The sequence below is a fragment of the Deinococcus aetherius genome (genome assembly GCF_025997855.1).
Taxonomy (GTDB): domain Bacteria; phylum Deinococcota; class Deinococci; order Deinococcales; family Deinococcaceae; genus Deinococcus; species Deinococcus aetherius.
Genome location: NZ_AP026560.1, coordinates 3,046,786 through 3,099,679, shown reverse-complemented (window position 1 = coordinate 3,099,679; position 52,894 = coordinate 3,046,786). Strand labels below are relative to the sequence as shown.

The 52,894-nt window shown below is 70.9% G+C and carries 63 protein-coding genes, 1 pseudogene and 1 riboswitch (2 of these 65 running past the window's edge); of the genes and pseudogenes, 27 read left to right on the top strand and 37 right to left on the bottom strand.

Annotated elements, in window-relative coordinates:
* Both DAETH_RS16090 and DAETH_RS16085 read left to right on the top strand, forming a co-directional pair.
* A protein-coding gene (locus tag DAETH_RS16090) for a VOC family protein (RefSeq protein WP_264775884.1) crosses the window boundary here: on the top strand, positions 1–178 show its 3' portion. 170 nt of this gene lie to the left of the window's left edge; only the last 178 of its 348 coding nucleotides appear in the window; the start codon falls outside the window, past its left edge; it ends in the stop codon at positions 176–178.
* Between the two features lie 76 nt (positions 179–254).
* Positions 255–614, top strand: a complete 360-nt coding sequence (locus DAETH_RS16085; protein ID WP_264775883.1) for a VOC family protein — start codon at positions 255–257, stop codon at positions 612–614.
* Here the strand turns inward: DAETH_RS16085 and DAETH_RS16080 are convergent.
* The 3 genes from DAETH_RS16080 to DAETH_RS16070 all read right to left on the bottom strand — a co-directional run bounded on the left by DAETH_RS16080 (position 599) and on the right by DAETH_RS16070 (position 3,705).
* A complete protein-coding gene (locus DAETH_RS16080; RefSeq protein ID WP_264775882.1) occupies positions 599–1,369 on the bottom strand; it encodes a nucleotidyltransferase domain-containing protein in 771 nt (256 codons plus the stop codon). The two genes, DAETH_RS16085 and DAETH_RS16080, sit on opposite strands and share 16 nt — an antisense overlap.
* A 66-nt stretch (positions 1,370–1,435) precedes the next feature.
* On the bottom strand, positions 1,436–2,317 hold the full coding sequence (locus DAETH_RS16075) for a nucleotidyltransferase domain-containing protein (RefSeq protein WP_264775881.1): 882 nt from the start codon (positions 2,315–2,317) through the stop codon (positions 1,436–1,438).
* Positions 2,314–3,705, bottom strand: coding sequence for a 3' terminal RNA ribose 2'-O-methyltransferase Hen1 (locus DAETH_RS16070; protein WP_264775880.1), 1,392 nt, complete (start codon positions 3,703–3,705; stop codon positions 2,314–2,316). The genes DAETH_RS16075 and DAETH_RS16070 overlap by 4 nt, the downstream gene beginning before the upstream one ends.
* Positions 3,706–3,810: 105 nt before the next feature.
* On the opposite strand from DAETH_RS16070, the gene DAETH_RS16065 reads away from it, so the two are divergent.
* Both DAETH_RS16065 and DAETH_RS16060 read left to right on the top strand, forming a co-directional pair.
* On the top strand, positions 3,811–4,989 hold the full coding sequence (locus tag DAETH_RS16065; protein WP_264775879.1) for an MFS transporter: 1,179 nt from the start codon (positions 3,811–3,813) through the stop codon (positions 4,987–4,989).
* Positions 4,986–5,471, top strand: coding sequence for a GNAT family N-acetyltransferase (locus DAETH_RS16060; RefSeq protein ID WP_264775878.1), 486 nt, complete (start codon positions 4,986–4,988; stop codon positions 5,469–5,471). Before DAETH_RS16065 ends, DAETH_RS16060 begins: the two co-directional genes overlap by 4 nt.
* On the opposite strand, the gene bshB1 is transcribed toward DAETH_RS16060, so the two are convergent.
* From bshB1 to rpmF, 3 genes are all read right to left on the bottom strand, one after another.
* Positions 5,472–6,185 carry a bacillithiol biosynthesis deacetylase BshB1 gene (bshB1, locus tag DAETH_RS16055; protein ID WP_264775877.1) on the bottom strand — a complete coding sequence of 238 codons (714 nt, stop codon included), beginning with the start codon at positions 6,183–6,185 and terminating at the stop codon, positions 5,472–5,474.
* 97 nt (positions 6,186–6,282) lie between these two features.
* Positions 6,283–6,870, bottom strand: a complete 588-nt coding sequence (locus DAETH_RS16050; protein WP_264775876.1) for a pyridoxamine 5'-phosphate oxidase family protein — start codon at positions 6,868–6,870, stop codon at positions 6,283–6,285.
* A gap of 83 nt (positions 6,871–6,953) precedes the next feature.
* The gene (gene rpmF / locus DAETH_RS16045; protein WP_264775875.1) at positions 6,954–7,136 is read right to left on the bottom strand and encodes a 50S ribosomal protein L32; all 183 of its coding nucleotides are present in this window, start codon (positions 7,134–7,136) and stop codon (positions 6,954–6,956) included.
* A 157-nt stretch (positions 7,137–7,293) separates the two neighbouring features.
* On the opposite strand from rpmF, the gene DAETH_RS16040 reads away from it, so the two are divergent.
* From DAETH_RS16040 to DAETH_RS16025, 4 genes are all read left to right on the top strand, one after another.
* Complete coding sequence (locus tag DAETH_RS16040; RefSeq protein ID WP_264775874.1) at positions 7,294–7,944, top strand: trimeric intracellular cation channel family protein; 651 nt, start codon at positions 7,294–7,296, stop codon at positions 7,942–7,944.
* A 57-nt stretch (positions 7,945–8,001) separates the two neighbouring features.
* A complete protein-coding gene (locus DAETH_RS16035) occupies positions 8,002–9,342 on the top strand; it encodes a deoxyribodipyrimidine photo-lyase (protein ID WP_264775873.1) in 1,341 nt (446 codons plus the stop codon).
* Between the two features lie 347 nt (positions 9,343–9,689).
* Positions 9,690–11,510, top strand: coding sequence for a glutamine--fructose-6-phosphate transaminase (isomerizing) (glmS, locus tag DAETH_RS16030; protein ID WP_264775872.1), 1,821 nt, complete (start codon positions 9,690–9,692; stop codon positions 11,508–11,510).
* Between the two features lie 127 nt (positions 11,511–11,637).
* On the top strand, positions 11,638–12,192 hold the full coding sequence (locus DAETH_RS16025; protein WP_264775871.1) for an ankyrin repeat domain-containing protein: 555 nt from the start codon (positions 11,638–11,640) through the stop codon (positions 12,190–12,192).
* Between the two features lie 28 nt (positions 12,193–12,220).
* Here the strand turns inward: DAETH_RS16025 and DAETH_RS16020 are convergent, their stop codons facing one another.
* Positions 12,221–12,508 (bottom strand): hypothetical protein, encoded by a 288-nt coding sequence (locus DAETH_RS16020; protein ID WP_264775870.1) that lies wholly within the window; start codon positions 12,506–12,508, stop codon positions 12,221–12,223.
* 76 nt (positions 12,509–12,584) lie between these two features.
* Positions 12,585–12,671, bottom strand: a pseudogene (locus DAETH_RS16015) (SAM-dependent methyltransferase); the annotation flags it as partial.
* Between the two features lie 348 nt (positions 12,672–13,019).
* Here DAETH_RS16015 and DAETH_RS16010 point away from each other — a divergent pair.
* Both DAETH_RS16010 and DAETH_RS16005 read left to right on the top strand, forming a co-directional pair.
* On the top strand, positions 13,020–13,643 hold the full coding sequence (locus DAETH_RS16010; RefSeq protein WP_264777454.1) for a YqhA family protein: 624 nt from the start codon (positions 13,020–13,022) through the stop codon (positions 13,641–13,643).
* 56 nt (positions 13,644–13,699) lie between these two features.
* A complete protein-coding gene (locus DAETH_RS16005; RefSeq protein WP_264775869.1) occupies positions 13,700–14,110 on the top strand; it encodes a hypothetical protein in 411 nt (136 codons plus the stop codon).
* A 146-nt stretch (positions 14,111–14,256) separates the two neighbouring features.
* Here DAETH_RS16005 and DAETH_RS24545 read toward each other — a convergent pair whose 3' ends face one another.
* The 4 genes from DAETH_RS24545 to DAETH_RS15980 form a co-directional block, all read right to left on the bottom strand.
* Positions 14,257–17,502 carry a carboxypeptidase-like regulatory domain-containing protein gene (locus DAETH_RS24545; protein WP_319993723.1) on the bottom strand — a complete coding sequence of 1,082 codons (3,246 nt, stop codon included), beginning with the start codon at positions 17,500–17,502 and terminating at the stop codon, positions 14,257–14,259.
* A gap of 1 nt (position 17,503) precedes the next feature.
* Positions 17,504–18,037: a hypothetical protein gene (locus DAETH_RS15990; protein ID WP_264775868.1), complete on the bottom strand. Its 534-nt coding sequence runs from the start codon at positions 18,035–18,037 to the stop codon at positions 17,504–17,506.
* Positions 18,034–18,846, bottom strand: a complete 813-nt coding sequence (locus tag DAETH_RS15985) for a COG1470 family protein (RefSeq protein WP_264775867.1) — start codon at positions 18,844–18,846, stop codon at positions 18,034–18,036. Before DAETH_RS15985 ends, DAETH_RS15990 begins: the two co-directional genes overlap by 4 nt.
* A 242-nt stretch (positions 18,847–19,088) precedes the next feature.
* Positions 19,089–20,009: a hypothetical protein gene (locus DAETH_RS15980; RefSeq protein ID WP_264775866.1), complete on the bottom strand. Its 921-nt coding sequence runs from the start codon at positions 20,007–20,009 to the stop codon at positions 19,089–19,091.
* A gap of 496 nt (positions 20,010–20,505) precedes the next feature.
* Here DAETH_RS15980 and DAETH_RS15975 point away from each other — a divergent pair, with 496 nt between their 5' ends.
* Together DAETH_RS15975 and surE are read left to right on the top strand one after the other, a co-directional pair.
* Positions 20,506–22,752, top strand: coding sequence for a hypothetical protein (locus tag DAETH_RS15975; protein WP_264775865.1), 2,247 nt, complete (start codon positions 20,506–20,508; stop codon positions 22,750–22,752).
* 26 nt (positions 22,753–22,778) lie between these two features.
* The gene (gene surE, locus DAETH_RS15970; protein WP_264775864.1) at positions 22,779–23,564 is read left to right on the top strand and encodes a 5'/3'-nucleotidase SurE; all 786 of its coding nucleotides are present in this window, start codon (positions 22,779–22,781) and stop codon (positions 23,562–23,564) included.
* A gap of 1 nt (position 23,565) precedes the next feature.
* On the opposite strand, the gene DAETH_RS15965 is transcribed toward surE, so the two are convergent.
* From DAETH_RS15965 to DAETH_RS15950, 4 genes are all read right to left on the bottom strand, one after another.
* On the bottom strand, positions 23,566–24,786 hold the full coding sequence (locus DAETH_RS15965; RefSeq protein WP_264775863.1) for a permease prefix domain 1-containing protein: 1,221 nt from the start codon (positions 24,784–24,786) through the stop codon (positions 23,566–23,568).
* A complete protein-coding gene (locus DAETH_RS15960) occupies positions 24,783–25,112 on the bottom strand; it encodes a PadR family transcriptional regulator (protein ID WP_264775862.1) in 330 nt (109 codons plus the stop codon). The genes DAETH_RS15965 and DAETH_RS15960 overlap by 4 nt, the downstream gene beginning before the upstream one ends.
* A gap of 111 nt (positions 25,113–25,223) precedes the next feature.
* Positions 25,224–25,472: an antibiotic biosynthesis monooxygenase family protein gene (locus DAETH_RS15955; protein ID WP_319993722.1), complete on the bottom strand. Its 249-nt coding sequence runs from the start codon at positions 25,470–25,472 to the stop codon at positions 25,224–25,226.
* Positions 25,469–26,431 (bottom strand): peptidoglycan DD-metalloendopeptidase family protein, encoded by a 963-nt coding sequence (locus tag DAETH_RS15950; RefSeq protein ID WP_264775861.1) that lies wholly within the window; start codon positions 26,429–26,431, stop codon positions 25,469–25,471. The genes DAETH_RS15955 and DAETH_RS15950 overlap by 4 nt, the downstream gene beginning before the upstream one ends.
* A gap of 103 nt (positions 26,432–26,534) precedes the next feature.
* On the opposite strand from DAETH_RS15950, the gene truA reads away from it, so the two are divergent.
* Positions 26,535–27,344, top strand: a complete 810-nt coding sequence (truA, locus tag DAETH_RS15945; protein ID WP_264775860.1) for a tRNA pseudouridine(38-40) synthase TruA — start codon at positions 26,535–26,537, stop codon at positions 27,342–27,344.
* Here truA and DAETH_RS15940 read toward each other — a convergent pair.
* From DAETH_RS15940 to DAETH_RS15910, 7 genes are all read right to left on the bottom strand, one after another.
* Positions 27,317–28,132, bottom strand: a complete 816-nt coding sequence (locus DAETH_RS15940) for a class I SAM-dependent methyltransferase (RefSeq protein ID WP_264775859.1) — start codon at positions 28,130–28,132, stop codon at positions 27,317–27,319. The genes truA and DAETH_RS15940 overlap by 28 nt on opposite strands.
* A 58-nt stretch (positions 28,133–28,190) precedes the next feature.
* Positions 28,191–28,739 (bottom strand): hypothetical protein, encoded by a 549-nt coding sequence (locus tag DAETH_RS15935; protein ID WP_264775858.1) that lies wholly within the window; start codon positions 28,737–28,739, stop codon positions 28,191–28,193.
* A 71-nt stretch (positions 28,740–28,810) separates the two neighbouring features.
* Positions 28,811–29,695: an N-carbamoylputrescine amidase gene (gene aguB / locus DAETH_RS15930; protein WP_264775857.1), complete on the bottom strand. Its 885-nt coding sequence runs from the start codon at positions 29,693–29,695 to the stop codon at positions 28,811–28,813.
* Positions 29,688–30,872: a GNAT family N-acetyltransferase gene (locus tag DAETH_RS15925; protein ID WP_264775856.1), complete on the bottom strand. Its 1,185-nt coding sequence runs from the start codon at positions 30,870–30,872 to the stop codon at positions 29,688–29,690. The genes aguB and DAETH_RS15925 overlap by 8 nt, the downstream gene beginning before the upstream one ends.
* The gene (locus DAETH_RS15920) at positions 30,857–32,023 is read right to left on the bottom strand and encodes an agmatine deiminase family protein (protein WP_264775855.1); all 1,167 of its coding nucleotides are present in this window, start codon (positions 32,021–32,023) and stop codon (positions 30,857–30,859) included. Before DAETH_RS15920 ends, DAETH_RS15925 begins: the two co-directional genes overlap by 16 nt.
* A 62-nt stretch (positions 32,024–32,085) precedes the next feature.
* Entirely contained in the window at positions 32,086–32,346 is a 261-nt protein-coding gene (locus DAETH_RS15915) for a hypothetical protein (protein WP_264775854.1), read from the bottom strand.
* A gap of 91 nt (positions 32,347–32,437) precedes the next feature.
* A complete protein-coding gene (locus DAETH_RS15910) occupies positions 32,438–33,826 on the bottom strand; it encodes a ribonuclease R family protein (protein WP_264775853.1) in 1,389 nt (462 codons plus the stop codon).
* 202 nt (positions 33,827–34,028) lie between these two features.
* On the opposite strand from DAETH_RS15910, the gene DAETH_RS15905 reads away from it, so the two are divergent.
* From DAETH_RS15905 to DAETH_RS15895, 3 genes are all read left to right on the top strand, one after another.
* Positions 34,029–34,910, top strand: coding sequence for a DUF4097 family beta strand repeat-containing protein (locus tag DAETH_RS15905; protein ID WP_264775852.1), 882 nt, complete (start codon positions 34,029–34,031; stop codon positions 34,908–34,910).
* The gene (locus DAETH_RS15900) at positions 34,907–35,551 is read left to right on the top strand and encodes a hypothetical protein (protein ID WP_264775851.1); all 645 of its coding nucleotides are present in this window, start codon (positions 34,907–34,909) and stop codon (positions 35,549–35,551) included. Before DAETH_RS15905 ends, DAETH_RS15900 begins: the two co-directional genes overlap by 4 nt.
* An 84-nt stretch (positions 35,552–35,635) precedes the next feature.
* A complete protein-coding gene (locus tag DAETH_RS15895) occupies positions 35,636–35,992 on the top strand; it encodes a DUF2089 domain-containing protein (RefSeq protein ID WP_264775850.1) in 357 nt (118 codons plus the stop codon).
* 40 nt (positions 35,993–36,032) lie between these two features.
* On the opposite strand, the gene DAETH_RS15890 is transcribed toward DAETH_RS15895, so the two are convergent.
* Genes DAETH_RS15890 through DAETH_RS15875 form a run of 4 tightly spaced genes read right to left on the bottom strand, consistent with a single transcriptional unit; the run spans position 36,033 to position 37,828 of the window.
* Positions 36,033–36,593, bottom strand: a complete 561-nt coding sequence (locus DAETH_RS15890) for a Uma2 family endonuclease (RefSeq protein WP_264775849.1) — start codon at positions 36,591–36,593, stop codon at positions 36,033–36,035.
* A complete protein-coding gene (locus DAETH_RS15885; RefSeq protein WP_264775848.1) occupies positions 36,590–36,910 on the bottom strand; it encodes a GNAT family N-acetyltransferase in 321 nt (106 codons plus the stop codon). The genes DAETH_RS15890 and DAETH_RS15885 overlap by 4 nt, the downstream gene beginning before the upstream one ends.
* Positions 36,832–37,131 (bottom strand): hypothetical protein, encoded by a 300-nt coding sequence (locus tag DAETH_RS15880; protein ID WP_264775847.1) that lies wholly within the window; start codon positions 37,129–37,131, stop codon positions 36,832–36,834. Before DAETH_RS15880 ends, DAETH_RS15885 begins: the two co-directional genes overlap by 79 nt.
* A 16-nt stretch (positions 37,132–37,147) precedes the next feature.
* Positions 37,148–37,828 carry a flavin reductase family protein gene (locus DAETH_RS15875; protein ID WP_264775846.1) on the bottom strand — a complete coding sequence of 227 codons (681 nt, stop codon included), beginning with the start codon at positions 37,826–37,828 and terminating at the stop codon, positions 37,148–37,150.
* 43 nt (positions 37,829–37,871) lie between these two features.
* Here DAETH_RS15875 and xseB point away from each other — a divergent pair, with 43 nt between their 5' ends.
* The 6 genes from xseB (at position 37,872) to DAETH_RS15845 (ending at position 41,776) form a co-directional block, all read left to right on the top strand.
* Positions 37,872–38,132 (top strand): exodeoxyribonuclease VII small subunit, encoded by a 261-nt coding sequence (xseB, locus tag DAETH_RS15870; RefSeq protein ID WP_264775845.1) that lies wholly within the window; start codon positions 37,872–37,874, stop codon positions 38,130–38,132.
* A gap of 24 nt (positions 38,133–38,156) precedes the next feature.
* Positions 38,157–38,789, top strand: a complete 633-nt coding sequence (locus DAETH_RS15865; RefSeq protein ID WP_264775844.1) for a lysophospholipid acyltransferase family protein — start codon at positions 38,157–38,159, stop codon at positions 38,787–38,789.
* 17 nt (positions 38,790–38,806) lie between these two features.
* Positions 38,807–38,927, top strand: a riboswitch (cobalamin riboswitch).
* 211 nt (positions 38,928–39,138) lie between these two features.
* Positions 39,139–40,164, top strand: coding sequence for a FecCD family ABC transporter permease (locus DAETH_RS15860; protein ID WP_264775843.1), 1,026 nt, complete (start codon positions 39,139–39,141; stop codon positions 40,162–40,164).
* An 85-nt stretch (positions 40,165–40,249) separates the two neighbouring features.
* On the top strand, positions 40,250–40,975 hold the full coding sequence (locus DAETH_RS15855) for an ABC transporter ATP-binding protein (RefSeq protein WP_406585110.1): 726 nt from the start codon (positions 40,250–40,252) through the stop codon (positions 40,973–40,975).
* Positions 40,976–40,980: 5 nt separating this feature from the next.
* The gene (locus DAETH_RS15850; protein ID WP_264775841.1) at positions 40,981–41,325 is read left to right on the top strand and encodes a (2Fe-2S) ferredoxin domain-containing protein; all 345 of its coding nucleotides are present in this window, start codon (positions 40,981–40,983) and stop codon (positions 41,323–41,325) included.
* A gap of 94 nt (positions 41,326–41,419) precedes the next feature.
* Positions 41,420–41,776, top strand: a complete 357-nt coding sequence (locus DAETH_RS15845) for a hypothetical protein (protein WP_264775840.1) — start codon at positions 41,420–41,422, stop codon at positions 41,774–41,776.
* Positions 41,777–41,839: 63 nt separating this feature from the next.
* Here DAETH_RS15845 and DAETH_RS15840 read toward each other — a convergent pair whose 3' ends face one another.
* Complete coding sequence (locus DAETH_RS15840) at positions 41,840–42,022, bottom strand: hypothetical protein (protein ID WP_264775839.1); 183 nt, start codon at positions 42,020–42,022, stop codon at positions 41,840–41,842.
* 249 nt (positions 42,023–42,271) lie between these two features.
* Between DAETH_RS15840 and DAETH_RS15835 the strand changes: the two genes are divergently transcribed.
* Positions 42,272–42,580 carry a hypothetical protein gene (locus tag DAETH_RS15835; protein ID WP_264775838.1) on the top strand — a complete coding sequence of 103 codons (309 nt, stop codon included), beginning with the start codon at positions 42,272–42,274 and terminating at the stop codon, positions 42,578–42,580.
* Positions 42,581–42,598: 18 nt separating this feature from the next.
* Here DAETH_RS15835 and DAETH_RS15830 read toward each other — a convergent pair whose 3' ends face one another.
* A complete protein-coding gene (locus DAETH_RS15830) occupies positions 42,599–44,266 on the bottom strand; it encodes an HRDC domain-containing protein (RefSeq protein WP_264775837.1) in 1,668 nt (555 codons plus the stop codon).
* Positions 44,267–44,385: 119 nt separating this feature from the next.
* Here DAETH_RS15830 and DAETH_RS15825 point away from each other — a divergent pair, with 119 nt between their 5' ends.
* Positions 44,386–45,384 (top strand): hypothetical protein, encoded by a 999-nt coding sequence (locus DAETH_RS15825; protein WP_264775836.1) that lies wholly within the window; start codon positions 44,386–44,388, stop codon positions 45,382–45,384.
* Between the two features lie 41 nt (positions 45,385–45,425).
* Here DAETH_RS15825 and DAETH_RS15820 read toward each other — a convergent pair whose 3' ends face one another.
* The 3 genes from DAETH_RS15820 to DAETH_RS15810 all read right to left on the bottom strand — a co-directional run bounded on the left by DAETH_RS15820 (position 45,426) and on the right by DAETH_RS15810 (position 48,176).
* On the bottom strand, positions 45,426–46,256 hold the full coding sequence (locus DAETH_RS15820; RefSeq protein WP_264775835.1) for an isoprenyl transferase: 831 nt from the start codon (positions 46,254–46,256) through the stop codon (positions 45,426–45,428).
* Between the two features lie 352 nt (positions 46,257–46,608).
* On the bottom strand, positions 46,609–47,646 hold the full coding sequence (gene mutY / locus DAETH_RS15815) for an A/G-specific adenine glycosylase (protein ID WP_264775834.1): 1,038 nt from the start codon (positions 47,644–47,646) through the stop codon (positions 46,609–46,611).
* A 269-nt stretch (positions 47,647–47,915) separates the two neighbouring features.
* Positions 47,916–48,176 carry an addiction module toxin RelE gene (locus tag DAETH_RS15810; protein WP_264775833.1) on the bottom strand — a complete coding sequence of 87 codons (261 nt, stop codon included), beginning with the start codon at positions 48,174–48,176 and terminating at the stop codon, positions 47,916–47,918.
* Positions 48,177–48,359: 183 nt separating this feature from the next.
* On the opposite strand from DAETH_RS15810, the gene DAETH_RS15805 reads away from it, so the two are divergent.
* Positions 48,360–48,824: an SMP-30/gluconolactonase/LRE family protein gene (locus DAETH_RS15805; protein ID WP_264775832.1), complete on the top strand. Its 465-nt coding sequence runs from the start codon at positions 48,360–48,362 to the stop codon at positions 48,822–48,824.
* Positions 48,721–49,125, top strand: a complete 405-nt coding sequence (locus DAETH_RS15800; RefSeq protein ID WP_319993746.1) for an SMP-30/gluconolactonase/LRE family protein — start codon at positions 48,721–48,723, stop codon at positions 49,123–49,125. The genes DAETH_RS15805 and DAETH_RS15800 overlap by 104 nt, the downstream gene beginning before the upstream one ends.
* Positions 49,126–49,134: 9 nt before the next feature.
* Here DAETH_RS15800 and DAETH_RS15795 read toward each other — a convergent pair whose 3' ends face one another.
* From DAETH_RS15795 to DAETH_RS15785, 3 genes are read right to left on the bottom strand one after another with little or no spacing between them, the layout of a single operon-like run.
* Positions 49,135–49,335: a YwbE family protein gene (locus DAETH_RS15795; RefSeq protein WP_264775831.1), complete on the bottom strand. Its 201-nt coding sequence runs from the start codon at positions 49,333–49,335 to the stop codon at positions 49,135–49,137.
* Positions 49,336–49,378: 43 nt separating this feature from the next.
* On the bottom strand, positions 49,379–49,615 hold the full coding sequence (locus DAETH_RS15790) for a ribbon-helix-helix protein, CopG family (protein WP_264775830.1): 237 nt from the start codon (positions 49,613–49,615) through the stop codon (positions 49,379–49,381).
* 23 nt (positions 49,616–49,638) lie between these two features.
* Positions 49,639–50,106: a hypothetical protein gene (locus tag DAETH_RS15785; RefSeq protein ID WP_264775829.1), complete on the bottom strand. Its 468-nt coding sequence runs from the start codon at positions 50,104–50,106 to the stop codon at positions 49,639–49,641.
* Positions 50,107–50,256: 150 nt separating this feature from the next.
* On the opposite strand from DAETH_RS15785, the gene DAETH_RS15780 reads away from it, so the two are divergent.
* Positions 50,257–51,642 (top strand): ATP-binding protein, encoded by a 1,386-nt coding sequence (locus tag DAETH_RS15780; RefSeq protein WP_264775828.1) that lies wholly within the window; start codon positions 50,257–50,259, stop codon positions 51,640–51,642.
* A 74-nt stretch (positions 51,643–51,716) separates the two neighbouring features.
* Here DAETH_RS15780 and DAETH_RS15775 read toward each other — a convergent pair whose 3' ends face one another.
* Both DAETH_RS15775 and purF read right to left on the bottom strand, forming a co-directional pair.
* Complete coding sequence (locus tag DAETH_RS15775; protein ID WP_264775827.1) at positions 51,717–52,076, bottom strand: BrnA antitoxin family protein; 360 nt, start codon at positions 52,074–52,076, stop codon at positions 51,717–51,719.
* Positions 52,077–52,395: 319 nt separating this feature from the next.
* A protein-coding gene (gene purF, locus DAETH_RS15770; RefSeq protein WP_264775826.1) for an amidophosphoribosyltransferase crosses the window boundary here: on the bottom strand, positions 52,396–52,894 show its end. It continues 920 nt past the right edge of the window; only the last 499 of its 1,419 coding nucleotides appear in the window; its start codon lies beyond the right edge, outside the window; the stop codon is at positions 52,396–52,398.

Sequence of the window (52,894 nt, the reverse complement as noted above, 5' to 3'; positions counted from 1 at the left end):
TCCACCTCTCGGCACGGGCGTCAGCATTTCCTTCATCGTGCCGAACCTGGACACCTACCACGCCGGGCTCGTGGAGCGGGGGGCGGACATCGTGGAGCCGCCGCACGACATGCCGTTTGGCCGCACCTTCACCGTGCGGACGCCTGACGGTCACCGCCTCGGGTTCTATGAGGCCTGACCCTCCGACGGTCGGAAAAGCTCCTGACATAGGGGTGTCATGGGCACCCGGCAGGCTGGAGGCAGGAGGATTTGAAATGAAAGCGAATCTGGATTTCCTGGCCCTGCACACCCGTGACCTAGCCGCCGCCCGCGCTTACTACACCCGCACACTGGGCTTCGAGGTCGCGCAGGAGCGGCCCGGCGCAGTGGTGTTCGCCCACGGGGGCGGGGCCGAGTTCGCGGTGCGGGAGCCGCTTCCCGGGGTTGACGGTACGCAGCCCTTCGGCGTGGGCGTCAGCGTCTGGCTCGGCGTTCCCGACGCGGAGGCGTACCACGGGCAGGTTGTGGCAGCGGGGGCCAGAGTCGTGCAACCTCCGCAAGACGGCCCTTTTGGCCGTATGTTCACGCTAGTCACGCCGGACGGGCACGCGCTGACCTTTCACCAGACGGAATAGGGCGGTAGGGCCGAACCCGGCGAGCGGTCGTGGGAGTGGGGGTCAACATGGGCAGCCATCACGCCGAAGGGTTGAGGCGCACCCTCACCACCCAGTCGCCGACGGCACGGGTCACGTCCCCGGGTACGGCGTCGGGAAGGCGTGTGATCTGCCGCGCCTCCTCCAGTTCCCGCACGAGGCGCAGGTGGTCGGCCTGGTACATAGCGGGCGGGTTCGGGCAGCGGCTCGCCCTCCCGCCCCTCGCGCTTGAGGGCCATCAGGTCGGCCAGGAAGGGGAGGCAGGCCCCGGCGTTCAGCACCTCCAGGTTCGCCTCCACCTCCCCGGTTCGCAGCAGGTGAAGTCTGGTCAGCACCGTGCGGAAGGCGTACAGGAGCGGCTTGACTCGGGGCACCTCCTCCCCCTCCAACATCTCCCACTGGTTGTGGGTGAAGCCGAGGTAGTGGTGCGCGTGGTGCCGGGTCACGCACCGCCGGGCGAGGGCAGCGAGTTCCCCGTGTGCGGGCGTGGTGTGGACGACGAGCGGCGAGAGCAGTTGTTCCAGCACGTACCCGTTGCGACTCAGGAGCAGCCGGGCGAACTTCCAGGCGTCGTGGGTCACGAGGTCGAGTTCGACGCTGCCGTCGTCGCGCTCCAGGTTGTGCGTCTCCTCGGGCGTGTCCGACCCCAGCACCGAACGCAGCGGCAGGACGTGGACGCCCCGCAGGTCCCAGTCACTGTCGGGGCTCGGGAAGCCGTAGAGGTGCGCGCCGCTCACCGTGGCGAAGGCGAGGAGGTGGGTGTGGACGGCCTCCGTGAGTTGGGGGAAAGGTCAGAATCGGCATCACCAGTCCAGCGCCGCCCGCCGCGCCCGCAGCAGCCACGCCTCCACCCGGGCGTAGTCGGGGCGTTCGGGCAGGGTCGTCCCCGCGTAGGCCCGGTCGAAGTCGGCGTGGAGCGACAGCCGCCAGCGTTCGACCTCGGCCCAGGGCGCCTCCCCGCGTTTGACGGCGAGCAAGGTTTCCCGGTGCTCCCCAACGTGGACCTGCACCTCGCCCCGTTCCAGAACCGCGATGCCGCTGAGCAGCAGCCGTAGCAGGTGCATGGCGTGTTTCCAGCGCACCTCGCCGTGTTGCCGCAGGTCGGCCTCCAGCCGCCCAAACTGTCCCATCACGTAGCCGTTGTAGGTCTGGTAGACCAGACGGCTCAGGAACGCCTCCCGGACGCTCAGCAATTCGGCGGCGAGGGGCGTCACCGTCTGCACCAGGGGGCTGTGCAGCACCTCCAGCACGTTCGGGTTGGCCTTGAGGGCGAGGAGGACAAACTTGCCCGTCTCCCAGTACACCTCCTCGCCGAATTCGAGCTGTTCGGGCACGCCCGCCAGGCTCCAGTGGTCGCGCGCCGGGGGGAGGTAGAAGCCGCGCAGGTCGGTGTCGCTCGCCGCAGTTTCCAGCCCGAAGGCCCGGCTGCCCACCACACAGCGGAGCTGGACGAAGGGGGTGAAGTCCCGCTCCGCCCCCGGTAGGGCGTTCTTCTCGTGCCGCCGCACGGTCAGCCCGCCCCGGCTCAACGTCGCCTCCGTGCCGTCGGGGAAGCGGACACGGTAGGCGTGCCCCGGGTCGGGGGGTGAGCGGACGATCACGGCCACGGCGCCTGCCGGGTGCCCGGCCACGGGGAGGCGGATGACGACGCTCGTGCCGACGGGGAGGACGGGTGGGAGGGTCACGGGCGCTCCCACCCGAACACCGCCATCTGTGTCACCGGGCCGAACGAGGGATGCACCTCGCCCACGTCCTCGAACCGCACCGCGTAGCCGTGTTCGCGCGCCGCTCCCTCCGCCCACGCCCGGAACTCGGCGCGCGTCCACTCGAAGCGGTGGTCGGCGTGCCGGAAGCCCACGTCCTCCCCACCGTGCTTCTCGGCAAAAACCGCGTTGTACTCCCGGTTGGGCGTCGTCACGACCACCGTGCCCGGGCGCGCGTCGCCGAGGAGGTTGGCGGTCAGGGCACTCAGTCGGTGCGGTTCGAGGTGTTCGATCACCTCCACGAGGGCGGCGGCGTCGAAGCCGCGCAGCCGGGCATCGCGGTAGGTCAGGTTGCCGTGGAGGAGGCGGACGCGCCCGGCGAGTTCGGGGCGCTCCCGCAGGTGCAGGTTCTCGGCGGCGATCTCCAGCGCCCGGGCGCTCACGTCGAGGCCGACGAGTTCCCGGAACTGCGGTGCGGCGAGGAGACGGCGCAGCAGCTTGCCCTCCCCGCACCCCAGGTCGAGGACGCGGGCGGCGCCGCTGGCCCTCAGCGCCTCGGCCACTCGGTCCAGGCGCTCGTCGTGGAGGCGGGGGCGGGCCTCGCGCACAGGCTCCTCGTCCTCCACCACGTCGGGGGTGAAGGTCGCCTCCGCCTGTCGCACGAGTTCCCGGAAGCGCAGGAAGCGCCGGGTCACCAGCTCGCGCTCCGGGTGCGTGTCCAGCCACCCCGCCCCGTGCCGCAGCAGCTTCTCGACCTCCGCGTCATCAAGGTAGTAGTGCTTGCGGCCGTCGAGCACGGGCAGCAGAACGTACAGGTGCGCGAGGAGATCTCGCAGCCGCACCGTCCCGCTCAGCCGCAGCCGGATATAGGGCCGTTCTCCCCACTCGGGGAAGAGGGGGTCGAGGGGGATGGGCCCGGCCTCCACCTCGTACCCCAGCGGTCCGAAGAGGCGCGCGGGCAGGTCGGCGGGCCCGCGTGCGGCCACGCAGGGCAGCTCGGCCGCCAAGCTCAATGGCATGTCCGCCAGTTCCTGCCGCTCCCTGCTCCGCCCCGTCATCGCCGTGCCGAAGGCGTCGCGCAGGGCGACCGCGAGGAAGCTGCCCCCCGCGTAGGGTCGGTCGTTCACGTACGGTTCGAGCGGGGCACCCTCCCCGGCGCGCGTGTGGCGTGACAGGGCGACCGGATCGACCTCCAGCAGCAGGGCCGCCGTGCAGCGTCCCGGGGTCGCCTCCGGGTAGAAGACGGTGGACTGTCCGAATGGCAGATCACGCTCCAGCACGCGGCCCGGGTGCTTGTGCAGGAGGAAGCCGAGGTCGGTCGCCGGGGGAGCCCCGGGACCAGGGCGGGTGACGGTAAGGGTGAGGAGCATCGTGGGGGGCAGGCTAGCGCGCCCGTCTTCACGGGGTCGTCCGTCATGTGGCGGAGCGGTGGGGGCGGGCACACGGGCTCACGGGGCCCCTTAGAATCGTCCCTGATGCTGTGGACCCGGCCCCTGATCATGCTGCGGCTGCTCGCGCTGCTGGTCGCCTCGGAACTCGTGCGCACCGGCTTTTTCGTGTCGGCGCTCCCCGTGGCGGGGCCGGGGCTGGGGCTCGGGGCGGCGGTGATCGGGCTGATGGTGGGCGGGCACTACCTCGCCGACGCGCTTGCCAAGGGACCCCTCGGGCTCGTCACGGAGCGGTGGGGGCTGGGCCGCGTGCTGGGGCTGGGCGCGGCGCTGGGGCTGGCGGCGGTGCTGGGGGCCCGGTTTGCCCCGTCGCCCGTGTGGGGGGTGCTGGGGTGCGCGGTGTGGGGCCTCGCCTACGCCGCCCTGTGGCCGGGGGTGATGAGCACGTCGCAATCCCTCGCGCGGCCCGGACGCACGGCGCGGGCCCTGGCGGTCTCCAGCCTCAGCGTCGCCCCGGCCATCCTGGGGGGCGTGCTGGGGGTGGGGCCGCTGATGCAGGCACGCCCGGAGACGGCGTGGACGCTGCTCGTGGGGGCCCAGGTCGCGGCGCTCGTCCTCGCCCTGAGCCTGTGGGGGTTGCGCCTGCCGCGCACCGGGGGGAGTGGCCTGGGTCCCCTGAGCGTGTGGCGCGGCTGGTCGCGCGTCGCGGTGCTGCTCCCCGCCGCCTTCGCGCAGACGCTCGCGCCGGGGCTGCTCGTCACCGTGTTCTATCCCCTCCTCGCCCGGCTGGGGTTGAGGCTGGGCGACCTGATCGGGCCGGGGGCGCTCGCGCTCGCCGTGTTCGGGCTGGCCCTGTGGGGGGCGGGCCGGGTCGCCGACCGGGCCCACCCCCGCCGCGCCCTCGCGCCCGGTCTGCTCCTCCTCGCGCTGACCTTCGGGGCGGCGGCCCCCCCGGGAGTCGAGGACCGGCTGTGGCTTCTGGCCCCCCTCCTCGGGGTCGGGTACGGGGCCTTTGTCGTGGGGTGGAACGGGCTCGTCGGCCGGGTGCTGCCGGAGAGCCACCGCGCCGCCGCCTGGGGCACGGTCATGGCGGTCGAGGCGCTGGGGTACGCGGTCGGGCCGGTGCTCGGTGGGGCCCTCTGGGCGAGCTTCGGTCCGGCGGGGGTCTTCACGCTGGGCGCCGCCGTGTTTCTCCTCGCCGAGGGCTACTACCTCCTGCCGGGCCGCCTCGTCACGCGCTCCCTGCCCCAGGGGGAGACCTCGTGACCGTCCTCGTCACCCACCTGCGGATGGAGGACCCCGCCCAGTTGCGCCCCGCCGCGACCTTTCCCGGGCTCACCCTGCGCGAGGTGCGCGATCCCGCCGTCAACGCCACCCTGTACGCCGAGGTCGGCGGCCCCTACGCCTGGCACGACCGCCGGGGCTGGACGCGGGAGGAGTGGGCCGGGTACGCCCTCGCCCCGACCACCCGCACCCTGCTCGGCACGCTGGGAGAGGAGACGGTCGGGTACGGCGAACTCGTGCGACTGCCGGAGGGAGACGTGGAGCTGCGCCTCTTCGGCCTGCGCCCTTCCTTCGTGGGACAGGGGCTGGGCGGCGCCCTCCTCACGCTCGTCACGTGGGAGGCGTGGCAGTGGGGGGCGCGGCGGGTCGTGCTGAGCACCTGCACCCTCGACCACCCCCGGGCGCTGCCCGCCTACCTGGCGCGGGGCTTCACCGCCCTGCGGACCGAGGCGCACGCCCACTGACTACCAGCCCTCGGGCTCGATCAGGAGCGGTTCCTCGCTCTCGAAGGCCTCGGCGTAGCGCACCCGGGCGAGGGTGCCCCAGTACATCAGGCGGGCGCGGCGGCGCTCCACGACCTCCGGGGTGACCGTCTCGGAGACGTGGCCCCCCGCGAACTGGCTCGCGTGCGCGCGGATGGCGGCCTCCCAGTCGGTCATGACGGCCCCCACGTCCACGAGCACGTTCGCCGCGATGTCCCCGTTTCCCTGGTACAGCAGCACCCGGGAGACGCGGTGCGGCTCGCCCCCCAGGTCGGCCTTGCGCAGCGCGGCGAGGTGCAGCGCCCGCCGGGCGAGGTGATAGCTGCCGGAATGGTCCGGGTGACGGTCCTTGTGGTGCGGCACGACGAGCACGCGGGGGCGCCCCTCGCGCAGCACGCGGGCGAGGGCGTGGGCGCCCCCCGGCGTGTCCGTGAGTTCCCCGTCCGGCAGACCGAGCTGGCCCCGCCAGGCCAGCCCCAGAATCCGCGCCGCCGCCACGCACTCCGCCGCGCGCTCCCCCGGTGTTCCCTGGGTGCCCCGCTCGCCGCGCGAGAGTTCGAGGACGCCGACGGGCCGCCCTGCCCGCGCCAGCCGGATCAGGGTGCCCCCCGCCCCAATCTCGGCGTCGTCGGGGTGGGGGGCCAGGCACAGCCAGTCGAGGGGCCGCGTGGTGCCGAAGGTCGTCTCCGCCGTCATGCCCCGCAGGATAGGGGTGTGCCGGGTGCGAGGCGGCAATAAAAAACCCGCCTCTCGGGCGGTGATGAACAAAGAATAGCGTGGTATGCGCGGAAAGTCAAGCTATGCACTCGGGTCCTGAGCCGGGCCGCCCTGATCTTCCAGCCTGTCCAGCAGGCCCGTGGGATAGCCGTCGACGCTCCGCAGGTTCGCGCTCCCAGTAGTCCCGCAGCCCTTCCTCGCCCCACGCCTCCGCCTGACGGGTCAGGGCCGCGCGGTCCTCCCGGAAGTCGAGGAGCGGCACGCCGAAGCCACAGGAGGTCTGCACGAGGTCCACCTGCAATTCGACGATCTGCCGGGTGCCGGGCAGGAGGGTGAAGGCCGGGGCGTGGGCCCCGAACTCGGAACTGCCCAGGGCCAGGGCGCGGCCCGTGCCGTACAGCCGCAGGATGAGCGGCGGGCCCTCGAACGCGCAGAACATCAGGGTCAGGCGGGGGGAGAGCCGCAGGTGGGCGGCCGTCTCGTTGCCGCTGCCGGTGAGGTCGAGATAGGCGACGGTCCGGTCCCCCAGCACCCGCAGGGTGTCCAGTCCCCTGGGGGAGATGTTGACCCGGCCCTCCGGCGCCGCGCTCCCCGTGAAGAAGACGTGTTGCCGGGCGATGAAATCCGCGTGTTCGGGCAGGATGCGGTCAAATTGCTTCGCCATACCCCAAGGTAAAGCGTTCATGCAGCGCCACACAAAAGAGAAGGAGGCCCCCGGGTGGGAGCCTCCGTTCACCTCGGCGGGCTTCAGACCGCGAGCACCTGGCGGCCGTTGTAGTAGCCGCAGTTCGGGCAGATGTGGTGGCTGAGCTTCCTCTGGTGGCAGTGGGGGCACTCGCCCAGGGTGGGGGGCGTCAGCGCGTGGTGGCTGCGGCGCATGTCGCGCTTGCTCTTGCTCGTCTTCTTCTTGGGAACGGGGTGCTTCGCCATGTCTTTTTTCTCCTCAGGCCGCACGGCGCCTGGATCTGGAAACCCTGGGCCGCCGGGGCTCGCTCTGCCCCCGGCGTGTGTACCGGACTCGGGCGAGACAACGGCGAAGAGTATAGCACGCCCGGGCGGCTCGGGAAGGGCACGCTAGCATGGGCGGGTGCCCGGGCTCACCCTCCCCGACGTGACCCTGCAAGAGGGCCTGTACCTCCTCGACCTGCTCGGCGTCCTCGCGTTCAGCCTGTCGGGGGCGCTGCTCGGCGTGCGTAAGAGATTCGACCTCTTCGGCGTGCTCGTCCTGGGCTGCGTGACCGCCGTGGGGGGCGGCGCCGTCCGCGACTCCCTGACCGGGCAGACCCTCCCGGTCTTCCTGCGCGACGAGACGTACCTCTGGTTCGCGCTGCTGGGGTCTGCCTTGAGCTTCGGCTTTGGGGAGAGGCTCGCCCGCTTCGAGCGCACGCTGAGCGTCTTCGACTCGCTGGGGCTCGCGCTCTTCGCCGCCTCCGGGGCCCTAAGCGCGATCCAGATCGGCCTCGGTCCCCTGGGGGTGGTCTTTGCGGGGATGCTCAGCGGGGTGGGGGGCGGCATCATCCGCGACCTCATCGCCAACGAGGTGCCCGAGGTGATGTACCGCCGCGACCAGCTCTACGCGACCGCCGCCGCCGGGGGCGCCCTCGTCGTCTACCTCCTCCACGGGCACCTCACCCCCTTCCAGGCGCAGGTCGGCGGGGCGCTGGCCGTCCTCCTGCTCCGCTGGGTGTCGCGCCGGGGCTGGGTGCGCCTGCCCGTGAGGCGGCTGCCGGGGGGGTAGGGAGACTTCGCCGGATTCCCCACCGTCTGCGGTGGAGGGGTCGCGTTACAAAGCGGCATGATTCAACCGGAACGGGTGCAGGTGCTCAGGCCGGGCGAGCCGGGGGGCAAGGGCTTCGTGCTGCTGTGGGTGCAGTCGAGCGTGCGGACGCGGGACAATCACGCCCTCGAATACGCGGCGGGAGAGGCGCGGCGGCTGGGCCAGCCCCTCGCCGCCGTCTTCGGCCTGAACCCCGACTACCCGGAGGCGAACGCCCGCCACTTCCAGTACCTGCTGGAGGGGCTGCGCGACCTGCGGGCGGGCCTGGCGGCGCGCGGCATTCCCCTCTCGGTCCGGGTCGGGAACACGCCGGACGAGGTGCTGAAGGCCGTCCAGGGGGCCAGTCTCGTTGTCACCGACCGGGGCTACCTCCGTATTCAGCGGCAGTGGCGCGCGGACCTCGCCGGGCGGCTGACCGTGCCCTTCATCCAGGTGGAGTCGGACGCGGTGGTGCCCGTCCGCACCGTGTCCGACAAGCAGGAGTTCGCCGCGCGAACCATCCGCCCCAGGATTCACCGCCACCTAGAACGCTTCCTCGTGCCCGTGGAGGTGCAGGACGGCGCGCAGGGCCACCCGGACTGGGACCCCGGGCTGGAGGTGGGTGACCCCGAACTGACCGTGCGCGCCCTGGGGGTGGACAACTCGGTGCCCCCCGGCGAGGAGGAGGGAGGCGAGGTGAAGGCCCTCGCGCGTCTGACGCACTTCGTCACCCGCCTGCTCCCCCGTTACGACTCGGGGCGGCGCGACCCCAACGTGGACGGGGGCAGCCGCCTGAGCGCGTACCTGCACTACGGGCACCTCTCGCCCCTGACGGCGGCCCTCGCGGCGCGGGAGCACTCGGACGGCGGCCCCGGCCTCGACGCCTTCTTAGAGGAGATGATCGTGCGGCGCGAACTCAGCTTCAACTACTGCGAGTTCAACCCCGCCTACGACCGCTACGAGGGCCTGCCCGCCTGGACCCGGGCGACGCTGGAGGAGCACGCCGCCGACCCCCGCCCCCACCTCTACACCCGGGAGCAGTTCGACGCCGCCGCCACCCACGACCGTTATTGGAACGCCGCCCACACCGAGATGGTCCGCACGGGCCGGATGCACAATGCCATGCGGATGTACTGGGGCAAGAAGATCCTGGAGTGGAGCGCCTCGCCCCGGGAGGCCTACGACAGGGCGCTGTGGCTGAACAACCGCTACGAACTCGACGGGCGCGACGCCAACTCCTACGTCAGCGTAGGCTGGGTCTTCGGCCTGCACGACCGACCGTGGGCCCGGCGCAAGGTCTTCGGCACCGTACGCTATCTCGCCGCGAGCGGCCTGAACCGCAAGTTCGACGCCGAGGCCTACGCGCGCCGCTGGGCCTGACAGGGGTCCCCTGAGCAACTTGCACATCTCACTCAAGCCCGGGTGCTATGCTGCGCCCCGAGCCGACGGTGTCCGGCTCCCCCGCCGTGGGTCAAACGGCGAACAGGGCAGCGCAAGGTCTGTTTTCCGTGGGAAGACAGAAGACGAGGTGGAGGTGAGCGACGGTTCTGCGGATGCCTCCAGGCCCCGGCACGGGCCTACCCGACCTCCCCGACTCCACTCGGACAGGGGAGGTGAAGCGCGGCGATAAGCTTCTGCGGCGACGTGGAGATAAGGCCGCGCGGTGCTACAAAATCCAACCCAGGCACCTCCCGCGTTCCTTCCCGGCGCGCGGGACAGGAGTACCCATGTGTGGAATCGTCGGTTACATCGGCAGTCGGCAGGCACAGGACGTGTTGATCTCGGGCCTCGCCAAGCTGGAATATCGCGGCTACGACAGCGCGGGCGTGGCCGTCGCGGACGGAGGGCAGATCGAGGTCAAGAAGAAGGCGGGCAAACTCGCCAACCTCAGCGGTGAACTGAGCCGCGATCCCCTCCCCGGCACCCTGGGCATCGGCCACACCCGCTGGGCCACCCACGGCCTGCCCAACGACACGAACGCGCACCCCCACGCCACCGAGGACGGCCGGATCGTCATCATCCACAACGGCATCATCGAGAACTACCTGGGGTTGAAAGAAGGCCTGATCTCACGCGGCCACACCTTCCAGAGTGAGACCGACTCCGAAGTCCTGGCCCACCTCATCGAGGAGGCGTACACGGGCGACCTGTACGAGGCGGTGCGGACGGCATTGAGTCAAGTCCGTGGAGCCTACGGCATCGTGGTGACGCACGTCGACCACCGCGAGATCGTGGCGGCGCGGACGGTCAGCCCCCTCGTCATGGGCGTCGGGGAAGGCGAGATGTTCCTGGCCTCCGACGTGCCCGCCCTGCTGCCGTACACGCGCAACATGGTCTTCCTGCACGACGGCGACATGGTGGTGCTGCACGACGACGGCTTCCGGGTAACGGACCTCGCGGGTAGGCCCGTCGAGCGCCCCATCGACCGCATCGAGTGGGACGCGGAGGCGGCGGAAAAGGGCGGATACGACACCTACATGCTCAAGGAAATCTACGAGCAGCCCACCGCCCTCACGAACACCCTGATCGGCCGCCTGCACGACGACACGGGTGAGGTGAACCTCGACGTCAAGCTCGACCCCTCCTCGTTCAAGCGCATCTCGATCATCGCCTGCGGCACCGCGTACTACGCCGGGCTGGTGGGCGAGTACCTGATCGAGCAACTCGCGCGCATCCCGGTCGAGGTGGACGTGGCCTCGGAGTACCGCTACCGCAACCCCCTCGTGAACGAGAACACCCTCGCCATCGTGGTCTCCCAGTCGGGCGAGACCATCGACACCCTCGAGGCCCTGCGCGAGGCGAAGAAGGGCGGCGCGAAGACCCTCGGGGTGATCAACGCCAAGGGATCGTCGATGACCCGCGAACTCGACGACACGCTGTATATCCACGCCGGGCCGGAGATCGGGGTGGCGAGCACCAAGGCGTACACCGCCCAGGTCAGCGCGATGCTGATGCTCGCCCTGTGGCTCGCCCGGGCACGCGGCACCCTGAGCGAGGAGCAGGCGCAAGAACTCCTCCACGCCGCCCGCGAACTCCCGCGCCTGGTGGAGGAGGCCCTGAGCCCCGAGCGGGTGGAGCGGATCAGGCAGGTGGCCGAGAAGTACGCCGGGGCCCGCGACTACCTGTTCCTGGGACGCGGGGTAAACGCCCCGACCGCCTTAGAGGGGGCCCTGAAGCTCAAGGAGATCAGCTACATCCACGCCGAAGGGTACGCGGCGGGCGAGATGAAGCACGGCCCCATCGCCCTCATCGACGAGAAGCTGCCCGTGGTGGTCATCGCTACCGAGAGCCCGCTGCTGGAGAAGACCATCTCCAACGTGCAGGAGGTCCGCGCCCGCTCCGGCAAGGTGATCGCCCTCCTCTCCGACGGCGACACGGAGAACGCCCGCCACGCCGACGACGTGCTGTACGTCCCCCGCGCCCACGAGGCGGTGAGCCCGGTGGTGAACGTGGTGGCGCTGCAACTGCTGGCCTACTTCACGGCGACGGCGCTGGGTAAGGACGTCGACAAGCCCCGCAACCTCGCCAAAAGCGTCACCGTCGAATAAGAGGCACCGGTCAGAGCGGGAACTGAAGATGGAAGGAGGAGGGAAGGCCCTTCTCCTTTCCCTTTTCCCGTGCTGGCACACTGGATCACCGAACCGGCCCAGCCGCCCTTTCCCCCAGGAGACGACCATGCAGGACCATCCCGAGAAGAACCCTTCGCCCGTGTCGGCGCTCGATCCGGAAACGCTCTCCTTCTTGCAGGACGTGCTCGACCTCGCCCGCCGGGGCGACGCCGGGGGGCTCGCGCCCCTGCTCGACCACGGGCTGCCTCCCAACCTGTGCAACGGGCGGGGCGACAGTCTGCTCATGCTCGCCAGCTACCACGGCCATCTGGACGCGGCGCGCGTGCTGCTGGAACACGGCGCCGACCCCGAGCTGCGCAACGACCAGGGGCAGACGCCTTTGCTCGGCGCGGCCTTCAGGGGCGACGTGGCGATGGCCGAACTCCTGTTGCAAGGCGGCGCCGACGTGGAGAGCGCGGGGCAGGACGGCAGGACGGCCCTGATGCTGGCCGCCATGTTCAACCGCACCGAGGTGGCCGACCTCCTCCTCGCGCACGGGGCCGACCTCCACGCGCGGGACGCCCGGGGAATGACGGCCCTGGACGCGGCGCGGTTGATGGGCGCCCCCGACACGGCGGCCCAGTTAGAGGGGCGGCTGGGGGAGTCCACGGGGAACGCTTGACGGCGGGGACCAGGGCGAAGTGTTCGCCTCACCCTGCCCCCGCCAGCACCACGTCCCGTTCCTCCCGGTAGGCGAGACCCCGGGCGGTGGCTCGCGCCTCCCAGTCCTCGCGCCGGGCCTCCTCGCCCATCCAGGTGCAGCGGGTAGCCCAGTCCTCCCAGGTGGGGGCCCAGGCCCGCACGGACACGCGCCACTCGCCGTGAACGGCCCAGCCCACCGCCGCCAGGCGTTCGGGCACCTGCGGCACGTCGAGCGTCGGCCCCACGTACAGGAAGCGGGCCCCGGGCGCGGCGACAGCGGGGAGGTGACGGATCACGCCCGCCCTGCCCACGCCGGGACACGATCAGGTCGAAGGGACCCGTCAGGGTGTCCGGCACTTCCCCGCGCCCGTCCCACAGGTGGAATTCGGCGCCCGGTGCGTTCGCCCGCGCGAGGCCGAGCAGCTCCGGCACCCGGTCGTAAGCGACCCAGCGGGCCACCCGCTCCGCGAAGCGCGCGGCGTCCGGCCCGTGTCCGCACCCGGCCTCCAGCACCCGCACGGACGGCCCCAGCCGCTCTTCGAGAAGCGCGTCGAAGGTCAGCTCGGGGTCGGGGCCGTCCAGCACGCGGTTCCAGGCGTGGTGGTAGCCGCCCAGCTCCCGGGCCAGCCGGGCGTACCATTCCCCAGAGTGCGGCTTCGCGGTCACTCACCCATTCTCCCGCCTCTTCCTGAATGTTGTCCTCACCTGCACTTCTCGCCGGGCCCCGGCAGGCATGATGGGGGCGTGACCACGCGTCCCGGCACCCGCCCCAAGGGCGAACACACCAAGCGCGAGTATTTCAGCGAGATGATCGGGCGCACCCGCTTCGTGGTCCTGATCGCCGTGATCGCCGTGCTGCTGGTGGCCTTCAGCCTGTTCCTCCAGGGCACCCTGCTCGCGCTGACCACGATCTACGAGACGTGGCGCGGCACCTTCACCGAGGGCATCGGCAGCCAGTCGGGGACGCTGGCGGTGGAGTTCCTGGAAGTGGTGAGCACCATGCTCAAGGCGGTGGTGTTCTACATCATCGGGGTGGGGCTGTATTCCCTGTTCATCCGGCCGCTCAACCTCACCTCGGCGCTGGGGGTCGAGAGCCTGTCCGACCTGGAGCAGAAGGTCGTCTCCGTCGTCATCGTGATCCTCGGGGTCACCTTCCTGGAGCACTTCATCCGCTGGGAGGACCCGCAGGAGACCCTCTACTTCGCCGGGTCGCTCGCCCTGGCGGGGGGCGCCCTGGTGTTCTTTCAGCGGGTCCACCGGGGTTCGGGCGGGGACCTCCAGCAGCCCGAGGCCAAACTGCGGGCCCGGCGCGAGCTGTTCGAGCACGACAGCGAGCAGCGCAAAATCCGCGAGACGGACGTGCGGCGGGCCGAGCGGGCGACCGAGGCCAAGACCCAGGGACAGGTGGAGGCGGAGGAGGGCGCGGAGTAGACCCGGCCCCACCGCCGTAAGGAATTTGAAGGTGACGGCCCGGTACGGTGAGCCGGATGAAGACGTTGCAAGGGCTTTTCAACCGCGAGCGCCGGGCCGCCCTCCTGATCGCGCTCGGCGCACTCGGTTCGGTGGGGGGGGCAGCGACCCTTCGGCTCGACGGGCTCCTCGCCGTCAACGACGCTCCCTCGCCGTGCCAGGGGGTGCGCGTCAAGGTTTTCGAGGGGGGCCGACTCAGGAACGAGGTCACGGTGTTGCCGGACGGTCAGGTCAACCCCATTGGGGCCGGGAGCAAGGCGGCGCCCCGGTTCCAGAAGGGCCGCGCGTACAACCTCCAGGCCACCTGCATCAGCGCGTCGGGCACCTTCCAGAACTCGGAACTGACCTTCAAGGCCGAGGGCCGCACCGTGATGGTGGTCTTCACCAAGGCGGGGTTTCAGTTCAAACGCGGCGGCATAGCGTACTGAGAATCACGCTGTCCGGTCAGGGCCGGGGATGACCGGCGGGGCGCCCTCACAGCAGTCCGAGCGCAGAGAGAACCCGTGGTGGGGGCGGTTGCAGTGGAATCGACGGGACGTGCCCTTTGTCCCGCCGACAGAACGGAGCACCGCGATCAGGGCCGACCCAGCACCCGGTAGGTCGCCTCGGCCCGCGCCTCCCCGTCCACGAGCAGCGTCAGGGTGTGGGTGCCGGGGGCAGACTCGGCGGTGAACGGCGCCCCGAACTCCCGGCCCCCGGTGGGCTGAAGCTCGGTCACCCGGCCCTGGGCGTCCCGCACCTGGAGGTGGCCCCCGGCCGCGTGTGCCACGGCGCGCAGGGTCAGGGGCTGGCCGGGCAGGGCGTTGAAGGGGGCGGCCTGGAGGGTGAAGGCGGGCAGGGCCGGGTCCACCCGCACGAGGGCGCGCTCGCTCGCGCTGCGCTCGCCCCGCCGGGCGGTGACCTGGACCTCCACGTCCGCCCCCTGGGTGGGGGGGAGGGGAACGGTGCCGCGCCAGACCCGCCCGTCCTCGCTGCGCAGCGCCGCCGGGGCGCCCAGGCCCTCCAGGGTCACGGCGTCCGCCGCAGGCTCGACCCGGACCTCGACGGGCAGGCTGGCGCCGGGGGGCAGGGCGTCGCCCGGCAGGGTCACCTCCAGGGTCAGGTCGTCGGCCGCCAGGACGCTCGCCTCGTAGACGGCCCGCAGCGTGATGTCCTGGGTGACCAGGGGCTGCCGGGCGTCCAGGGTGACCTCCAGCGGGGGCGGCGCGTGGTACAGGGCGGGGTCGGGCTGGACGGTCAGGGTGGAGGGGCCGAACCGCAGGCCGCCCAGGCGGTAGGCCCCGGTGGCGTCGGTCACGGCCTCCAGGGTCCCGCCGGGACCGGCGAGGCGCACCCGCACCCCCGCCAGGGGCCGCCCGCCCTCGTCGCCCAGGCGGCCCTGGAGGGTGCCCACCTCGCGGACGGGGACGCTCAGCATGGTCGTCTCCCGCAGGGTGACCCGGGCGGGCGGGAGGGCGGGGATCAGGTACTGAGCGGGCACGTCGTCGCCGAGCTGCACCTCGTACCCCCCGGGCGTCAGGAGCAGGCTCGCCTCCCCCCGGGTGTCGGTGGTGACGGCCTGGCCGCCCACCCGGAACCCGGAGGCCACGCCCGGCTCGCCGGGGTCGCGGGCGCCGTTCGCGTTGTCGTCGCGGAAGGCTTGCAGCCGCAGGGTGCCCGCGTTGCGCCCCCCGAAGAGCGCCACCACCGCGCCGGGGGTGCGCCAACTTCCCCCCGGGGTGAAGCTTCCCCCCACCGTGAAGCGGGTCCGGTCCGCCGAGCGTTCGGCCCGGGCCTGGAGTCGCAGGGTCGGGAGCAGTTGCCCGCTGGCCTGCGCTCCGTACACCGGCCGCCCCGCCTCACCCGGCGGGAGGCGGTAGCCCACGAGCAGGCCGGCGGACCAGAGATCGGCCGCGTACCCGACGCTGCCGCGCACCTCCTGCCCCGGGGCCGCGCCGCCCCGCTCCAGCAGGTAGTCGGCGGTCGCGGTCAGGCCGCGCTCAGGCCGGTAGGCCGCGCTGAGGGTCGCGCGCGGGGCCGCCCCGCCCTCCACGCTCCCGGCCACGCTGAAGGGCCCCCGCAGGTACCCGGCGCCCGCCCCGTACCGCAGCCCCCCGTCGTGGCCCACCACGCCGCTCAGCAGCACCTCGCCGGGTCCCCTGGGCAGCACGGCGGTGGCCTGGAGGACGCCGCTGAGGGCGCCTCCCGCCAGACTCGCCTGCCCGCTCAGGAAAAGGTCGGCGTCCCCCGCGTCCCAGCGCCGCAGCGCCGTCAGGTTCGCGCGGGGGCCGTCGCTGCCGAGGTTCGCCTGGAGCTGGACCCCGGAGTGCTCGTCGGGGTGGTAGGCGAGCGCGGCGCCGAGGTCGTAGCGCAGCACCCCGCCCACCCGGCTGAGGCTGAGGGTCGCCCCGACCCCGAAGGGTTCGAGCTGACGGGCCGCCACCCGCACGTTGAGGGCGTGGGCGTCCGTCAGGCTGTCGTAGCGGTACTCCTGGCGGGCGAGCAGGCGGCGGTCCTCGTAGTCGAGCCGTTGGCTCAACGCGTAGCCCCATTCGGCCCCGGAGCGCACCACCCCGACCTCCACCGCCGGGGTCCAGGCGCCCAGGCGGCGGGTCCACCCCACGCTCAGGGCGTCGCCGCCCGGCTCGCCGAAGAGGTGCCGGGCCGACACCGAGACCCCGTAGCGGTGGCTGACGCTCGCCCCCAGGCCGTACGTCGTGCCCCCCTCCGCCGCCTCGCGCCCCAGGCTCACCCCGAAGGTGTAGTCCCCGCGCTCGTACTGCACGCCGAGGTCCACCCCCGAGAAGGCGTCCCGGCTGCGCAGGGTCACGCCGACGTCTCCCCACTCCAGGTAGGCCAGGCCGTCCTCGCGCCGCCCGCCGTCCTCGGTGCGGCGCACGGAGTAGCTCACCCCGCCCGAGGCGTAGTCGCTGAGCTGCCCCCCCACCCCCGCGCTGAAGGTGCCTCCCCAGGTCCAGCGCGGGGTCCCGTCCCCCAGCGCGGCCGGGGTGGCGGGGGCGGGGGCGGCGAGCCCCGTCGGCAGCCCCGGAAGGGTCGGCGGGGTGTTCCCCGCGCCCGCCCCGGCCGTGGTCCCCGGGTTCAGGGACAGCTCGGGGGCCACCTCCACGTTCCAGGTCAGCCCGGGGCCGCCCGCCGCGTTCGGCGCGTCCCCGACCGCCAGCACGAGCAGGGCCTCCCGCCGCACCCGCTCGTCGAGGCCGCTGACCGCCGCGAGGGTCACGGTGTCGGCGTTGCCCCGGCTGCGCTGGGTGTAGGCGAGGCGCACCTCGGCGCTCTCCCCGGGGCCCAGCGTCAGGTGGTCGGGGGTCACCGTGGCGCTGCCCTCCACGCTCAGGCGCAGGCGGTCGCGCGCGTTGCCGACGTTCGTGACCCGCGCCCGGTAGTCCCGCCGCTCCCCCGGCCTCACCCGGTCCGCCTCCGGGAGCGTCACCACGAGGTCGGGGTGGGCGGCCACCACCACCCGGACGGGTACGGCCAGCGCCGCTTCCCCCGGGCCCGTCAGGGTGAAGGTCAGGTCGTGCGGCCCGGCGACGGCCTCCTCGGGCAGGTGCAGGGCGAGGAAGCCCCGCCCGCCCTCCAGGTCCAGCTCCTCGGTGAGCAGCACCCAGCCCTCCGGCAGGCTGGCCCGCACCCGGTAGGAGCCCGGGGGCTGCCCCGCGAGGCGCAGGGGAACGGTCAGGAACTCGCCGGGCTGGGCCTCCGCCGGGCGGGGGGCCTCGCCGCCGCCTTGCACCTGGGCCGCGTGGGCGCCGCCGCCGGGGAGGGCTCCCAGGCCCAGCAGCGCCGTGAGGAGCAGGGTGCCGACCCGGAGGTGCCGCACCTCACCGCGCCTCCACGGTCCAGGTGAGCTGCACCCCATGCTCCCCAGCGGGCTCGTCGCCCTCCAGGCGCAGGCGCAATGCGATCTCGTAGGTGGCCTGCCCGCCCGGCGGGAGGAGCGCGACCGTCTGGACACCCCCGCTGGCCTGCCAGGGTGCCCCGTTCACGCTGTACTCCACCCGGTCGGCGGGCAGGGCCGCCAGCCGCCCCGGCGCGGGGACGGCGCGGGCGCGCAGCACGAGCGCCGCCGCAGGCTGGCCCGTCACCACGGTGAGGCGCAGCGTGCCGGGGTTGCCCCGCACCGGGTAGTACGCCGGGTTGGCCCTGGAGAAGGGGCCGCTCGGGGGGTAGGCGGGTCCCCCCGGCTCCCCGGGCAGGAACGAGACGTTCAGGGTGAGGCGCTGCCCGTCGAGCAGGGCGGCGCTGTTCGCGCGGGGACCGCCGGAGGGCAGGCCGGTCTGCGCCCCCGCCCCCCCGCCCGTCAGGAGCGCGGCCCCGAGCAGCAGGAGCACCCGCGCCCGCCTGCCCTGTCTCACTTCACCACCAGCCGGGTCTGCCCGGTGAAGAACTTGCCCTTGGCGTATTGCAGGGCGACGAGCACCTGATATTGCCCCGGCCCGAGCGCGAGCCCCGCGTGCCCGCTGAAGGTGCGGCTGTAGCCGGGCAGCGCGACGCTCTCCTCGATGGGGAGCAGCGCCACGGGGCGCCCCTGCCCGTCGAGCACCTGCGCCCGCCCCGCCGCCCGGATCAGCCCGCTGCCGCTGTTCTTGACGGTGGCCCCCACGCTGATCTGCCCGTCCGCGTAGCTCGCTTCGAGGGCGTTCAGGCGGGCCTCCACGGTGGGCGTGCCGACCTGCACGTAGATGATCTGCCCCACGTCGATGGTGTAGTTCAGGGACACCGAGTTCTCGCCGGACGCCGGGGCGGCGGGCGTGTCGCTCCTGAAGAACAATACGCCCCAGTACAGGCCGGGCGCGGCGTTGGCGGGCACCTGCACCGTGTAGCGCACCTGCTGCTTCTGGCCGGGGGCGAGCTTGAACTCCTGGGGGGTGAACTGCAACCAGCGGGCCAGACTGTTCTTGCCCGTGCCCGCCGGGAGGAACTGGGCCTGCCCCTGGGGCGGCAGCACGAAGTCGCGCAGGGAGGGGCTGACGGTCATCGCCCCCTCGCTCGCGCCCCCGGGGTTGAGGACGGTCACGGCATGGTTGACCGTGCCGCCGGGCAGCGCGCTCAGCTCGACGCGCGAGACGTCCATGCTGACCCCGGTGGCGGCCCGGGCGGCGGGCGTGAGCAGCAGCGAGAGCGCCAGCAGGGCGCAGTGGGAGAGGCGGGGGGCGTGCGGCATGGGGTGTCTCCTCCAGGGGAAGCGGGGGGCGGGAGGCCGGGGCGTGCGGACACGAACGGTCAGTCTGATGTTGGGCCGGGCCGAAAAGGGGGAAGGAAAAAGGGGAGACGCTAAAGGAGGAGGGGGAACGCGGCACGCCCCGCGACGCGTTCCCGGGATTCACGCACAGGAGGCCCGCTGCGGGGAAGCGGGGCCCACCCCTGCCCGCACCCCCCGAGCCGGGGTGCGGGCGGGGGCCGGGGTCAGAACTGGCCGACGAGTTCGAACTTGACGGCCGCTTCCTTGACGCCCGCCGTCTCGTTGCCGTCGAAGACGAGGGCCTCCAGGATGTAGTCGTCGAGCCAGCCGCCCGTGGTCGTCAGGCTGGCCGAGCCGCGCGCGAAGGCGTGGTTGAAGGTCAGCCCGGGCTTGGCGCCGGTCAGCGCGTCGTAGAGCACCTCGACCTTCTTGGGGTTGGCCGCGTTGTCGCGGTTGCCGCTCTGGGCCACCCGGTCCCCTAGGATGAAGGTCGGGAAGCCCGGGGTGACGGGCTTGTTGCCGCGCCCCTGGAGCGAGACGTTGACCGTCCAGCCCTTGGAGGCGTTGGTGAACTTCTGCACGATCTTGCGGTTGAAGCAGACGATGGGACCCTTCCAGGAGACCTGGGTCATGTTCGGGCCCCGCCACTCGATGCCCGGGTAACGGTGGACCTGGAGCAGCTTCCCGGCCAGCCCGCTGCCGTACTGGGTGTCCCACTTCAGGTCGCCCGCGTAGGAGTAGCGGTTGTCGGCGCGGTCCACGCCGTCGCCGTGCCACACCGAGTTGGTGGCCCGCATCAGGCCCAGGATGTCGTAGAGGTCGTCACGGCCGGTGAGGATGTTGTGCTCGCCCGCCCGGTAGCAGTCGCAGTCGTTGCCCCGGTCGTCCAGGTTGGCGAGGTTCACGTTCCACGACGTCTCGTGCAGGTGCATCGCCACGATGGCCGGGATCGACACGGTGACGTCCTCGGTCAGGGCGGCGCTGACGTTCCCCGTGGTGGTGGCGGCCTTCTCCTCGATCTTGACCACGTCCCCGGTCGTGGTGATGGCGGTGCAGTCGCCCGCACAGGAGTTGTTGGAGGCGACCGACTGGGCACCGCCCTGGGAGGCGAGGAGCAAAGCACCGACAATCCAGAGGTATTTCATGTTCTACCCTTCCTGACCGCCTGACTGGGGCGTGTGAACGAGGCACCGAAGCCCGCTGCCCCGGTGATGTCGAAAGGGTAATGAGAGACGCGTTAAGGCCACGCTGCCCGCCCCCTCATCCCGTTAAGGAGGCGTGAGGATCAGGGCTGTGAGCCCTCGGCGTCGACTTTTCCCTCACGGAGGGCTGCCTTCACCCTGAGCCCGCCGCCACTGGAGTTTGGCCCGCCCCGCGGCGGAAAGACGCCCACACCCGGACAAATTCTGTGAGAAGAGCGTAAGTTCGGGCGCAAATCCCCCTCACGTTAACGTGTCGTTTCCAACGTCAATACAGGTGGCTGGTTCCCCAGTATGGATTGTCAAGTCGACCGACCTTGAGCGAGAGGGGAGGGGCTGTGCTTCCCTCACCATTTCAGTATTCTCTTCATGAAGTTCTCAACTCATGGGCGAGGGCCCGGGCTTGAACACCTGCGGCAAGGGAGGTGGGACGATACTCACGTTGCATCTGCTGGGTCACGTTCACGCGACGCGTGGGGGGGAGCCGCTGTCCCTTCCCGGCAAGGCGGCCGCTCTGCTGACCTACCTGACGCTGGAGGAGTGCCCGCACCACCGCGAGCATCTGGCTGGGCTGCTGTGGGACACGCCGGACGCCCTGCGGAACCTGCGGGTGGAACTCAGCCGTCTCAGGGGGCGGGGGCTCGCGCCCTTCCCGGCCCGGCAGCCCATGCTGGCCCTGCGCTGCGAGACCGACCTGGACCGCTGGCTGCGTGGGCCCGAGCCCCTGAACGAGCGCGACCTGGCCGCCTGGCTCTCGCCGCTGCGCGGACCGGCCCTCAGCGGGCTGGAGGACCTGGGCTCGGCGGCCTTCCGCGACTGGGTGGACAGGCGGCGCAGCCTGATCCACGACCGGATCGAGGAACGCCTGGGGTCGGTCTGCGCCCGCTTCGAGGGTCGGGGCCAGCCGCAGGCGGGAGGGCAGGTGCGCGCCTGCGCCGAGCGGCTGGGGCTGCACCTGCCCGCCCGCTCCCTCCCGCCCGCCGCCCCGGACGACCTCACCTTCGAGTGGCCCGAACAGGTGCGGGCGCTGCGGGGGGTGTTCGAGCGGGCCGCGCGGGCGCCGCAACTCGTGCTGCTGCGGGGACACGTCGGCACCCGGCGAACGCTGCTGGAGGACGCGGTGCAGGGCACGCCCTGGCGGGCGGTGCAGGTGCGGTTCTCCTCCCAGCGGCTTCTGCTGCAAGCGGCGCTCGCCGGGCACCTGCGGCGGGCCCTGCCGCCCGAGCGCCGCCCGCCGGGGGGACCACCCGGGGGAACGACGGACCCCGACGCGGACCTGATCGACCTCGCCGGGCGCATGACAGAGGCGGGCGTGCCGCTGCTCGTCGCCCTGCACGACGTGAACGAGGTTCCCGCCTGGCTCGCGGCCCTGCTGCGGTTCATGCTCGACCTGCCGCTGCCGCTCGTGGTCGTCCTGTCCGCCTCGCCCACGCCCGGGTCCGACCACCTGCGGCTCGCGCTCGGCCCGCTGGGAGGGCGTCGCCTGCACCACGTCACGATGCCGCCCCTGAGCGTCGCGGGCGTGATGCGGGCGCTGGCCCGGGAAGGGCCCGACCACGGCGGGGCGGGGCGGGCCCGCGCCGCGCGCCTCGTGCAGCGGTCGGAGGGCTGCCCGCTGTACGTGCAAGCACTCGTCCGGTCCGGCGGCGACCTCGCGGCACACGACGGGCGGTTGCCGCCCGACGTGCGCGACCGGGCCCTGGCGGACCTCGCCCACCTGCCCGGCCCCGCCCGCGAGGGGCTGGCGCGGCTGGCGCAACTCCACGACCGCTTCGACCGGGTGATGGCCGGGGAGCTGCTGGGCGAGGCGGCCCCGGGCGTGTTGAACGCGGCCTGCCGGTCGGGTCTCCTGGTGCCCGCCGGGCGGGAGGAGGCCCTCACGCTGCCCGGCCTGGAGTACCGCAGCGACGACGCGGAGACGGGGCTCGCCTTCGCCAGCGAGGTCACCCGCGCCGCCCTGGCGGGGACCCTGCCCGCCGCCGAGCGCCACGCCCTGCGCCGCACGCTCGCGCGGCTGCTGCTGCCCACCCAGCCGGCCCTGAGCCTCCTGTACGCCACCCGCGCGAACCTCCCCGAACTCGCCGCCGAGGCCCGCGCCGCGCTGCCCGCGCCTCCCCCCGCCGGGTTCCGGGGAGGGTGTGCCGAGCCCGCGCCGGAGCCGTCCCCCCATCCCCACCCCCGGCGTGGGGTCCTCACCCCCAACGGCTACCGGGTGGCCCTCGACGGCGGCTTCCTGGAGGTGCTGCGCCGGGGCCGCCTGGGACCGCCGCCCCTCCTCACCCTCCTCCTGCCGGACGTGCCCGCCGGGACCTGGGCCCTGACCGCCCGGCTGGACGTGACCGGGTCCGCCGCGCCCCCCGGGCTCCTCCCGCCGCCCTTCGCGCTGGGCCTGCGCGTCGGGACGGGCCCGCGCGTCGTGTACGCCCCGGCCCCCCTGCCGGACCACCACGCGGGGGGCGCGGGGCACACCTTCGGCGCGGTGCTGCCGCTGAACTGCTGGTTCCGGCTGAACGTCACCACGCGGGGTGGCCCCCTCGAACTCAGCGTGCGCGAGGTGAACGTGGCCCTGACGGTGGGCGACCTCACCCCGGTGGGCCGGGGGGCGTCCCCCCGCGCGGTCTGGCCTCCCGGGCGGTGCCTCCCCCCGGAGGACGCGTTCGAGCCGCCACTTCCCCTGACGCCCTTCTAGGGACGTCCCACGTTAGCCTGCGCCCCATGACCGACCCTCTCACCCCCGAACGGCCCCGCATCCTCGTCGCCAACGACGACGGCATCTTCTCACCGGGCATCAAGGCGCTCGCGCTGGCGCTCGCCGACCTCGGCGACGTGGTGGTCGTGGCGCCCGACGTGGAGCAGTCGGCGGTCGGGCACGGGATCACGATCCGGCGCCCGCTGCGCTTCAAGCATACGGCCTCGGCGGGCTTCGGGGAGCTTCCCGCCTACCGGGTGGACGGCACCCCCGCCGACTGCGTGGTCCTCGGCGCCCATCTCCTCGGGCGGCCCGACCTCGTCGTGAGCGGCATCAACCTGGGGCCGAACCTCGGCGACGACCTCACCCACTCGGGCACGGTCGCGGCGGCCTTCGAGGGGTTGGCGCTGGGAATTCCTGCCATCGCCTTCAGCCAGCAGGCGGGGGAAGGCGGCGAGTACTCCTTCACGGCGGGGGCCGCCTACGCGGCGCGGCTGGCGCGGGAGGTCCTCGCGCGGGGGCTGCCGCCGCGCGTGCTCCTCAACGTCAATTTCCCGGCCCGCACGCCGCGCGGCGTGCGGGTGACCCGGGTGGGCGAGCACCGCTGGGAGGACTCCATCGTCACCCGCCACGACCCCGAGGGCCGCGAGTACCACTGGGTGGCGGGCACCAGCCGCGCCGCCGACGCCCACGACGAGACGACCGACTACGGGGCCGTGCAGTCCGGGCTGATCAGCGTGACGCCCGTGCGGCTCGACCTCACCGCCCGCGACCTGCTGGAGGAGGTGGGCGGGTACGTGCCAGAGGTGTAGGTCAAGGGTAGGGGATGAGGCGAACCCGCGAGGCGGGAAGGGGGGTGAGGTTGAGGTCGTGGAGATCGGCAGAATCGACGCTGTAGACCAGCGCGGCAGCCTCTCGCCGCTCAGTCGCGTTCAGGAGTTCTTGCGCTGTGCTGACAACTCTGGAGTTGCACGGACGCTGGGCATTGCAAAAGGCAGATTGCTCAAGAGGAATGAGGCCGTCTCTGGTCGCCCGGACGCGTAGCACGTAATTGACGGGCGCTCCGAGCGGCGTGAACACCGGCTCGTTCGTCACCACCGCGTAAAGTGACCCGTCGGGGCCGCCGACACGAAGAGCTTTGTCCGCTGGACTGTAGACCAGAGAGTCTTCAAACGCTATGCCAAGAGTGGCCCGATGCTTCGAGAGCGACCCCAGTTTGGCCTCCAGATCATTGATGATCGGCAAGGCGTAGAGGTCTGTGGCCCTGACGGGGTTGCTTTCCGTCCCGATCTTGAGCTGGGCAGGACCAACTTGAAGCGTTGGGTTATCCAAGCCGACCAGACGTAGGGGGATGTGCTGGGGCAAGGAAGTCAGGAGATTTTGAAGTAAGGCATTTGTTTGTATGGTTTTCTCCCCATCTATGACTTTGTTTTGATCTCGAAGATACAGTGTGTAGATACCTGGACCACCAGAGAAGGAAAGTTGATACAGATTATCCGCGCCGATGACGGGAGTGAGCCTGATCCCAGCGGCTTCAAACGCAGCAACGAGGTCGCTTAAAAGCAGGAGGTCGCTTCTCGATTCGGCGTAGGCTCGACACCAATGGAGTAACCCTGCAACTCCGTTTTTCTCCCGGAGGAGTTGTTCGTAACGTTCGCGTTCCCAGGCTGACCGTTGTTCCGGCGGAGAGGCGACGAACTTCCGACATTCCTCCCCGGAAGAGCCCGAAATGGCCCGCACCACTGGCACCCCCGCCAGCGCCTGCACCCCCAGCAGCGTGGCGACCCCGGCCAGCAATGCGGCGCGGGCGGCGTGGGGCAGCGTGTGCACCCGGTTCAACTCCCGCGCGACGGTATGCGGGTCTCCCAGGTCGCGCAGGGCGGCGCGGGTCGCCTCCTCCTCGGTCAGGCCCAGCAGCCGGTGGCGGTGAATCTTGTCCTCAATGGCACCGCGCAGCTCCAGCCGGACGTTTTGCCGCGCCTTTCCCCATAAGCCCCGGGTGGCATGCTTCAGGTAACGTTCGGTCGCCCTCATGCCCTGCCCCCGATCACACCGCGCACGGCGGCGCTGAACCGTTCGTAGCGTTCGCGCTGTGCCCGCAGTTCTTCCCGTCCCCCCGGCGTCAAGCGGTAGACCTTGACCAGGCTGCCGCCGCGCGGAAGCTGCCGAAATTCCCCCTCGATCCACCCTGCCTTCTCCAGACGGTGCAGGGCGGGGTAGAGCGTCCCCTCGCGCAGGGAGAAGTACCCGCCCGTCGCCGCCTGCACGTCCGCTATGATCTGCCCGCCGTAGCTCGGGCCCCGCTCCAGCGCGGCGAGCAGAAGCAAGTCGAGGTGGCCTTTGAGCTGCTGAGCGTCCATGCAGACCCCTTTCCCTATCGGCGCGAGGGGTGATGCCAATGAGCATCGCTTACCGATGCCAAAGCATCGTAAAACGAGGAGCATAGGAAAACAAGGTCAGGTCGGGTAAGTCTACCTGCTCTCCAACACCTCGAACACCCACGCCCGCGCCCCCGCCGGAAGGGGCAGCGCGGGCACCTCGCCCGCCCAGCGGCTCGCCACAAGGACGAGGCCCGGCTGTGCGGGGCTGTGGAGCAATTCGGCGCCCAGGAAACCTGGCTGGGCGGGCAGCGCCGCCAGGAGTGCCTCCATCCCCGCTCGCGCCGCGTCGCCGCGTGCCTCGGCGTAGTGGACGCGCAGGGGAGCCTTCGCCGCGCTCACTCGCCGTAGAGGGCGAGGGGGTCCCTGGGGTCCCAGCGCAGGTAGGTGCCGAAGTGGAGGTGGGTGCCGGTGGAGCGCCCGGTGTTGCCCACGCGCCCGACGGGCTGCCCGGCGGCGACCCGCTCCCCGGTGCGGGCGATGGTGGAGCTCAGGTGCGCGTAGCGGGTGATCCAGCCGCCTTGGTGCTCCAGCACGACCGTCCACCCCCAGCCGCGCTCGAAGTCGGCGCGCGACTCGATCACCCGGCCAGAGCGCGCCGCGAGGACGAGGGTGCCCTGCGGCGCGAGGATGTCCACCCCGTAGTGCATCTCGCGCTCGCCGCCGAGCACGCGCGGCCCGAAGTCGCTCGTGATCGCCCTGTACCCGGGCACCGGCCACAGCCAGCCCCGCGCGGAGGGCGTGTCCGGAGACACCGGAGTCACGCGGATGGACGCCGTGCGCACCGTGGCGCCGGGGGTGCGGTTGCCGGGGCGGGGGGCCGGGGCATCCCCATTGGCGGCGTTCGGCAGTCGGGCCGCCACGTTCCGCCCGGGGATGCGAACCGTCGCCCCGGCCCACAGCGCCCGCTCGGCGTCCAACTCCGGGTTGGCCCGCAGCAGTTGCCCGAGCGTCAGGCCGTACCGGCGGGCGATGACGGTCAGGTTCTCGCCGCTCTTGACCCGGTGCGTGCTTCCGGCCACGGTGCGGTCAGGGGTGTTGCGGCCCGGGATAGTCAACGTCTTGCCCGCCTGCACGTTGTTCGCGTTCTTCAGGCTGGGATTGGCGGCCTTCAGCGCGGCCACGCTGACCCCAGCCCGGCGCGCGATCACCGTCAGGTTGTCGCCGGGCCGCACCCGGTAGGTCACCTGCGCACTTGCCAGACCCGCCAGCACCAGGGTCAGGGTGGCGAGACCTCGCCGGACGTGGGGGTTGGAAGCCGCCCCACGCCTGGAGGAGCGCCGGATGAGAACGAAGTTCACAATCGCCACCATAACGGGGGGGTCATGAACTACATGTGAGGAATTTCGCGCCGCGTGTGGGCCCCACCCCCGGAGGAGCCGGGTGGAACGCTACCCTGCCCCCATGAGTGAGCGGCCCGTCTTCTCGCCCCCGCCGGGTTTCGCGCGCCTGCGGCTGACCCTGGCCTGGGACGGGTCGGGCTTCGCGGGCTGGCAGGCTCAGAGCAACGCGCCCAGCGTGCAGGAGACGTTGCACGCCGCCTGCGCGCGGGTAGGGGGAGAGGGCGCCGCCCGCCCCGTCGCCGCCGGACGCACCGACGCCGGGGTCCACGCCGAGGCGATGCCCGCTCACCTCGATGTGCCGCTCAGTTTCCGCATTCCTCCAGGGCGGCTCCCCCGCGCCCTGAACGCGCACCTGCCGCCCACGGTCGCCGTGCTCTCTGCCTCCCCCGCGCCTACGGGCTTTCACGCCCGCTTCTCCTGCACCGAGCGGCGCTACACCTACCGGCTCCTCGCCTCGCCGCAGCGGCATCCCCTCTGGGGCGGGCGGGCGTTGCACGTCCCCGGTCCCCTCGACGTGGAGGCGATGAACCGGGCCGCCTCTCATCTCATCGGCACCCACGACTTTGCCGCCTTCGCCACCCGGGAGGACCGCCAGACCGTGCGGGAGGTGCGCGCCCTGTCCGTCCGGCCCGGTCCGCCCGTCGTGGGCGGGCGCGTGTGGGAAGTCGAGGTCTCGGGCGAGAGCTTCCTGCGCCAGATGGTGCGTGGGCTGGTCGGCACGCTGCTCCTCGTCGGCCAGGGCAAGCTCGGCGAGGAGGTGGTGGCGGGTATCCTGGCGGGCCGCCGCCGCGCCGACGCCGGGGCGAACGTGCCCGCGCACGGGCTGACCTTCACCGGGGCGAGCTACGCGGGGTTCGGGGAGGGCGAGTAGCCCACCGCGAGGAGGTGGGCGCTCACGCCGAAGAGGGCGGGGTCCCGCTCCGTCCGCCGGATCACGTCGAGCAGCCGCCCGCGCCGCGCCGGGTCCATCCACAGCGTCTCGAAGTCCGGCACGACGTTGCCCAAGCCCTCCACCGCGTAGAGGTCCACGTTCCGAAACCCGGCCTCCTCGACCTCACGCTGCAATTCCTCCGGGCGGTGGAAGTAGGCGGTGGTGAACCAGCCCAGGGTGGGGTCCGGGGGCTGATGCAGGCCGTCCTCCAGGGTCGCATTCCTCATCGCCCGGAACCGCTCGTCTGCGTCGAGCCCGGCCAGGAGCCCATCGAGGGTGCTCGCCGTCCGCGTGATGGCCGCCGCGAGCACGACCCCGCCCGGGCGCAGACAACGCCGCGCCTCGGTGAGGGCCCGGAGGCGGTCGTCGGCTCCCGTCAGGTGGTAGAGCGGCCCCAGCAGGAGGACAGCGTCGGCGCTCGCGTCCGGGTAGGGCAGTGCCCGCGCGTCCCCGAGCGTGGCCGAGGTGAGCCCCGCCAGCGACGGGTCCGCCCGGATGCGCTCAATGTGGTGGGGCGCCGCGTCAAGCAGGTGAACGCCGTAGCCCTCCTCCAGCAGCGGGCGGGCGTAGGGCCCGGTGCCCCCGCCCACGTCGAGCACGGTGGCGGGTGGGGGCGGCAGAAAACGCGCGAGGAGTTCCCGCGTCCGCTCGAATTCGAGCTGGTTGCTCCCGCGCGTGAGACGTTCATGCTCCCGGTTCTGCGCGTAGTACGCCGCGATCTGGTCCATAGCGCAGCGTAGGGGAGCGGTCTGCCGGAGACATCGGCCGGATGGCGTGCGTCAGAGCTTACCCGGCTTCGGCCACCCGGCTTAGCCCGCCCTCCAGGGAAGGCATCACCCCCAGCGCGTCCTGCAACGCCTGGGTCTGGGCCCGCAGGTTGTCCAGTGCCAGCCGCCGCCGCTCCCCGTGCAGGAACTGCCTGGGCACCCGTTCGACCTTGGGCGGCGCGTCCTCCATGCAGCGCAGGAGGCGGCCGAGCCCGGCGCGTTGCCGCTCGACCTCGCCCGCCACGCGCCGCAGCCTCTCGCGGTCGGCGGCATCCAGAGCGGCCTCGTCCCCCACACGTTCCAGGATTGCCCGCGCTGCCGTCACCTCACCCGTCAGCCCCTCGATGGTGGCCGCCCACGCGGGAAGGCCCTGCCCGGTCTGCCGCAGGATTTCCGCGCTCACCGCCGATTCCGCGAACCCCCGCACGAAACGGGGGAGGGCGGCAAAGGCCACCTCCGCCTCCCCCTTGGCGGCGTTCAGGCGCGCGAAGCCCTCCAGCACCGCCGAGGCCGCGCCCAGGGCCTCCTGCCGGGCGGCGGCGAACTCCACGGACACACCGTCATCCATGCCCCGAGGCTAACAAAAGGGCGAGGGGGCGGAAACCCGCAGGCTCCCTCCCCCTCCTTCATTCGCCTGCCTCACCCTCGCCGCGTCACCCCGTCGCTCGTCAGGAGAGCGCCGTAGAGGTCCGGGCGGCGGTCGCGGAAAAAGCCCATCCCGGCGCGGAACCGGCGGGCCTCGGCGAGGTTCAGGGGGTGGGTCAGCGCCCCTTCCTCCGTCTCGCCGAACTCGGCGACGATCTCGCCCGTGTAGTCGGTGATGAAGGAGTGCCCGTAGTACGTCTGGGTCAGGTCCCCGATCTGCTCGGTGCCGATGCGGTTGCTTGATCCCACGTAGGTCGAGTTGCTGACTGCGTGGCCCACCATCGCTCGCTGCCACATCTGGTAGGTGTTCGGCGTCTCGACCTCGGCGGGCTCACTGCCGATGGCCGTCGGGTAGAGCAGGAAGTCGGCGCCCTGGAGCATCATCACCCGGGCGGTCTCCGGGTACCACTGGTCCCAGCAGATGCCCACGCCGATGCGCCCGAAGCGCGTCTGCCACACCTTGAAGCCGGTGTCGCCGAGGTTAAAGTAATACTTCTCCTCGTAGCCGGGGCCGTCGGGGATGTGGGTCTTGCGGTAGTTGCCGAGCACGCTGCCGTCGGCGTCGATGCACACCAGCGAGTTGTAGTGCGCCTGCCCCGCCCGCTCGAAGTACGAGAGGGGCAGCACCACCCCGAGGTCACGAGCGAGGTTCTGGAAGCGTCCCACGAAGGGGTGGCCGTCGAGCGGGTGCGCGAGAGCAAAGTAGTCCTCGCGCTCCACCTGGCAGAAGTACAGGTTCTCGAAGAGTTCGGGCAGCAGCACGACCCCTGCGCCCTGCCGCGCGGCGTCGCGCACATGCCGCTCGGCGCGGCTCACGTTGTCCTCCAGGCTGCCTGTCATGTGCATCTGAATCACGGCGAGGGTCACAGGGTCAGACATGAGATTCCTCCTGGGGGTGCAAATGCAGGCCGAGGCGGCGGGCCACCTCCCCGGCGGGACGGCGCAGGCCGCTGCGCACGTCCAGATACTCGCGGTAGACGGGGTCGAAGGTGTAGGTGAGGACGGCCATGACCCCGTGATGGTTGACTTCCAGCCCCGCGATCACGAAACCCGCGCGGAGCTTGGGGACGATGACGGCATTGTTGGTCGCGTGGTGGTGGCTGCGGATGACCGTGTACCCCCCGGCGCGGAAGGCCCCGAGCAGGTACGGCAGCAGGCGGGTGTACAGCCCCCGCCCCCGGTGCCCGGGCAGCAACGCCGTGTTCACCATGTACACGGTGCGGGCGTCCCACTGCCGGGCCGAGTGCCAGCCGACGACCTCGCCCCCATGCTCGACGAGCCAGGTGAAGGTCGGCACGGTCGGGGCGGGGAGGGGAGAGGGGCCGCCCCAGTCGAAGGTCACCGTGTCGTATGCGGCGTCCTCCAACTGCTCGTACACCTCCCGGAATACCTCCGCCTCCACGCGCCGGATGGTGTAGCCGTCGTCGAGGTCGAAGGCGGGTTCGCCCAGGGCCGGAACCGGCACGCTGGCCGTCTTCCCCACCGCCTTCTCCCTGGGAACGGGGTCCAGCCCCAGCCGCCGCGCCACTTCGCCCGACGCCTGCCGCAGGCCGCTGCGGACGTGCATGGCCCCCCGGTACGTCTCGTCCAGGCTGAGCGTCAGCGCCACGTTCACCCCGCCCTCGTACAGGTTCACCCCCTGGAGGAAGAACCCGGCGCGCAACTTGGGGACGATGACGCGGTTGTTGGTCGCGCGGTGGTGGCTCGTGACGAGGGTGTAGCCCGCCTCGCGGAAGGCTTCGAGCAGGTGCGGCAGGAGCCTCGTGTACAGCCCGCGCCCCTGGTGCTCGCGGAGAATTCCGGTGTCGGCCATGTACACCGTCCGCTCGCCCTGCTGGTGGGCGTGGTGCCAGCCGATCAGGTCCTCCCCGTGGAAGAGGCCCCAGTTCAGCGTCTCACCGAGGGGAGGCGGCGCCTTACCCGGCGGGTCGAAGGCGTACAGCGAGCCCCCGCCGAAGATGCGGCCTTCCAGCCGGGCGCAGGCGTCACGGTACGCTTCCAGGCTGACCGGGCGCGCCTCGTACCCGTCTCCGAGCCTGATTACCTGCCCGTCCACGGCTCCCCCACAGGCTGCTGCTGGGTCATGCAGTGGAAGCTCCCGCCGCCCTCGATGATCTTGCGGCTGCTCAGCCCGATCACCTCGCGCCCTGGGAAGAGGGGCCGCAGCACCTCCAGCGCCCGCTCGTCGTTCGGGTCGCCGTAACAAGGCACGACGACGAAGCCGTTGCCGACATAGAAGTTCGCGTAGGTGGGCGGCAGACGGCCCTCCGCGCCCTCCAGCCGATTCACCGGAAGCGGCAGCTCCACGATGCGGAAGGGCCGCCCCTGCGCGTCCGTCATCTCCCGCAGGTCCGCGAGGTTTTTCGCCATGACGGGGTGGTTCGCGTCCGCCAGGTCCTCCGCCACGCTCGTCACGACCGTCCCCTCGTCCGTGAAGCGCGTGATGGTGTCGATATGCCCGTCGGTGTGGTCGTTCTCCAACCCGCCGTCCAGCCACAGCAGCTTCTCGACGCCGAGGGTGTCGCGCAAGAGCGCCGCGTAGCCTTCTTCCGTCAGCCCTGGGTTGCGCGTCTCGGTTAGGAAGCACGAGCGGGTGGTCAGGCCTACCCCCGCCCCGTTCACCTCCAGCCCGCCGCCTTCCAACACCTCGGGGCGGTCCCAGTGCCTCACGCCGAGAAAGGCGGCGACGTACTCGGGCACCTCGTCGTCCTGCTCCCAGCGGAACTTGCCGCCCCAGGAGTTGAACCTCCAGTTGATGAGGGAGAGCGCGGGGGCATGAGGGAGCGGTGATGAGCCTTGCCCCAACTCATCGCCCGCCGCCCGCCTCTCACGCATCACAAAGATCGGCCCGTTGTCCCGAATCCACACGTCGTCGAGGGGAAGGCGGTGCAGTGTGACCGGGAAGGGGGTCATGTCCACGTCCCCGCCCAGACGGCGCCGCGCGTCTTCTTCGCTCTCCTCGTCGCGCACGAGGAGGTGGACGGGCTCGAAACGGGCAATCGTGCGCACGAGTTCGGCGAACTCGGCACGCACGCCCTCCAGCAGGCCGAACCACAGCTCGTCGTCCCCCGGCCAGCTCATCCAGGTCGCCGCGTGGGGAGCCCACTCCGGCGGCATGGCGAAGCCCGACTCGCGCGGGGTGGGATCCCCCGGGGTGAGGTGCGCGGCGGTGAGGCGGGTGGGGTGGGGCGTGCTCACGGCGCGCATTGTCGCACCCCCGCATCTGGGGAAGGTGACGCGGGTGGCCCTGGGAAGGGGGAGGAGCGGGCTCAGCCCAGCAGCGGCGAGTCGCCCGTGCAGGCCAGCGCGCGGAACCCGGCGGCCTTTTCGGTCAGGCCCATCTCGTCGTAGCAGGCGGCGAGCTTGAGGGCGAAGAACTGGGTGGCGCGGCAGTCCTCGCGGCGCTCGGCGGCCTCCAGGCACACGCGGTAGTGCATCACGGCGAGGTGGTACTGCGCTCCCTCTGCTGCGTGTTCGGCCCGGCAATGGCTCATCCTGAGGGACACGATGTCGGTTGCCAGCGCTTTCATGGTCCCAAGTGTAAACACGCCGCCAGCGACATGAATGAAAGGTGAATCCGATTTTCCCTGTCCTCGGGTGGCCTTCATGCACCCGGCGGGCTCAGACCGGACGGACCCGCACCGTCAGCGCGGAGAGATTCACGTCACTCAGCCGCACCCGCAGCGCCGTTCCCACGGGCGCGGGCGTGCTCAGCGGCAGGTCGAGCGCGAGGTCGGGGATCAGGAGGGTCGCCTGCGGGCCCCGGCGGTCCACGACCACCGCCTCCCACTCGCGCCCCGGCTGCGCGGCGATGAAGCGCAGGGTGTGGTGGCGGCGGCTGAGTCGTTCGGCCTGCCGGGTGGCGTCGGCATTCAGGCTCGCCTGCGCGACCCGGGCGGCGACCTCCCTGCCGCTCAGGGGCTCGCCACCCGTCAGCGCCGCCCGCAGTTGCTGGTGCACCACGAGGTCGAGGTAACGCCGCATCGGGCTCGTCGCCTGGGCGTACAGGTCGAGGCCCATGCCGTGATGCGGCCCCGGCGCGGGCTGGAAGCGCGTGCGGGCGAGCGTCTTGCGCCGCGCCCAGTGGGCCGCGAGGGTGTCCCCCCGCACGTCCCGCGTCGGCGCGTCCTGGGTGGCGAAGGGGAGGGGGATGGCGTGGTCGTCCGCGTAGATGGCGGCCCCCCACCCCGCCAGCGTCATGCACTCCTGCACCACGAAGCGCATCTCGGGCTTGGGCAGTGGGGTCACGGCCGCGCCCGCCTCGTCCGCCCGCACCCGCACCTCGGGAAGGTCGATGCTCAGCGCGCCTTCCGACTCGCGCAGCTCGCGGCTCGCGTGGGCCAGCCGGGCGAGGGTGACGAAGGGCTCTTCCCCCGCCTCCAGCCGGGCCTGCGCCTCGGTGTACGTGAGCCGGGTCACCCGCACCCGCGTCAAGGCCACGTCCACCGCGTCCGCGTTGCCGTCCGCGTCGAGGTCGAGGCTGATGGATAAGGCGGGGCTCGTCTCGGTCAGGCCCAGCCCCGCCTTCTCGATCAGGGCGTCGGGCAGCATCCCGATGGTGCGGTCGGGCAGGTAGAGGGTCGCCCCCCGCGCCCGCGCCTCCAGGTCGAGCGGGCTGCCGGGCGGGACGAGGGCCGCCACGTCCGCCACATGGACCCACAGCCGGGTCAGGCCCCCCTCCAGCGGCTGGGTGCCCACCGCGTCGTCCGGGTCGCGGTTGCCCTCGTCGTCGATGGCGAAGGCCGGGAGGTGGGTGAGGTCCAGCCGCTCCTCCTCTTGGAAGTCCGGCACGTCGAGCATGACAGGGGTCAGGGCCGCGCCCAGGCGGTCGGCGTAAGGCGTCCGCGCCTCCGCCCACAGCCCGAGGCGCAGCAGCAGCGAGTGGGCGGCCTCGGGCGTCTCGGGCTGCCCGGCTTCGCGCAGCACGCGCGACTTCTCCTGCTTGCCGCGCGCCACCAACTCCACCTCGGTGCGTTGCGCTGGCGTCAGATCGGGGAGAGGTTGGGTCATGCCCGGCAGAATACCGACCCACGTCGAGAGGAGGTGGCGTCGAGAATGGAAAGTCAAAGCTCTCATCTATTCGGAACTGGAGGGCTTCTCCCACCCCTGGGGTCCTCCCAGGCCGTGATTCTTCCCCTTCAAGTCAAATTATGGAAAGTTAGACTTGACATTCTCTCGCTCAGGTGTTTCTATTTCTCTAAAGGAGGGGCGCATGAATGAGCACGCAAATGACAGTTTCCGCGCACAGGTGGGTCGTCTGGTGGCCGAGGGCAAACTCACCCCCGAGGAGGCGGCGGGGCTACTGGAGGGGGAGGAACGGGTGGTGGACACCGTTTCGCCTCGGGAGGCCGCCGGGGCGGACGCCGCCTTGGCAGGCGAGACGCCGCCTGACTTAGACCTTCAGGTGCACGGCTACAGCCTGACCGTGCTGCACGACCCGTCCGTGATGAGGCCGCAGCTCAGCGCGAACTACGACGGGGAAGTCACCCTCACGGCCACGTCGAACGGCTGGCGCGTGGACCGGGCGAAGCGGCGGGACGGGTTGCCCGTCAAGGCCATCCTCAGCCTGCCCTTCGCGCCCCGGCACGTTCAGGCCCGAATCCACGGGGGGAACCTCCAGCTTCCCGACCTCTCGGGAGAGGCCCACGTCGAGGTCCACGGCGGGAACGTCCGCATGGGCCGCGCGGCGAGCCTGACGGCGAACGTGCACGGCGGGAACCTCAAGGCCGCCGAGATGGGCGGGCCCACCCACCTGAACATCCACGGCGGCGGGCTGAGCCTGGAGGGGGCGCGGACCCTGAATGCCAGCGTGCACGGCGGGAACCTGCGCTGGGCCGGGCAACTCACGGGCGGCGACCACCGGGTCGAGGTGAACGCGGGCAATGTCAGCCTGAGCCTCCTGCCCGGCAGCAGCGTCCGCGTGAACGCCGAGGTGACGGTCGGGGGCTTCATGGCGAACTTCCCCACCAACAAGAGCGGCGGCTTCGTGAACGCACGTCACACCGGGCAGGTCGGCGACGGGGCGGCCTCGCTCTCCTGCCAGGTGACCGCCGGGCAGCTCATGGTCAATGCCGCGTCAGGGGGAACGGCATGAAGGAGAAGGTCAAACGCCTGCTCGACCTCGTGCGTGCGGGGCGCCTGAGCCTCGAAGACGCCGCGCCGCTGCTGGCCGCCCTGAGCCCCCGGCTCGCGCTGACGGAGGCCGACCGCGAACTCGTCGCGTCCCTGCTCTCCCGCGAGGAGATGGACACCGGGCAGGTCGCCGAACACCTGCTCCTGCTGCGTGGAGTGCGGGACGCTCCGCCGCCGCCCCCACCCCCCCGGGCCCCGGGCCCGCTGGGCTCATCGGACTGGACGCGGCCGGGTCCCCTGCCGCGCAGCGTGGTGGACCGCCTGACGGGAGGGATCGACACCATCATGGAACGAGTCGGAGATACCGTAGACCGCGCCTTCGAGGGCGGCCCTCCTCGCCCGCCGCGCGGCGTCCCGACCTCCGCCCGCATCCTGCGCGTCCAGGTCGAGTCCTCGGAGGGCGACGAGTACGCGGCCAACCTCCCCGTCAGCCTCGCGCCGCACCTGCACCGGCTGATTCCCGCCCACGGCATCCGGGCGCTGGAACGCGCGGGCCTGAGCGTCGAGGCCCTGCAACTCCTGATCGAGGCCGACCCCCCGCCCGGCGACCTCCTCGACGCCGAGGACAGCGAGGGCAACAGCGTCAAACTCAGCCTGAAGTGAGGCGGAAGGCTCAAGGCAGAGGGCGGAAGGCTGTTCAGGTGGCCTTCTGCCTTCGACCTTCGGCCATCTGCGTAGAGTGACCCCATGCCCCGTCCCCTTCCCCTGCCCTTTCCCGACGAGACCGAGGCGCCGCTCGTCACGGAGCTGCGTTTCCCCACGAGCGGCGTCACCGTGCGCGGCGTGTTCGAGCTCAACGAGTTCGCCACCCTGACGCCCGAGAACCTCGACTTCCTGCGCCTGTACATCCGCGTGCGCGGCAACCTCAAGGAAGTCGAGCGGGTGCTGGGCCTGAGCTACCCCACGGTGCGCGCCCGCTTCGACACCCTGCTGCGCGCCATCGGCTACGAACCCGAGATCGCCGACCCCCAGTCCGAGGTGCTGGAAAGGCTCGAACGCGGCGAGATCACCCCGGATGAGGCGGCGCGGAAGCTGCGGCGGTAGGCGGGGCGCGGGAAAAGTCTTCACCGCGTCCCGCAATCCCTCAGAGCACGCCCAGATAAATCTCGTCCAGCGTGATGCGGCGGCTCAGGCAGGGCACTTCGATGCTGCCGCTGCCGCTCAACTCCTGCAACTGCCACCCGCCCTCCTGCCGCCCGTAGGCATATACGCGCCGTTCCTTCTGCTCCACGATCAGGTAGGTCTGGAGGGAGGGGATGGCGGTGTAGACGCCGTATTTCCCGAAGCGGTCGTGGGCGGCTGTGCTCTGCGAGAGGACTTCCACCAGCAGGCAGGGAGAGGTCTCGGCGTCGTTATCACCGCTGTCGCGGTCACAGACGAGCATCACGTCGGGGTAGAAGAAAGAGGTGTTGTCCTCGACCCTCAGCTTCATGTCGTTCTGGTAGAGGCGGCACCCGGCGCGAACGGCGTCGGCGTACAGGGTCCCGAAGATGTTCCCGCTGATCAGGACGTGGGGCCGACTTGCCCCGGCCTGCGCGTGCAGCGGGTAGACGAAGCCCCCCACGTACTCGCGCTTGTAGGGGCTTTTCTCCTCCGTGCGCAGGTACTCCTCCACACTCATCGCTTTGGGGGCGGGGTCGCTCATGGTTCCATCGTAAGCCGTGTGAGGTCGTCCCACACCACCCGCACCTCGCACATCTCACCGCCGCCGGGCAGAGGCACGCTCTTCTCACCGTCCTCGCGCCCGCCGAGGTGGGCGTAGTAGGCGTGGGTGGGGTTGGAGGCCAGCACCCACAGGGCCAGCGACCGAAACCCCCGTTCCTGCAACTCGCACGCCAGGGCCGACACGAGAGCGCGACCGATCCCCTGACCCTGCGCGGATTTCAGCGCGTAGAGCGTGTACAGCTCCGCGCCAATGCCGGGGTGGTCGCGCGCCGGGCCGCCCGAGGCGAAGGCGACCACTTCGCCCGCCTGCTCGGCGACGAGGACGACTCACCCGTCCCGGCGTTCAGGTGGCGGGTCCAGAAGCCTTCGCGCCGCTCGCGGGCCACCTCTCCCGTCGCCCGGGCCAGGAAGTCCTCCGGCATCCGTCCCGGGTACGTCTCCCGCCAGCTCGTGACGTGGACGTGGGCGATGCCCGGCGCGTCGGCGGGGGTGGCGGGGCGGACGAGGAAGGGCGGCATGGCCCAAGGTACGGGGTCAATCCTTGGCCTGCACCTCGGCTTCTCCCCGCCCCTCCCGCCACGCCGCGTAGGTGATGCGGTCGATGGTGAACGTCTCCCGCGTGAGGGTGTACGTGCCGCGCCCTGCCATCCGCCCCACCAGATCGAGGGCAGCGGTGTGGACGTGGTGGCGCTCCGCGTCCTGCACGGCGTCCGCGAGCAGGTGCATCCCCAGCACCTCGCCGAGGATGACGCGGGTGCGGCCGATGAGGACCGTCTGCACCTCGCGGCACTCCAGGCTGGCGGGGCTCACGGCCACACGCGGCACCCGCACCCGCACGCCGGGGGCGAGGGGCACGCCCAGCGTCTCGGGTTCACCCAACGCATAGGGGAAGTCGGTCGCGGTCGCGTTCATCAGGGGGGCGAGTTCAAAGCTCACGAGGTTGACGGTGAATTCGCCCCCCCTCCCGATATTGAGCGCGGTGTCCTTGGGCGTGCCGTCCGCGCGGTCGCCGGGCCCGAAGGCCACGACCGCCGGGTCCGAGCCCATCAGGCCGAAAAAGGAGTACGGGGCGAGGTTGACATGACCGCCCTTGCCCAACGTGCTCACCCAGGCGATAGGGCGCGGCACGACGACCCCGGTGACGAGCTTGTAGACCTCGGCGGGGGCGAGGGCGGCAAAGTCGAAGTGGAGGTGGGAGGCCCCGGAGACGGTCATGGCCCAGGGTAGCCCCTCCCGGGAGGAACGCTATGCTCGGGGGGTGCCGGACCCTCAGCCGCTGACCTACCGTGAGGCCTACGCGCGGCTCTCGCGCATCGCCGCCGAGTTGGAGAGCGGGGACGCCGACCTCGACCGGGTGCTCCCGCTGCTCGAAGAGGCCCGGGCCGCCTACGCCGCCTGCCGTGAGCGCATCGAGGCGGTGCGCGCCGTCCTGGCGGGGGAGTGGGCCGCCGCCGAGACGGGCGGAGAGGGTGAGGACGAGGACGACGAGGCGGACGACCCGTACGCCGACCCCTATTGAGGGGCGCGGGCGTATCCTCGCCCCATGAGTGACGCCCGCCCCTCTCCCGCGCCCCCCGCCGAGACGCTCCGGGCTCCCCGGGTCAACCCCCTGGTGTACCGCCTCGTGGTGATCGTGACGACGCTGCCGATCTTCCTGCGGGGTCAGGGCATCGAGGTCCACGGGCGCGAGAACGTGCCCCCGCCCGGCACGCCCCTCATCGTCGCCGGAAACCACCGCACGGGCTTCGACCCCTTCCTGATCGCGCGCAGCCTGCCCCCGGGCCGCTACCTGCAATTCATGGCGAAAAAGGAACTCTTCGTCCCGGTGATCGGCCACATCATCCGGGCGGGCGGGTCCTTCCCGGTGGACCGCAGCGCGAACGACCTGGGGGCGGTGCGTACCAGCCTGCGCATCCTTCAGGGGGGCGGCACCCTGGGTATCTTCCCCGAGGGCACGCGCGGCGGGGGCGAGTTGCAGGGCGGCGTGGCCCTGATGGCCTTGAAGGGCAAGGCGCCCGTGCTCCCCGTGGGCCTCAGCCGCGTGGGGAGGCGCTGGGTCGTCCGCTTCGGCGAGCCCATCGCACCCACCGGGGGGATCAAGGCCCTCACCGCCCTGATCGGCGAGCGGATCACTGCCCTCGCGGAGCCGGTGGGGGAGGTCGTCCGGTCACGTTGAGGCGGGTGGCGCCGGGGCTATAGTGGCCCGCGACGGGCGTGGGGAAAGCCGGTGGAACTCCGGCACTGTCGCGCAACGGTGAGGGCGCCCCTTCCGGGGACCCTGAGTCCGAACACCCGCCCCGTCCGGGCCGATCTCCCGTGTCGGGGAGGCCCGTGGCCCGACCTCTCGCGGACTGGAGGAAAGCGCCCCGGCCCCGCCCCCGTGGGTGAGCCCTGGACGTGCCCCCTCCGCCGCCCCCACCAACGGGGCGGTGCTTCTTTGGCCGCGCGGGGAGGAGGAACGAGACCCATGCCCCGACCCCCGACCGTCCAGACCGACCCCACTCCCCCCCGACCCCCGGGGCGCGATGAGCCTTGAGCGCGAGGGGCGCGTGCCCGCCCTCCCCGTCCCCCGGCCCCGCATCCTCGGACGCACCTTCGCGCTCGTGGCCGGGCTCCTCGCCGCCCTTGTGCTCGCGGTGGGGCTGGGCAGCGTGACCATTCCCCCCGGCGAGGTGCTGGGGGCGCTGTGGCGCGGGCTGAGCGGCGCCGAACTCGGGGGGAACGACGTGATCGTGTGGCAGATCCGCCTGCCGCGCGTGGTGATGGCGGTGGTCGTGGGCGCGTGCCTGGCGGTGTGCGGCGGCGCGTTCCAGGGGGTCTTCCGCAACCCGCTCGCCGACCCCTACCTCCTGGGCGCGGCGAGCGGGGCGGCGCTGGGGGCGACGGTGGGGATCGTGGCGGGGTGGCCGCGCCCCGTTCTCCCCCTCGTGGCGCTGGGGGCGTCCCTGGCGGCGGTCCTCCTGACGCTCGTCCTCGCGCGGGAGGGGCGGCGCTTTCCCCCCACCCGCCTGATCCTGGCGGGCGTGGTCGTGGGAAGCGTGTGCAGCGCCTTCACCACCTTCCTGATCCTGCGCGGCGAGGACCGGGCGCGGCAGGTCCTCGCCTACACCCTGGGCGACCTGGGCTTCAGCGGCTGGCGCGATGTGGGGACGGTGCTGCCCTACGCTGCGCTCGGGTGTGGGGTGCTCGTCGGGCTCGGCCGGGCGCTCGACACCCTGCAACTCGGTGACCTGACGGCCCGGAGCCTGGGGGTGCCTGTCGAGCGGCTGCGCCTCCTGGTGGTCGTCGCCGCGAGCGTGGCGACCGCCGCCGCCGTCGCGTATGTGGGCATCATCGGCTTCGTGGGACTCATCGTGCCGCACGTCGCCCGGCTGGCGTGGGGATCGGGGCACCGGGTCCTGCTGCCCGTCTCCGCGCTGCTCGGGGGCGCGCTGCTCGTCCTCGCCGACCTGCTCGCGCGCACGACGATCCTCTCACAGGTGGGCGTGGTGACGACGCTGCTGGGGGGGCCGTTTTTCCTGTGGCTGCTCAGGAGGGGTGGGCGTGAGTAGAGCGGTCAGCGGTCAGCCGTCAGCCGTCAGCACCGACACGTTGGAGGCGCGGGAGTTGCACGTTCGGGCGGGGGCGCACCCGGCGGTGCGGGGGGTGAGCGCCGCGTTCCGGGTCGGGGAGTTCACGGCCGTGATCGGGCCGAACGGGGCGGGGAAGAGCACCCTGCTGCGGGCGCTGCTGGGGCTGAGCCGGGCCGAGGCGGGGGAGGTGCGGCTGTGTGGCCGTCCGCTGGCCCGGTGGACCCGGGCGGAGCGGGCGCGGACGCTCGCGTACCTGGCGCAGGGGGAGGAGCTTCCCCTGGACGCCCGGGTCCGGGACGTGGTGGCCCTGGGTCGCGGGGCGGGCGCGTGGAAGTGGGGCCTGATCCCCACCCAGCCGTGGACCCCAGCCGACGAGGACGCGGTGACGGCGGCCCTGGACCGGACGGACACCCGGCGCTTCGAGGATCGCCACGTCCACGAATTGTCGGGGGGGGAGCGGCAGCGGGTCTCGCTGGCCCGCGCCCTCGCCGCTGGGCCCCGCTTCCTGCTTCTCGACGAACCCACCAACCACCTCGACCTCGCCTACGGGCTGGAGGTGGTGCGGCACCTGCGGGGCGAGGTCGCCCGTGGCCTCGGCGTGGTCGCCGTCCTGCACGACCTCAACCTCGCCGCCCGCGCCGACCGCCTGCTGCTGCTCCTGGAGGGCCGGGTGCTCGCCGTGGGCACGCCTGGGGAAGTTCTCACGCCCGCCCACCTCCACGCCGCCTACGGGCTGCGGGCGAGGGTCACGCGCGACGAGGAACGCCCCCTCGTCATCCCGGAGGACTGAATCCCTTGCCGCCGAAATACTTCAAGACACGCGGACATCTGCTCGTCTGCCAGGGCCCGAACTGCAAGGCTCGCGGCTCGGACCTGCTCTACCGCGCCCTGTGGACCCACCTGGAGCGCCATTCGCTCGCCTATTACAAGACGGGCGGCAGCGTCCGCCTCACCGAGAGTGGCTGTCTGGGCGCGTGCAGCTACGGCCCCACCCTTTGCGTCTACCGCGAGCGGGGCGGCAGGCTGGAGGAGGGCTGGTACGCGGCGGTGGACTTTCCCCTCTCTGAAGCGGTCGCCCGCGCGGTGCACGAGGAGGCGGAGTTGCCCCGCGAGCGGCGGTACGGGCCGGGGGAGGGTTGAGCCCGGCCTGGCCCCCGTGCGACGGGACAAAGGCCGGGCCCCGTGGGTGTTAGAGCAGGGAGGTGGAGGGGGACGCCCCCCAGAAGGAAGGGTCATGGAGCCGGTGAAACTCATCAATCTTTCCGTCAAGCGCACCCGCCTGCGCCCGTGGGTCGACCTCAGCGGCTTCTTCGCGTTCTTCGGCATCTCGGGGGTGGACCACGACCGCGAGGAGCGTCTTCAGAAACGCTTCGAGGAGGAGTACTACCGCAACTACGCGACCGTGATGCTCTCGGCGCGCGTCGCCCCCGGCACCTACACGCTGGACGGTCTGCCGCAGGAGGCCAACCGTCTGGGCTGGACCGTCAACGCGAACGGAACGGCGACCAGCCGCCTGAGTGACGATGCCCTGGCGAGCCTGCGGGCGTGGATGGAACGGGGAACGCGCACGGTCCACCCCACACCGCTCTAGGAGCGTGCCTCTCCAGCTGTGATGCACCCTGAGCGTGGGGGCGACACTGGACTTCCCCCTGACTCAGCGGCGCGGGTCGGTGGCTTGGCGGTAGCCGAGCTGACGACCCAGAGTGGTCACCTCCTCCAGAACCTGAGCTCGCCGACCGTCGGGCAGGGAGGGCCATTGGGACTGGAGTTCGTGCAGTCGGACCCGGGCGGCAGCGTCGTCGAGTTCTTCTGCCAGCGTCCAGGCCCGAGTCAACACCTGGGGAGGAGGGGTGAACAAGGTTATCTCCGCCAGGGTAAGGAAGCTCCCCGGCGTCCGGCTTCGAGAACGCTAAACGTTGAGATGGTTGACAGGAAGGTGAGGGCTGTTCTCGCGCCTTTCCTCCCCAAGGTGCGGCCACAGGAGGGCGCCCCGTGACCCGTCGGACGCTGAGGTGGGCGCGAGGACGATGCCGGGTGCTGTTCCATCCCTGACGGTCCCCTTAAGTTCTCCCCTTAATGTGGAGCTATGCCCCTCGTCGAACCGGTGCGCGTCCAGGTCCTTCATCTCGGCCCGCAGCACCGACTCGGCTATGTGGTTTCCTCCGAACATCCCGAAATCCGGGTTGGGGCGTTCGCCTTTGCCTTTCCCTCCGGCCGGGCGGACGTGCTGATCCCGGTGCTCCTCTCCTCGGGCGGCCAGCTCTACCGGGCCGACTACTCCCCCCTGCGCGCGAGTGAGGACGAGGTGGAGCGGATGTACTTCATTCGGCGCGAGGTCGGGTGGTGGCTGCCGGACGAGGAAGCCGCTCCCCCGGTTCGGAGCGCCGTCGTCTAGGCCGGGCCGACCTCGCCCCTACCCCCGCACCACCTCCAGAATCTTCTCGCCGTACTTGCGCAGCCGCTCGGGGCCCATGCCGCGTACAGCCCTGAGGTCGTCGAGGGTGTAGGGCACCCGGCGGGCGATCTCGGCCAGGGTGGCGTTGCTGGCGATGATGAAGCGGCTGACCTCCTGCCGCTTGGCCTCGGCGTTGCGCCACTCGCGCAGCCGGGCGTACACGGCCGCCTGCTCGTCGGTGAGGTCGGCGGCGGGGTCGGGCGCCCCGCCCCCCGCCTCCGCCGTCGGCAGGTCGGGCGGCAGGTCGGGCAGGACGGGGGCGGGCTCGGGCTCGGCGGGCGGGGTGGGCTCGGCCGGTGCGGGCGTGTCCGGTGTCGCCGTGTCTTCCGCTTCCTCCGCCTGCTCGGGTGCGGCGAGGGGCGGCGTGGGCTCCAGCTCGGGGGCGTCCGGGCCGGGGCTCACGGGCGTGGGCAGGGGCGCGGGGGCCGGGGGGGGACTGCTGAACACGATCTCCGGCGTCCAGGGCACCTCCTCAGGCGGGGTCGGCGCGGGGGAGGCGGCCGGTTCGGCGGGCTCCGGGGCGTCGAAGGTCACCCGGTCGAGCCCCTGCGGGGCGTCCGCGCGGGGAGCGTCGGGAAGCGGCCGGTCGGGCCGGGGGAGGTCGGCGCGGGCGGGACGGTCCGGGCGACCTCCCCGGTCCCGGCGAAAGCGGTCCTCGCGGCGGGGCTCGGTCTCCTGAACGGCACGGCTGGGCGGGGCGTCCTCCGGCTCCTCCCGGCGAGCGACCTCCGGCACGTCCGCCTCCCCCGCGCCCTCCTCCGGGTCGCGCACGAGGGGGATGGGGACGTTCACGGGCTCCTGCACCTGGGAAGCGCGCAACAGGGTGAGGGCGGTGTCCGCGTCCTGCAAGCCGGGCGTGAAGATCACTCCGCCCTCCACACTACGGGTGGCGGCAAGAACCCCGCCGGGGAGGTGGGGGGTGTCGGGCGCCGCGTCGGGGGGCAGCAGCAGCGCGGTCGGGCCGAAGGGAAGCGCCCCCCCGCCCAGACGCTCGGCGAGCTGGGCGGTCGTGCGCGCGGCCCGGGCCAGCCGCAGCGGCAGCGTCGCCACGTCCCGCAGGGCAAGGGCCACGGTCAGGTCGGCGGGGGCGGGGGCCGCCGGGGCAGGGGCGCGGCCCGGGCCCAACAGCAGCGCGAGGTGTCCGTCCCCGAAGCCCGTCAGGGTCACCGGGTCGCGGTAGACCACGTAGGCGGCCCCGCGCGCGAGCCACCCGCCCCCCGGCGCGAGGGTGGCGTCCACGATCACGGGCACCCCCGCGCGGGCCGCGCGGCGCAGCAGGCGGTCGTCGGGCTCGGCGAGCCAGACTCCCCGCGCGCCCGTCCAGTCGGCGTCGAGGCCGGCGGCGGCGAGCCCCTGCCCGGCGAGGGCCGCGCGGTTCACGCCCAGCCGCTCGTCCACCCGCAGCACGCCGGGCCCCAGCAGCGCGGCGAGTTGCCGGGCGAGGGCGCCCTCACCCGCCAGGGTCAGGCCCCAGTCGGCCCCCTCCAGCGCGGCGAGGGCGTTTGCCAGCCGCAGGTGTGGATCGCCGCGCTCGGCGTGCAGGGCCACCAGCCGCGCGTCGGGCCGCACCTCTGGGAGCGTGGCCGGGCGGGCGTGGGCTTGGGAGAGTTCAGGCGAGTCGGTCATGGCGCCCATTGTGCCGCACGGGCACCCGAAAGCCTCCCGCAGATGGGGAACGGGTGAATGGGGGGCCCCCCGCGCCCCTGCGGCAACCCCCGCCCGGCGGGGAGCGTACCGTGGGGAGTATGCGAACAGTCCTGCTGACGGCCCTGCTGCTGACCGCCCCCGCCGCAAGTGCCCAGGGCGGGACGACCCTGGCCACCCCGCCCGCCCCCGCTGCCGCCGCCACGGTGACCCTGAGCCTCGGCGCGCGTCCCGGCACGCTCGTCGAACTCACCCAGACCACGGTCACGCGCCTGACCGTGGAGGACGTGCAGGTGACCGCTCCCGACGGCGCGGCCCCGAGCGAGGCGGAGCAGGGCGAGCTGCGACAGGGCATCGAGGAGGCCCTGGGCCGGGCAGGTACGCAGACGAGCGTCGGCAAGGTCTTTTACAAGGTCCAGGAGCGTGCCCCGGACGGGACCGTCACCCTGGTGAACACCGTGATCACCCAGGTGCCCGGCCTGGGGCCCCTCACCGTGCGCCTGGTGCAGACGGTGGCCCCGGGCGGCACGGTGGCCCTCACCCGCATCGAGAGCGACAATCCCCTCGTGCAGGCCGCCCTCTCCGGCCTGACTCCCGAGGTGCTGCGCAACCAGTTGGGCGGGGGCGGCGGGGACCTGACCGGCGTGTACGGGCAGACCTTCGCGGTCGGGCAGCCCGTCACCCGGAGCGTCACGGTGGACGTCCAGGCGCTGCTGGGCGCCGTCCTGGGGTCGCTCGCCGCCGGGCTGGGAGGCGGAGAGAACCCGCTCGGGGGCGTGCAGGCCAGCCCCCTTACGGTCACCACGACCACGACCTACCGGGGCGTGAACCCCGCCGCGCTGCACGTGTTCGGGACGCGCAGCACCTCCGGCGCCTGGACGGTCGAGTTCGGCGGTGGGCCGGATATCCCCCGCATCCGGCTCGAACTGCTCGGCGGCTCCCAGGGCGGCGGCCTGAGCCTCTACCGCCCCGACGGTCTGCCCGTGGGAAGCACCCAGACCCAGGCCACGCGCCTGCGGATGAGCCTGACTCAGCCGGGCGGCGAGCAGCTCCAGATGCTCGTCCGTCTCGACCAGACCGTCACCCTGCGCCCGCGCTGAGGGGGAAGGGGAGCCCCCCGCGTTCGTGGGCGGGTCCTCCTCTATTTCCCGTATCTCCGGTCACGGCCCTGGAAGTCGCGCAGGGCGCGCAGGAAGTCCACCCGGCGGAAGCCCGGCCAGTACACGTCGCAGAAGTAGTACTCGGAATACACGCTCTGCCACAGCATGAAGCCGGAGAGCCGGATCTCGCCGCTCGTGCGGATGATGAAGTCGGGGTCGGGGATGCCCGCCGTGTACAGGTGCGCGCTGATGTGCTCGGGCCGCAGGTGCTCGATCACGTCCTCAAGCGCCTCACCCGCCGCCGCCTGGGCGCTGAGGTGCTGCTTGACCGCGTCCACGATCTCCTCGCGGCCCCCGTACCCCACCGCGATGTTCAGGAGCATCCCGTCGTAGTGGGCCGTCTTGTCCTCCAGTTCGCGCAGGGCGCCCACGACATTCACCGGGAAGTCGTGATGCTGCCCGATGGCGCGCACCCGCACCCGGTTGGCGTGGATGCGCGGGTCGCGGGCCAGGTTGCGTGCCTCGCGGTCAAAGAGGCCCATCAGGTGCCGGACCTCGTCGGGGTCGCGGGCCACGTTGTCGGTGGAGAGCACCCAGATCGTCACCGCCGGGATGCCGAGTTCGAGGCACCACTGCAAGACCTCGTGCGCCTTGTCGATGCCGAACTCGTAGCCCAGTTCGCGCTCCACGCCGAGGGCCCGGGCGTAGCGGCGGTTGCCGTCGAGGATCAGGCCCAGGTGACGGGGCAGCTTGCCGTGGGACCGGACCGCCCGGGCGAGGCGTTGCTCGTAGCCCCACAGCAGGGCGCCGCGCGCCGCGTCCCGCGTTTTCTTGGCGGTGCGGAGGGCGGCTTTGACGGGCGGGCGGGTCATGACGGGGGTCAGTGTAGCGCCTGGGGGGTGGGGCGCCTTCCATCCAAAGGGGCAGGGGGGGAGCGGCGCTGGGCTGGGCAGGTACAAAGGGGCGGCGTGGGTGGTCGGGTCTTTCCCAGCGCAATGTCTGATCTTGTCGCAGCTCAGTCGCGGGCCCACCGTCTCGCCGCGCGAGCAAGGCGGGGTCGTGGGCCAGGACCGTCCGGCCACTTCCACTGATGGGGCCTCTGGGTCCACGTTTTGAACAGCCTAAAAGCCTCCGCGCTTTTTGCTCCTCCCCCTTGTGGGAGAGGCTGGGAGGGGGGTGAACGCGGCTGCCCCCCAGTGCCCCTGACCGGCCAACCCGCCGTCCTCACACCTCCGGGAACAGCGACCCCTGCCGCGCCCGCCACAGCCCCAGCGCCTTGTGGTCCAGACGAGAGAGGGCGGCGTCGGCCACCGGAGTGCGCGCCGGGCCGCCCCGCCCCCCGTAGACGGTGAGCGTCACGAGCCTATGCGTCATGGTGTGGGTGACGGTGCCGAGTTCGCCCGCCACGGTGACGCCCAGCCGTGCGGCGAGGCGGGCGAGCGCGTCCCCTTCCCCCTCGCCTTCCCCGACGACCTCGGTGGGCAGGCCCATCAGCCCGCCGAGAAAGGTGCTCTCCCGCCGTTCGAGCACCGCCTCGCGCTCGTCGCCGAGGAGCAGGGCCACGGCGCGGACCTGACGTACCGCAGCGCGCACCTTGGGGGCCGGGAAGGAGGCGGGCTCGCCCGACGCGAAGGCCGTGCACCAAGCGGAGACGGGACACTCGTGGCAGCGCGGGTTTCTCGGCGTGCAGACCATCGCCCCCAGGTCCATCACCGCCTCATTGAAGGCGGCGGGGCGGGCGGGGTCGAGAAGTTCGTCGGCCCGCGCCTGCACCCACGGCTCGGTCGGCTGCCGCTCGCCGTGCACCCGCGCGAGCACCCGCCGCACGTTGCCGTCGCTGACTGCCCTGGCCTCCCCGAAGGCGAGACTGGACACCGCCGCCGCCGTGTAGGGCCCCACGCCCGGAAGGGCCCGCCAGCCCTCGTGGGTCGTCGGCATTCCCTCCCGCGCGATCACGCCCGCCGCCCGGTGCAGGTTCCTGGCCCGGGCGTAGTAACCGCAGCCTTCCCACGCCTTGAGGACGGCCTCGACGGGAGCGGCGGCCAGCGCCTCCACCGTCGGGAACGCCGTCAGAAACCGCTCGAAGTACACCCGCCCGCGCGCCACCTGGGTCTGCTGGAGCAGCACCTCGGACACCCACACCCGGTAGGGGTCGCGCCCGCCCTCCGGCCCCACCCGCCACGGCAGGTCGCGCCCGGCACGGTCGAACCAGGCCAGCAGCGCCGCGCGCACGGCGGGGAGGTCGGCGGGGGAGAGGGTCACGGGAGGAAGTGTAGGGGTCGGGGCAGCGTTCAAACGCGGCCGTTACGGCAATGTGGGGCAAAAGGAAACCCGGCCTCTGCCCGGCGGGAACTGCCAGCAGAGACCCGGAGAAGTGGAGCCGTTCCAGGCCCTTGATGTACTCGTGCAACGCTTTGGTCTGCTCGTCTGTCGGCGGCGCCCCGTCCAGCCCGTTTTGCGCGAAGCGGGGCATCACGGTCAAGAGGGTCCGCCCGCCCAGTGCCTGACCGTGCAATACAGCGCTCCCCGGTTCAGCTCAGCGCCGCGACCAGCTCCGCCTTGCTCATGCCGCTGCGGCCCCTGATGCCCTTTTCCCTGACCCGGTTGTACAGCTCGTCGCGGGTGAGGTCGGAGAGTTGGGTGTTCGGGGTGCGGCCCTCCTGGCGGCGGTGCTTGTTCACCGTGCGGGCGGCGATCTCCTCGGCGCGTTCCCCCGGCTCGCCCCAGCTCAGTTCGCTCTCCTTGATGTGCTCGTACTGCCGTTCGTCCCTGTCGCTCCACGCTTCGGGCATGGTTGGCCTCCTCGCGCGCACCGTAAGCCGTGCGGGCGGGCGAGGGGTGAGGAAGGGATGGAGGCCATGACCCACCTCGCCGCGACCCGCCTCGACTTCCTCGACCTGTTCCTGGAGGGGGCCCCGCTGCCTCGGCTGGCCCAGGGCTTCACCTGAGCCGAGAGTCCGGTCTACCACACGCAAATGGACGCCGTGATCTTCAGCGACGTGCGCCAGAACCTCACCTGGCGCTGGTTACGCTCTGAAAGGTTACAAGAGGAGATGCATCCCAGCCACCACCAGAACGGGCACACGCTCGACGCCGGGGGTCGCCTCGTCGCCTGCTCACACGGCCAGCGGGCCCTCGTCCGCCAGGAGGAGAACGGGGCCTGGACCATCCTCGCGGACACCTTTGAGGGCCGCAGGCTCAGCAGCCCCAACGACGTGACCCTGAGCCCGGACGGCAGCCTGTGGTTTTACCGATCCCACTTACGGCCTCGACCAGCCCGACGAGGGCTACGGCGGCGAGCGCGAGCAGCCCGGCAACCACGTCTACCGCCTCGCCCTGGACGGCGCGCTCACCGCTCCCATCCGCGACCGCCTCATGCCCAACGGCCTCGCCTTCGCCGCCCCCGACCTCCTCCTCGTGTCCGATACCCACGACGATGAGGGCCACCTCTACCGCTACCGCCTGGGCCCGGACGGCACCGTCACCCCCGAGGGCCGGTGGGCCACCATCCGCCCCGGCGTGCCCGACGGCTTCGGGGTGGACGACTCGGGCCGCGTCTGGACCAGCGCCGGGGAAGGCGTTCACGTCCTGAGCCCGGGCGGCGAGGAACTGGGCCGCGTCCTCGTGCCCGAGACCGTCTCCAATCTCTGCTTCGGCGGGCCGGACGGGACGGAGCTCTTCATGACCGCCACCACGGGCCTCTACCACATCCCCACGCGAGTGCGGGGGCTGCGGCTGTGACGTGACCCTCTACCCCTCGGCCCCGACCACCGCCTGCACACGGCCCACCTGCCCGCTGACGAGGCGGACCTTGATGCCGTGTGGGTGGGTGGCCGAGCCTGTAAGAAGCTGTGCCACCACACCGCGCGTGAGCCTGCCCGTGGGCTGGTCCTGCTTCTGCACGATGTCCACGGTCACGCCGGGGCGAATCTGGGAGCGGGGAGGGGTCATGGGGGGAGGATAGGGGAGGGGGAGCGGGCGGTAAGGTGCCTCCTCACCACTCGTTCGCCTCGAAGGTTCGCCGCGCTGCCTCTCGCCGCAGGTCTTCGTCCGTCCCTGTGTTCTTGCCGTGCACGCGGTTAAGGGCCGCCATCACGTCCTCCCCACGGTGCAGCTCCAGATATTCCCGCAGGGCAGCCCGCCAAAGCTCGCTGCGGCCCAGGCCCAACTTCCAGGCCAGCGCCTCGGCCTCGGCGAAGGTCTGCTCGTCCAGGGAGAGAGAGACTCGCACGGCATAAGTATGAAGCGGCTCGCCTATGACCACCCACCCGGCACCCACGCCCCCAGCCGCTCCAGATCGTCCGGCAGCGCGTACAGGCACACCCCGAGCTGATCCCCAATGCTGAACGCCGCGCCCCGGCAGGCCACCCGCCCGCGCTCCACGCTCGCTCCCCACGCCAGCGTGAACGACCCGGCAGACGACGGCGCCCCGTGGTCCCCCTCCACCGCCGCCAGCACCCGCTCGGGCGTCGCCTCGTGCACGCTGTACCGCATTCGGAACCACCGATACCCTGCGTCCTGCACCAGCACCACGCGCCCCCACCCCGGCCCGCCCAGCAACTCCCGGGTCAGGGACAGCCACCACGCCCGCACGCCGGGCGGCACCTCCTCCCCCGGGTCGGGCTCGGACTCCGCTGCCCAGATGCAGGAGAGGCGGGCGTCAGAGGGAGGGTGGATGCGGGCGAGGGCGAAGCGGAAGTCGGGGGTGGAAGAAAAAATCATCTACTGGCAATCATCTTATGTACCGTTTGAGCAGCTCACCCGTAACGATTCGGATATACTCAAACGGAGGGTTGAGGTTCGAGAAGCTGTGGAGCTTTGGCTACATGCTTATATTGCCATCTGTGAATCAAGGAGATTAACGAAGTGAGGGTGGACCAGATCACTTTTGAAGAGGCCCTGGAGATATGTGAGAGGATGGAGTCTCATTTCTTTGATAGGAAAGATGCCAGGCTGAGACCAGCCGGTCTTGAGAAAACAGTTGTAGCTTTCGCAAATGCCGATGGTGGTGAAGTATTCGTCGGCGTCAAGGATGATAAAGAAGAGACCAATACTATAGATAGATGGAGGGGTTTAAGTGATATAGAAGATTACAATGCCCACATTGCTTCTTTATCCACTCTAAACCCTACCGTTCCCTTCCGTATAAAATTTTTACAAGCGTTAGATGTTTCAACTAATATAATCATGTCTGTGAACGTTGATAAAAGTAATTTTGTCCATAAAACCTCTTCTCAAGAAGTATATGTACGTCAATCTGCGCAAAGTATAAGACTGACCGATCCACAAAGAATAATAGCCCTTAGTTATTCAAAAGGGGCAACTACATTTGAGGATGAATTGTTAATGGATTGTCCTCCCGAAGTCGTTGCTGAAAGTGCGGCTGTTAAGGACATGTTATACGATGTGGGTTCAAGTCTTGATGGTTTGGATTACTTGCTAAATCAAAACCTGCTTAGAAGAGAAGATTTCGCTCCTAAAGTTGCATCTGTACTGTTGTACGCTGATGATCCCTCATCATTCATGCCGCGTCAGTGTGCAGTTAAGGTGATACGTTATGAAACTCAAGAAGATGACCCAGAAAGGGATCATCTGAAAGAGGTATACACTGTAGAAGGCAGTAGCTATGACTTGATAAGACGAGTTATAGATAAGATAACAGAAATTTTGAGTGGGATAAAAATCTGGACAACATATGGATTAAAACCGGTCGAGTACCCACAGGAGGCGATATGGGAGATAGTTGTAAACGCTATAATCCATCGTGATTATAGCATATCAGATCATGTTCACGTGAAGATATTCAATGACAGGATCGAAGTGATAAGTCCTGGTAAGCTTCCTGGATTTGTAAGTGTGGATAACATATTGGATCAAAGGTTTTCTAGAAATCCCAGAGTGGTTAGGCAGCTAGCTAGATATAAAAACCCGCCAAATAAGGACATGGGTGAGGGATTAGACACAGCGTTTCAAAAGATGAAGGAATGGAAACTAAAAAACCCAGTGATTGAGGAGCTGGAAAATGGTGTGCGTGTGACGATACCTCACACTCCTTTGGCTACTCCGGAACAAGCAATACTTGAGTTTCTGGAAAATAATGAGTCAATAAAAAACTCTCAAGCAAGAGATTTGACAGGTATACGCTCTGAAAATGCTGTTAAAAACGTTTTCTATCGTCTTCGTGATGCTGGTAAAATCGAACGTGTACCGGGCCTTGCAGGAGCCTCTTCCGCATGGAGAAAAATTGAACGGCAGTAAATTCGTATTACTCTATAGTTCGAATGTGTTCGTTATAGGGACTGGAGTTGGCCTCAGCCCTTGAGTGATCCCCATCACACCACCCCCAACCGCTTCTCCTCCTCATACAGCCGCTCGCCCACGAACTGCTTGAGCAGCGTCTGGTACGGCACCCGCTTCAACGCGGCGACGTGCTTGAGCCGCTTTTCCATGTCCTCGTCCAGGCGCAGGGTGGTGACGTGCGTGGCCTTGGGCTGGCGCGGTTGCCGGGGCCGCTGGCGGGGGGCGATCTCGTTCAGGAGGGCCAAGCCTTCCGGGTCGTTGCGGCTTTCCTCGATGAGTTCTCGCGTGGCCGTGTGTGTTTCCCAGAACTGGGCCGCTTCCTCGGTCGTCATGTTCTCTGGAATCTCGCTGTTGGAGCGGACGGGAATCAACTTGGTGAGCTGATCAGTCATGGTCATTCCTCGCTGTAATAGGCGTCTCGCTGTTCCGAGCTGGCGTTGAGAGCGGTGACGACGCGAACTTTGCCCCTTCTAGGCTCCAAAACGACAAAGAGAACTCTTCCGGCTTCGGTGGTTCCAATGATCCCGATGCGGCGCTGCCCCTGCGGTCCCCGGTGAACTTTGTTGGCAAGGACGGCGGCGGGGTCAGTCACTGCCTCTTCCGCCTCCTCCGGTTCGATCTTGTAGCGGGCGATGTGGTCCAGGTTGGCAAAGTCCCAGTCGAATTCCGTCGGCTGGGACCCAGTGTATGCGCTTTCGTAAAAGGAGTCGCCTACACCTCCAGCGCCAGCTTGTCCACGTCGTTCAGCAGCGGCGTTCCCGCCGGGTACTCGCCGTTGAAGCACGCCAGACACAGGCCGGGGCCGCCAACGGCTTCCCTCAGCCCCCGCTCGCTGATGAAGGCGAGGGTGTCGGCGCCGATCAGCTCCCGAATCTCCTCCTGCGTGTGGGTGCTGGCGACGAGTTCCTTGCGGGCGGCGGTGTCGATGCCGTAGAAGCACGGGTGCTTGATGGGCGGGCTGCTCACCCGGAAGTGGACCTCCCGCGCCCCCGCCTCACGCAGCAGGTTCACGATCTGGCGGCTGGTGGTGCCGCGCACGATGGAGTCGTCCACCAGCACGACCCGTTTGCCCCACACCGCGCTCGTGGGCGAGAGCTTCATCTTGACCTTCAGCTCGCGCGCCTCCTGGGTGGGGGCGATGAAGGTGCGGCCCGCGTACGGGTTCTTGTACAGGCCGTAGTCGAACGGGATGCCGCTCTCCCGCGCGTAC

What these genes read in the sequence shown, in the direction of transcription:
- DAETH_RS16085 (WP_264775883.1), top strand. Translation starts at nt 255, where the DNA reads ATGAAAGCGAATCTGGATTTCCTGGCCCTGCACACCCGTGACCTAGCC.
- DAETH_RS16070 (WP_264775880.1), bottom strand. Translation starts at nt 3,705, where the DNA reads ATGCTCCTCACCCTTACCGTCACCCGCCCTGGTCCCGGGGCTCCCCCG.
- DAETH_RS16065 (WP_264775879.1), top strand. Translation starts at nt 3,811, where the DNA reads ATGCTGTGGACCCGGCCCCTGATCATGCTGCGGCTGCTCGCGCTGCTG.
- bshB1 (WP_264775877.1), bottom strand. Translation starts at nt 6,185, where the DNA reads ATGACGGCGGAGACGACCTTCGGCACCACGCGGCCCCTCGACTGGCTG.
- DAETH_RS16050 (WP_264775876.1), bottom strand. Translation starts at nt 6,870, where the DNA reads ATGGCGAAGCAATTTGACCGCATCCTGCCCGAACACGCGGATTTCATC.
- rpmF (WP_264775875.1), bottom strand. Translation starts at nt 7,136, where the DNA reads ATGGCGAAGCACCCCGTTCCCAAGAAGAAGACGAGCAAGAGCAAGCGC.
- DAETH_RS16035 (WP_264775873.1), top strand. Translation starts at nt 8,002, where the DNA reads ATGATTCAACCGGAACGGGTGCAGGTGCTCAGGCCGGGCGAGCCGGGG.
- glmS (WP_264775872.1), top strand. Translation starts at nt 9,690, where the DNA reads ATGTGTGGAATCGTCGGTTACATCGGCAGTCGGCAGGCACAGGACGTG.
- DAETH_RS16025 (WP_264775871.1), top strand. Translation starts at nt 11,638, where the DNA reads ATGCAGGACCATCCCGAGAAGAACCCTTCGCCCGTGTCGGCGCTCGAT.
- DAETH_RS16010 (WP_264777454.1), top strand. Translation starts at nt 13,020, where the DNA reads ATGATCGGGCGCACCCGCTTCGTGGTCCTGATCGCCGTGATCGCCGTG.
- DAETH_RS16005 (WP_264775869.1), top strand. Translation starts at nt 13,700, where the DNA reads ATGAAGACGTTGCAAGGGCTTTTCAACCGCGAGCGCCGGGCCGCCCTC.
- DAETH_RS15985 (WP_264775867.1), bottom strand. Translation starts at nt 18,846, where the DNA reads ATGCCGCACGCCCCCCGCCTCTCCCACTGCGCCCTGCTGGCGCTCTCG.
- DAETH_RS15980 (WP_264775866.1), bottom strand. Translation starts at nt 20,009, where the DNA reads ATGAAATACCTCTGGATTGTCGGTGCTTTGCTCCTCGCCTCCCAGGGC.
- surE (WP_264775864.1), top strand. Translation starts at nt 22,779, where the DNA reads ATGACCGACCCTCTCACCCCCGAACGGCCCCGCATCCTCGTCGCCAAC.
- DAETH_RS15965 (WP_264775863.1), bottom strand. Translation starts at nt 24,786, where the DNA reads ATGAGGGCGACCGAACGTTACCTGAAGCATGCCACCCGGGGCTTATGG.
- DAETH_RS15960 (WP_264775862.1), bottom strand. Translation starts at nt 25,112, where the DNA reads ATGGACGCTCAGCAGCTCAAAGGCCACCTCGACTTGCTTCTGCTCGCC.
- truA (WP_264775860.1), top strand. Translation starts at nt 26,535, where the DNA reads ATGAGTGAGCGGCCCGTCTTCTCGCCCCCGCCGGGTTTCGCGCGCCTG.
- DAETH_RS15940 (WP_264775859.1), bottom strand. Translation starts at nt 28,132, where the DNA reads ATGGACCAGATCGCGGCGTACTACGCGCAGAACCGGGAGCATGAACGT.
- DAETH_RS15935 (WP_264775858.1), bottom strand. Translation starts at nt 28,739, where the DNA reads ATGGATGACGGTGTGTCCGTGGAGTTCGCCGCCGCCCGGCAGGAGGCC.
- aguB (WP_264775857.1), bottom strand. Translation starts at nt 29,695, where the DNA reads ATGTCTGACCCTGTGACCCTCGCCGTGATTCAGATGCACATGACAGGC.
- DAETH_RS15920 (WP_264775855.1), bottom strand. Translation starts at nt 32,023, where the DNA reads ATGCGCGCCGTGAGCACGCCCCACCCCACCCGCCTCACCGCCGCGCAC.
- DAETH_RS15915 (WP_264775854.1), bottom strand. Translation starts at nt 32,346, where the DNA reads ATGAAAGCGCTGGCAACCGACATCGTGTCCCTCAGGATGAGCCATTGC.
- DAETH_RS15910 (WP_264775853.1), bottom strand. Translation starts at nt 33,826, where the DNA reads ATGACCCAACCTCTCCCCGATCTGACGCCAGCGCAACGCACCGAGGTG.
- DAETH_RS15905 (WP_264775852.1), top strand. Translation starts at nt 34,029, where the DNA reads ATGAATGAGCACGCAAATGACAGTTTCCGCGCACAGGTGGGTCGTCTG.
- DAETH_RS15900 (WP_264775851.1), top strand. Translation starts at nt 34,907, where the DNA reads ATGAAGGAGAAGGTCAAACGCCTGCTCGACCTCGTGCGTGCGGGGCGC.
- DAETH_RS15895 (WP_264775850.1), top strand. Translation starts at nt 35,636, where the DNA reads ATGCCCCGTCCCCTTCCCCTGCCCTTTCCCGACGAGACCGAGGCGCCG.
- DAETH_RS15890 (WP_264775849.1), bottom strand. Translation starts at nt 36,593, where the DNA reads ATGAGCGACCCCGCCCCCAAAGCGATGAGTGTGGAGGAGTACCTGCGC.
- DAETH_RS15880 (WP_264775847.1), bottom strand. Translation starts at nt 37,131, where the DNA reads ATGCCGCCCTTCCTCGTCCGCCCCGCCACCCCCGCCGACGCGCCGGGC.
- DAETH_RS15875 (WP_264775846.1), bottom strand. Translation starts at nt 37,828, where the DNA reads ATGACCGTCTCCGGGGCCTCCCACCTCCACTTCGACTTTGCCGCCCTC.
- DAETH_RS15865 (WP_264775844.1), top strand. Translation starts at nt 38,157, where the DNA reads ATGAGTGACGCCCGCCCCTCTCCCGCGCCCCCCGCCGAGACGCTCCGG.
- DAETH_RS15860 (WP_264775843.1), top strand. Translation starts at nt 39,139, where the DNA reads ATGAGCCTTGAGCGCGAGGGGCGCGTGCCCGCCCTCCCCGTCCCCCGG.
- DAETH_RS15845 (WP_264775840.1), top strand. Translation starts at nt 41,420, where the DNA reads ATGGAGCCGGTGAAACTCATCAATCTTTCCGTCAAGCGCACCCGCCTG.
- DAETH_RS15835 (WP_264775838.1), top strand. Translation starts at nt 42,272, where the DNA reads ATGCCCCTCGTCGAACCGGTGCGCGTCCAGGTCCTTCATCTCGGCCCG.
- DAETH_RS15830 (WP_264775837.1), bottom strand. Translation starts at nt 44,266, where the DNA reads ATGACCGACTCGCCTGAACTCTCCCAAGCCCACGCCCGCCCGGCCACG.
- DAETH_RS15825 (WP_264775836.1), top strand. Translation starts at nt 44,386, where the DNA reads ATGCGAACAGTCCTGCTGACGGCCCTGCTGCTGACCGCCCCCGCCGCA.
- DAETH_RS15820 (WP_264775835.1), bottom strand. Translation starts at nt 46,256, where the DNA reads ATGACCCGCCCGCCCGTCAAAGCCGCCCTCCGCACCGCCAAGAAAACG.
- DAETH_RS15810 (WP_264775833.1), bottom strand. Translation starts at nt 48,176, where the DNA reads ATGCCCGAAGCGTGGAGCGACAGGGACGAACGGCAGTACGAGCACATC.
- DAETH_RS15805 (WP_264775832.1), top strand. Translation starts at nt 48,360, where the DNA reads ATGGACGCCGTGATCTTCAGCGACGTGCGCCAGAACCTCACCTGGCGC.
- DAETH_RS15795 (WP_264775831.1), bottom strand. Translation starts at nt 49,335, where the DNA reads ATGACCCCTCCCCGCTCCCAGATTCGCCCCGGCGTGACCGTGGACATC.
- DAETH_RS15785 (WP_264775829.1), bottom strand. Translation starts at nt 50,106, where the DNA reads ATGATTTTTTCTTCCACCCCCGACTTCCGCTTCGCCCTCGCCCGCATC.
- DAETH_RS15775 (WP_264775827.1), bottom strand. Translation starts at nt 52,076, where the DNA reads ATGACTGATCAGCTCACCAAGTTGATTCCCGTCCGCTCCAACAGCGAG.